This window comes from Streptomyces panaciradicis (assembly GCF_023516615.1).
Classification (GTDB): Bacteria; Actinomycetota; Actinomycetes; order Streptomycetales; family Streptomycetaceae; genus Streptomyces; species Streptomyces panaciradicis.
Genome location: NZ_JAMGBF010000001.1, coordinates 111,102 through 166,944 on the forward strand (window position 1 = coordinate 111,102; position 55,843 = coordinate 166,944).

Below are 55,843 nucleotides of genomic sequence, written 5' to 3' on the forward strand. Positions count from 1 at the left end.
GCGCTACGCCTCGTACGCAGGGCCCTCGCGCGATCTGCGCGCGGGAGCCCACCACGGGGCCTTCTGCCTGGGCTGCTGCTGGTCGCTGATGGTGCTGCTCGCGGCGTTCGGCGTGATGAACCTGTGGGCCATGGTGGCTCTGACCGCCGTGATCACCACCGAGAAGCTGGCTCCGGCCGGCCGTCTGGTGGCCCGGGTCGTGGGGATCGCCTCGATCGCCCTGGCCGTCGCCGTCTTCTGGTTCCCGGAGCTGGCTCCTGGCCTCACCGGTGGCGGTATGGCCAGGATGTGAGGGCGGGCAAGTGCCCGCGCAAGATTCCGCGCCGGGCGGGCACATGAAGGTCCGGCTCACGGGGCCGCAGAAGATCCTGTTCCGCCACGGTGAACCCTCAACTCGGACGGGTGGTGCTGCTAGCTGGAGGCTGGCGAATTGACTGCCCGTCTTACTACCGGACTTCAGTCGAGACCGGGTCGAGGAAGAAGACGCACTGGTCGGCGTTGAAGTCGCCCACCTTGGCGACGAAACGGAACCTGTCGCCGGCGCCGAGGGTGGCGGGGATCTTCTTTCCGGTCAGATGTAGGTCAAGGGTGTTGACGTCTTCGTATTTGAAGGCAGGACCCACAGCCGTACTCGGTCCCTTGTCGCCTGGGCCGAGGAGGAAGTCGTAGCGGGTGTCGTGGTCACCGTGGTGCGCCGCGCTAACGATCGAACCATTGAACGCGACCGTCTCGCCCTTGTGCCTGGTCGCGAAGTTCACATCGGCGTCGTCGCACGAGTCCGCCTTCAGCAGTGCCGCGAATTCCGAGCTGTTCCGAGGAGTGATCACTTTAGGGGTGGCTGACTCGGCAGCAGCCGGAGCCGGCGTAGCGGAAGATCTCTCGCTCGCCCTGGCCGTCGACTTGTCTGACTCATCCTCCCTGGCGCCTCCGCCGCTGAATGCCGAGGCAATACCGATGACGGCGGCCAGGATCACGAGGATGGCGGCGGCCGCGCCGATCAGGAGCCACGGCTGTGGCTTCTTCGGCCGACGGAAGTCGAGAGTGGAGCGGAGCGTGCCCTGGGCCTCTTCCACGAGCTCCCAGCCGTCCTTCTGCATCTTCGAGATCACCAAGCCGTTGGTGCCGCGAACTGCCCGCACAGTCTTGTACTCGTACTTGATCTCGTCGGTCATGCGGCTTCGCGTCCCCCAGATGACTGCTCATACCAACGGCCTCGCGAGCATAAGGGACTCCGCACGGAACTCGGCACCATCTGCATTGCCTTCGGCCCGTGTTCGATCCGGACCACGGCTTGCCGTGCTCAGCGTGCCCTGTTCGTGGCCCGGCGGTGCCGTGCGGCGTCAGCTGCGTCGCTGCCACCAGCGCCGTTTCTGCTCGCCTGCCCGAGAGCCGGTTCCGGGGGCTGGCGTGCTGTTCGACGGGATGGCTTTCAGGGCGGCGCGGATGCGGTCGAAGGCGGCAACGGTGTGGTGTGCGTCGGTGGTGAGTGCCACTCCGACGCACACCAGCTTGAAACTGTCCCCGCCGAGGGATGCACCAATGAACACCGGCGCGCCCACGCACCCTTGTGGCACGTCTCCGATCCACCGGATGCCGCCGTCGCCAGAGCGCTTGATCCGGCCGATCACGACGGCCTGCTCCCGGGAACCGTCCCCGTCATTGACGTGACCCAGCAGATAGGCCGGGACCGGCGACCCACCGATGCCGGCGATGTCCTGTTCCGTAGCCGCGATGCCGTCGGTGATCTCGTCGGTGGTCCAGTGCCAGCCCTTGCGGGCGCCGTGCGCGTGCAGCCCGGTGGAGGACATGACCGCCACCCCCAGATCGCCGAGATGGGTCCACCCCTCCGCGAACTCGAGCATCATCAGCTTCTCAGCGCTCATCACGGGTGCGCACAGTGCAGGGCGCAGGGTGAACTCAGCCATCTCCACTCGCGCCGGCTCACTGGCGGTCACGAGGTACTGCCAGATGACCTCACCTTCGGAGGTCGTCTCCACCAGTTCGTTGAACCAGAAGGCCGTCGCGTGCTGTTCCTCCCGGTGTGCCCGCTGGAAGGGAAGCGTCGAGCGACCGACGTGATCGACTATCGCGTCGATGATTGCGCTGGTGTGGTCGGGCAGGTCAGACATGGATCGAGAGGCTAACGCACGGTCGGAGCCGGCTGCGGGGCAGCATGGCAGGGCCCATCGACGCGCCCTCCGACTCGCTCTTCGACGTCGTAGACGGGCAAGGGCCTGTCAACGCGGCTCGATGATCCACGTGAAGCCTTGCTTACAGACTGTTTGGGCTTCAATCGGGGAGCGGCCCAGAGCACTCCAGCTCAGGGTCAGCGCTGATCACGGATCTCCCAGCCGGGCGGCGTCTTGGGCAGGCTGATGAGGGCATCGATCCCTAGATGTTCCAGGAGGAGAGCTTTGAGCCCGCGGCCATCGATGAGTTCCATGCGGCCGGTGCGGTAGGCGAAGTCTTTGCTGGCTTTCCCGAACCACGCAGTGGTGACGATGATCCCCTTCGCTGCGGCTTTGTCGTGCATGACGCCGGCCAGAGCGCGCACCGTATCGGCCGGTACGGCGTTGCGGGTGCGCTTCGCCTGGATGATGCACAGCCCGCCCACGATGGGGTCCTCGTTGGTGGCGACGGCATCGATGCCGTCGTCGCGGGAGGCCTGAGTCACCCAGGCCTTGAGGCCGATGGCCTCGAACAGCCGTCGCACGAGGTGCTCGAATGCGATCGGGTCGAGTTCCATGAGGTCGGGGCGGTTGTCGAGTCCGGAGACGACGTCCATGTCCGGCCCCCACTTGTACTTCGTCAGATCGAAGGTGACGACGGGCCGTACGGGTTCGAGATCGTAGGGATGCTGAGAGACGACAGCATTGAGGTGCCGCAAGCATTCGACCGGGTCGAGCTCAGGCTCATCCAGAACCAGGTCGTTCACGGTCTCCCGGGTCGCCCGCACGCTGATGAGGCAAGGGCGGATTGCTTTGCCGGTGGCGCGATTCTTCGCGTTCACATGACCGTTGAAAGCGACAACGTCGACCAAGGCTGCCGGGGTCAGCGTGAGCACTTCATTGATGGCGCGTAGGGCCAGGCGAGCGATCAGCAGCCGATACATCTGTTTGATCTCGGCCTCTTTGCGCGGCTGGACAGCCACTGCCGGTGGAGCTGACGCCTTGTACCGGTAAGAAGCAGCGGTGGGCACGACCGACTGTCCCGGGAGATCCACCTCCAAGAGCAGTTCCCGTGTCTCTGGGACGAACGCGCATCGCCACGAACCGCGCAGGCCCGCAGGGTACGCAGCCTCGATCAACGCAACCTCTACCGCGTTGGTGAGTGCCTCGGGGTCACCCTCAAGCAACGCGGCTTCTACCTGTTTCCGCAGCGCGAGCGACGGTGCGGGCGGGAAAGACAGAACGGAGTTCAGCTCCCCGACCCTCAGCTGTAGGTCTGACGTTCGCTGCTCGGCCTCGGCTCGCATCTCCTGGGCGGCCTGCTGCTTGGCAAGGCGCTCCTGGTGAGCTGCTTGCCGCTGCGCCGCCTTCTTCTTCGCCTCAGCCTGCCGGGCTCGCTCTGCTTCTCGCTTGGCCAAACCACGCTCGACCTGCTCAGCGGCTCGCGCTTGCGCCAAGCGCTCACGCTCTGCGGCCTTCTGCGCCTGGGTCCACGCCTGCGCCTGCTCCCGCTCCTGACGCGCGCGTTCCCGCTCCCGTCGTTTCCGCTCCTGCTCGGCCGCGCGTGCCGCCCGCTGCGCCAGCTGCTGTTGGCGCTTGGCCTCGACTTCCTTGGCCTTTTGCGCATCCCGGTAGGCCTGGACCAACTGTGACGTCAGCGACTTTTTGCGTGCCATCGTTCCCCCCACCCCCATGGCTCAGCAGAGAAACATCCCCAAGTGCGTGTCTGTCCACGTCACAGCCGCGAAAGTTGGCTCGATCCGTGCTCGATCCGAACGGTCTGCACAGCGGCTGACCTGTCCCCGAGCGGGGGTGGATCGTCGTGTTCCCCTCTCTGCGACGTACAGGAGTCCGCCAACGCGGCTTGATGACCCACGTCAAGCCGGCTCATGAACATCTTTGAAGATGGGTCACATCCCCGTGGCCGACGGCAAGGCAACGCAATGCGCCATACCTGGGACCTCGTAGCCTGCGACTGGTGGCCAAAGAGGATCAGCAGACCGACGACCTCAACTCCCAGGTCCCGGCTGATTGTCAGTCGCCACTACCACGGTTGTGGTCGGCGCTGCGAGTCCAGAGGGACAGATCGCTGCTCGTCGCTACGGCAAGGGTCTGTCCGGAGGGCGAGAATCCAGCGGCACGGAGCTCGGAGTAGTGGGAGTCGAAGATGTGCCACCAGCGCTCTCCGTGAGGGCCGGAGTGCGGCAGACCGCCGTCGCGAGAGAGCAGAACACGCTCGTTCGGCCAAGCCGGAGCAACGACCTCCAGCTTCCAACCATCTCCGCTGACGGTGTGCAGTTCTCCGCCGAAAAGCCCGGCGACGCGCACCCTGCTTCCGGCAACCGGTCCCAACCCAGGACACCACTGAGCTGGATCCGCGTCACGGTTGCCGTCCTTGGCGTCCGGGTCACGATCCCGCGCGATCTTCTCCCCCGTGACGGCATCAAAGAGCCCGTGACCGTCGTGCGAGACGACCATCACCAAGTCCTGGCCGGCGCTGGGGTGCGAGACAAAGCCGATACCGAGCAGCCCACCGACCGGGGCGTACGCGATGCGGCGCCAGGGCTCGGGGGTCTCTACCACGGGGCTGCGAGGAGCCTCTCCCGCATCGCCCGCTGGTAGGCGGAAAGCTTCGACTCAGGGCTTGGCTGCTCGACGGTAGGTTCGTTCTTCGTCCACTTCTTCACGCAGCCATGATCCAGGCTTCGACGGGTGCACCCAACGACGTTGATGCAGGCCAGTGGCAGCGACGTGCCCCTAGGGTCTATGGACGCGGTTGATGACCCACGTCATCCTGTCCCGCTTCCACACGGCGGGAAACCGGCCGTCGCGTGCGGCGGGCAGACCGATGTCCGCGGAGTACGCCTGGTAGACGGTGATCGTGGATTCCGAGTGGGCCGCACGGATCCTGTACTGCGGTTCTTCCAGGGCGTACAGCGTGCGGTGGGCGGGTTCGGGCGGCCACTGATTTCGGCGGCAGCCAGCGCGGTGTCGCTGGAAGCTCAACCGGGTGCGACCGCATAGCGGGCCATGACGTCGACGAGCAGCTCGACGCGGATGCGGGTGCGGCTGTCCACCGTTCCCCGGACGCTCACCGACACCTCGCCGCCGCCCACGGATCGGGCGATGTGGAGATCCACGCGGGTGCGCCCGACGAGGGGGTAGGTGTACCAGGCCGAGCGAGGTTGCTCGTCGTCGGTGTGGGGGAGTGCCGTGTCGATGGCCAGCCAGTCGCTGTCGTCGAAGTCGTACCCCACCTCTGCCGCCAGTGACTCGCAGAAGGCGCGCAGGTTGGTCTCCCGGATCCAGCCTTCCGCGACGGTCCTGTCGCCGGGCGCCGCGGCCGGGGAGTCCGGCTTGTCGAGGTCCTCGTACAAGGCGTCCAGCACCCGATGCGTCGGCTCACCGGCGGGTGTTGTCTCCATGAGGACCCACCCGGGCATCTGCTGACGGAGTTCGGTGGGCAGGTCGTCGCTGTTCGGATCCGCGAGTCGGTACAGGACGCTGAACACGGTCTCGCGTGCGACGGCGCGGGCGATCCGCGTTGTCTCCGCCACGGGATCGGCGAGACGGGCTCCCTCCGCCTTCATCCCGTCGCGAAGGGAGTCGACCGCGGCGGCGTCCCAGGCCTCGATGTCCCGGGACAGCGCCCGAAGGAGCCGGTACCGGGCCAGTTGAGGAAGGTTCTCCCCGACCTCCGACTCGGCCCAGCCTTCGGGATCCTCGGCGCCGAGAGCGGCGAGAGCGGCGAGCAGACGTCTGAGCCTGTCGACGTCGGCCACCCCGGATCAGCCGTCCGCCGAGACCGGGTCGAGGCAGAAGACGCACTGGTCGGCGTTGAACTCGCCTGCCTCGGCGACGAATCGGAAGTTGTGGCCTGCGCCGACGATGCTCATGGACGTAGGTGAACCTCACGTCTTCCTCAGGAAATGTGAGGAAGACGGTAGCCCATCCCCAGCGCTGGCATGATCGCGTCAGTTGCCTGCATGTCCCGAGCAACCGCAAAGGGCAGCAATCCACGCCCACCCTTTACACGCCGCCTGTGGAAGGACTCATATGCCTCGCCGCACCCGTGCAGCAGGACTGAGCTTCCTGTGCGCTGCCATGGCCTTCCCCCTCGCCGCGTGCACATCAGACCACTCGGACACCAGGCAGGCTCCGCCGCCTCGGCGTTCCCCCTCGCCCAGCGTGGCAACGGCAACCGCCGCGCCGAACACTGCACGACCCTTCGTGCTGAAGCCGCCCGAGCTGGACGCCGACGAGACTCTCGCCGGCCGAAAGGAAATGACCAGCGGGAATGCCGGCATCGCCTACAGCAAGGGCAGGAAAGGCGACGCCCTCATCGTGGCAGTGAGCTGCCGGGGCGAAGGGAAGATCAAGGTTGTCGTGCGGTCCGCACACGTCTCCTTCGCACAGCCGTGCGTCGCCGACAAGAACAGCACCAACTACAACCAGGTTGACCTGACAGGGGCAGATCGAAACGGCGTCGCCTCGGTCGAAGCGCCCTCGGCCGTGCGTTGGTCCCTGACCATCGGCCATGGCGCACCTGTGCAGGAAGGGTCACCCGAGAAGAGCTGAGAGGTTGCCAATGCGGCTGAACAGCCGGGTTCAACACCGCAGTTGAGGCGAAGTGGCCCAAACCGACGCAGTCACCCGGTGCCCTGTCGTCGACAGCGCCGAGAAACCGTTTTGCCGTACAACCACAGGCTGCTCTCATGAATCCTCTATCCCGGTAGGACTGCCTGTGGGGCAGCCACGTGCCCGCGGGGGGACTCAGTGAGCAGTGTCGGAAGGTCGCGTCTGGCCGCCGCAACCGCGGTGGTGACCGTGATGACAGGCGGTCTCGCCGCGGTGGCCACCTCGTCGGCGTCGGCGTCGGCGTCGGCGTCCGTGTCCGCCTCCGCGTCGGCGGCGGCCTGCGCGACGAACACCTACACCCGGCAGGTCTTCGCGAACACCGCCTTCTCGGGTGCGGCGAAGCGCACGGACTGCGACACGGCGGTCAGCGAGAACTGGGCCGCCGACTCGCCCGGCGTCTCCGGCGTCGGCAAGGACGACTTCGGCGTCCGCTGGACCGTGACCCGTGACTTCGGCTCAGGGGGGCCCTTCACGTTCGCCGCGTCCGGGCAGGACGGCATCCGTGTGTACCTCGACGGCACGCGCGAGATCGACCTGTGGAAGAACGGCACCAGTACCGTCTCCCAGACCGTCAACCTGACCATCCCCCAGGGCACGCACACCATCCGTGTCGACTACGTCAACTGGACCGGCTCCGCCGCCGTCAAGTTCGCCTACACGCCCAGCGCTTCGGGCCCGGACAACGTCGCCCCGCTCGCACCGACCGGGGCCAGGGTGGCGTACGACGAGCACGCCGGCTCCGCGACCGTCACCTGGGCGCCCAACAAGGAGATGGACCTCGCCGCCTATCCGTATCAGGTCTACCGAGAGATCGCGGACGGCGGCTGGATCTCCATGGGGCCGACCAACAAGACCACCTGGACCGACCCGGACGTGGCAACCGACGGCACGCCGCGCCGCTACGCCGTCCAGGCCACCGACCGTGTGGGGAACGTGTCCGAGCGGACCCCCGTCCTGATGGTCACCCCGCCCGACACCATCGTTCCGACGGCCCCCGTCCTCGCCGTGGCCCACAAGCCGGGAACGGCCAGTTCCCTCAACGTCAGCTGGTACCAGCCCGGCGAAGGCACGCTGCACGAGCTGCGCACCGGCGGCACCCTCAAGCTCTACCGCTCCACCGGCGAAATCCTCGGCGACAGCCCCGAACTCCTCGCCACGGTGACGGCGGCCTCACCGTCGATCGACACCTTCACGGACGACCTGTCGGCCTTCGACGGCACCACCTACACCTACGCCGCCGTGGTCACCGACGCCGCCGGCAATTCGTCCCCGATGTCGGAGCCGGTCACCGTAACTCCCGACAGCGTTCCCCCGCCCGCGCTCACCGGCCTGACCGCGACCCCGCGTGCGGACGGCATCGTGCTGAGCTGGGACGCCCCCGCCGAGAGCGGCCTGCGCTACGTCGCCGCCCGCATCGTCCAGCGGTCCGACGGCAGCATCCACTACGACACCACCGGGTGCAGCGATGCCGCCTCGGTGTTCCCGGAGCGGGACGTACCGAACGCGCTGCTGTGCGCGGGACCTCTGGACGGCGAGACGGTCACCTTCCTCGTCGCGGCGCTCGACCGCTGGGACAACCACATCGCCTGGGCCGACGCCTCCACGGTCACCGTCACCGAACCCGACAACAGGCCCGACGAGGCCCGCGGCGCGGACACCGGCCCGCTCACCATCGCCAACCCCGAAACCGTGGGCACCGTCGGATACGTCCAGTGGACCTGCGACGAAGTGACCCTCTGCGGCACCGTCACCGAGTACCACCTGGACAAGTGGGACCCGTCCACCCACACCTACGAACGAGTCAGCACGGTCGCGAGCTCCAAGGGCCCCCTCTACAAGGCCTACGTGCCGCGGATCCACGGCGATACGACGTACTTCCGGATCACCGCAGTCCTTGCCGACGGCACAACCGCCGCTGTGACGTACGGCGCCGGAGCCTACGGCCTCTCACTGTGAGGTGCGGGGTGCCGCGAGCCCTGTCGGGCACGACGCCCCCACTTCGTCCCGGACGGGTCCCCTAGCTTGACCCCGGTCCCACCGATCCCGCAGTACCCCGCCGGGTTCTTGTCCAGGTACTGCTGGTGCCTGTGCTTAGTTGCTCATCGCTCGATGTGGCTGGGGTCTGGCCAGGCTGAGATTGGCTCGTCAGCAACCGAGTAGATCTCCAGGAGTGACAGGTAACCGTCCTCTGTGCAGACCATCACACCAGCCGTGTGCGGGTCGGTGTACCCCGCTTCCACGGCCGGATTGCCATGTGACTGCGCGGGAGCCACGGCCGTACGGTCCACCTCTAGATCGACCGTTGCACAGCCGCAGCCGCACCTGCCCACCACCCGGGTATGGAGAACCTGGGCCAGCAGGGCCACGCTAACCGGATCTGAGCCGGACAGCAGCGCCCGCAGGGTTGCCGTGACGTCGGGCGGCAGTGGCTCAGTCATCCGTCATCGCCAAGCCGATCGGGCAAGAGACTCCTGTCCCGCCCAACCCGCAGTACCCGTCCGGGTTTTTGCTGCCCGAGAGGTACTGCTGGTGGTACCCCTCCGCCGGATAGAACGGGCGGGCCTGCGCCGGCAGGATCTCCGTCGTGATCGTGCCGTGGCCCGCGCCGGTCAGGACGCGTTGGTAGGCCTCGCGGGAGGCCTCGGCGGCCCTGGCCTGTTCGGGGGTGTGGGTGTGGATCGCCGAGCGGTACTGGGTGCCCACGTCGTTGCCCTGGCGGAAGCCCTGGGTCGGGTCGTGGGACTCCCAGAAGGTCTTCAGGAGGCGTTCGTACGATATGACCTCGGGGTCGAAGACCACGCGGACCACCTCGGTGTGGCCGGTCAGGCCGGAGCAGACCTCCTCGTAGGTGGGGTGCTCCGTGTAGCCGCCCTGGTAGCCGACCAGGGTGGTCCACACCCCGGCCGGAAGCTGCCAGAACTTGCGCTCCGCGCCCCAGAAGCAGCCCAGGGCGAAGTCGGCGACCTCCAGGCCCTCGGGGTAGGGACCCAGGAGCGGGGTGCCGAGGACGGTGTGCCGGTCGGGGACCGTGAAGATCGGCTCCGGACGGCCCTGGAGAGCCTGCTCGGGGGTGGGGAGCTGCGGTGAACGGCTGTACAGGAACATGCGGTCTCCAAGCGAGGGGCCGAGGGTTCGCTGCCGTCAACATGCCGCGGCGGGGCGGCATTCCGCCGTGGCCGGTCAGTGCGGCAGCGTCGCCGGGCTGCCGCCGTTCGCCTCGTAGCCCGCGACCGCCAGCGCGCGGTACACCGCGAACTCGGCGGCCGGGTCGGCGGACAGGGTCCAGGGCAGGGCCCCGACGTGTCCGTCGATGTGTATGAGCTGGTTCATCGCCTCGCCCCAGCGCTCGGCCCGCACCAGGAAGAACACCAGCAGGTGCCGCACGTGCGCCAGCATCGGGTCGTCGGGGCGGGCCGAGTGGACCGCATGCAGGGCGCCGTGGATCGCCTTGGTCACGACCTCGCTCTGGTAGAAGCCGCGGACCAGGTTCACCTCGGGCAGGTGCTCGAAGACCGCGAACAGCGGCATGGCGGCGAGGAGGGAACCGCGCGGGGCGCGGGCGGCCGCGGCCTCCGCGAAGGCGTACGCCTGCTCGCGCGAGCCGTGCCACTTCTCGCACCAGTAGTGCAGGGCCGCCAGGTGCGCGCCCATGTGGGACGGGGCGCGGTCCAGGATCTTCAGCCACAGCTGATCGAACTCCGGCTCCGAGTAGCCGAGTCCGCGGGCCACCGACAGCTCGACGATGTACGGGACCGGGTCGCCGGGGGCGAGCAGCGCCGCGTCCCCGCAGGCCGCCGACGCCTCCTCCATGATGATCCGGAACTCGTCCGTGCCCGGCGTCGACGTCCGCCACGCCTGCTGCACCAGGAACTCGGCGTGCACGGCCGCACCGCCGGCGTCCTTGGGCTGCTCGGCCCGCCACACCCGCAGCCACTGCCCGCCCGGCACCTCGCCGACCCCGCCCGGCCGCTCCTTCAGCTCCAGCGACGCGGCGCCCGCGAAGGCCTGCACGCGCTGCCAGCGCAGCTCGCCCTCCGCCTCGGTGCCCGCGAGCAGCTGGGAGGCCGCCCGGTAGTCCTGCGTGCGCTGCACCAGGTCCAGCACGTCCAGCAGGTCGTGGTCGGGGCCGGGCATGCGGACGTCCAGCTCCTCCTCGCGCACGAAGCCGTAGTCCGCGGGGTCCGCGGCGTCCGGGTGGCCGGCCGGGACCTGCTCGATCATGCCCCGCCGGCGTCGCATGACCGGGAGCAGCACGAAGCCCAGCATGGCGACCGCGACCAGGACCCAGAGAATCTCCATGCCTCAAGCGTTCCAGACGCCTCGGACAAATGGCGAACCGGTCCGCCGACCTGTGGACAACCCGACGCCACGGGGTTCGGGACCGCCGCGGCGTCCGTCCGGCCGAAGCGCCTGCGCCACCGAGGGAAAACCCGCCGGTCCCGCCTCCCGAGCCCCGTCGTCCGGCGCCCGTCCCGCGAGCGCACTACGCTCGGTCCCCATGAGCGACAGGCATATCAGTCAGCACTTCGAGACCCTCGCGATCCACGCGGGCAACACCGCCGATCCCCTCACCGGCGCCGTCGTCCCGCCGATCTACCAGGTCTCGACCTACAAGCAGGACGGCGTCGGCGGTCTGCGCGGCGGCTACGAGTACAGCCGCAGCGCCAACCCCACCAGGACCGCTCTGGAGGAGAACCTGGCGGCCCTCGAGGGCGGCCGCCGCGGTCTCGCGTTCGCGTCCGGACTGGCGGCCGAGGACTGCCTGTTGCGTACGCTGCTCAGCCCCGGCGACCACGTGGTCATCCCCAACGACGCCTACGGCGGCACGTTCCGTCTCTTCGCCAAGGTCGTCTCCCGGTGGGGCGTGGAGTGGTCGGTGGCCGACACCAGCGACCCGTCCGCCGTGCGGGCCGCCATCACCCCGAAGACCAAGGCCGTGTGGGTGGAGACCCCCTCCAACCCGCTGCTCGGCATCACCGACATCGCCGCCGTCGCCCAGGTCGCCCGGGACGCGGGTGCGAGGCTCGTCGTGGACAACACCTTCGCCACGCCGTACCTGCAGCAGCCGCTGTCGCTCGGCGCGGACGTCGTCGTGCACTCCCTGACCAAGTACATGGGCGGCCACTCGGACGTGGTCGGCGGCGCCCTGGTCGTCTCCGACGAGACGCTCGGCGAGGAGCTCGCCTACCACCAGAACGCGATGGGCGCGGTCGCCGGGCCCTTCGACTCCTGGCTGGTGCTGCGCGGCACCAAGACGCTGTCGGTGCGCATGGACCGGCACAGCGAGAACGCCACCAAGGTCGCCGAGATGCTCACCCGGCACGCGCGCGTGACGCGTGTGCTCTACCCGGGCCTGGAGGACCACCCCGGTCACGAGGTCGCCGCCAAGCAGATGCGGGCCTTCGGCGGCATGGTGTCGTTCCAGGTCGAGGGCGGGGAGGAGGCGGCCGTCGAGGTCTGCAACCGCGCCAAGATCTTCACGCTCGGCGAGTCCCTGGGCGGCGTCGAGTCGCTGATCGAGCACCCGGGGCGGATGACGCACGCGTCCACGGCCGGCTCGCTCCTGGAGGTGCCCGGCGATCTCGTGCGGCTCTCGGTCGGCATCGAGAACGTCGACGACCTCCTGGAGGACCTGCAGCAGGCGCTCGGCTGACCGCCCGCTCACCAGCCCGTGTACGGGGGAGTCGTCTGCGAGGGCGGCTCCACCCACGGGCGGGCCGTCAGCGCCCACACCACGAACGCGACCGTGGCGGCGCACAGCAGCAGCCACATCAGACGCCGGACGATCCTCCTGCGGCGCAGCATCCGGGCGCCGCGCCGCATGACGTCGGCGTACAGCTCGGGCGGCACGGGCGGCGGTTCCCGCTCCATGAGCCGGCGCACGGTGGCCTCACGCTCGGGCCGATTCACGCCGCGCCTCCCCGAATGCGCGCCCGCAGGCTCCTGAAACGGGCCGTCACGCCCGAGCGCCCGCGCCTCATGACGGCGCCACCTTCGCGCTGATGACCGGTGCGGGCCTGCCGGGTGCCGGGTGCAGCAGGGATGTCGTCGCGCGGTCGCAGATGGAGCGCACGCGGTCGACGGGGAGACCGAGCAGCGCCGCCGTCTGCTCCTCGGCGACCCCCTCGTACAGCCTGAGAACCAGGATCAGGCGTTCCTGCGGCGCCAGCCCGGCCAGGGCGCTGTCGGGGTGTGGGCGACTCCGGCCGAAACCGCCGTACTGGTGCCACGCGGCACGCGCGAAGCGGGTGGCGAGATACTGCCGGGCGCGGTCGTACGGGTCCTCCCCGCGCAGCCGGTCCCAGCACGCGTACGTGTGCGCGAGGGCGTGTGTCAGCAGCCGCCGCGCCCGCGGGTTGTCCTCCGGCAGCTCCGCCGTGAGCAGCGTCGCGGCGTGCAGCAGCCGCCCTGCCGCGCCCGCGACGAACGCCTCGAACTCCCGGGCCCGGCGGGCACCTTGGGACACCTGCCGTTGTCGCACCGCGCCTCCCACCCTGACGCGCCCCTGTGGGACCGGGACCCGGCCGCGTACGGCATGCGGAACCGTGTGCGACGGGGGCCCGATCTCATATGAGGCCAGGGGCGGCCTTTCGGTCAAGAGCCGCGCGCCACCCATGCGTGCGAGAGGGGCCGTGCGAGTGTGCGGGAGGCACGGCCCGCCGCCGCGTCGCCCGCGGCGCCTACGACGGCTGCGAAGCCTCCGGAGCCGGTACCCCCTGCACGGTCATCCGGGCGGAGAGGGCGGTGTTGAAGCGCGTGAGGAGCGTGCAGAACGCCTCGCGCTCCTCCGGCGCCCAGTCGTGTGTCAGCTCGGCCATCAACTGACGCCTCGAGGAGCGCACTTCCTCCAGCCGTGACTGCCCGCGTGGGGACAGCTGGAGCACCACCGCGCGCCCGTCCTCGGGGTGGGAGGTGCGCTTGACCAGACCGGTGTCGACGAGCGGAGCCACCTGCCGGGTGACCGTCGAGGAGTCGATGCCCATGCTGGCCGCGAGCGCCTTGACGCCCATGGGGCCCTCGTTGTCGAGGCGGTTGAGCAGCAGGTATGCGGCGCGGTCCATGGAGTTGCGCACCTGCCCGACCCCGCCGAGCCGGGTCTGTTCGGCACGGCGGGCGAAGACCGCCACCTCGTGCTGCAGCGTGTCGAGGAGACCGGTGTCACCGACGGTCGTCATGTCCATCGACATTCCAGGTGTTGTGGGCATGGCCGGAGGCTCGCTTCATGAAGGTGGTCTGTGAATGGGGGACAGAGTACGCGGCCGGGAGGCGGGCCGTACCGGCGCTGCGCAAACCAGTCTCGGACGTTGGTCACACCGGTCGCGCGCGCCTGTGAACTGCGATGCTTGAGTCATGAGCTACAGCACGGCTGACTCCTTGCGGTCCGTCACCCTGGACGACGTACGCGGCGCCCAGAAGATGCTCACGGGCGTGGCGCGGATGACGGCGATGGAGGGCAGCAGGCACCTGTCCCAGCTGGTCGGCGCCCCGGTGCACCTGAAGTGCGAGAACCTCCAGCGGACGGGCTCGTTCAAGCTGCGCGGCGCGTACGTCCGTATCGCCGGGCTGCTGCCGGAGGAGCGGGCCGCCGGGGTCGTCGCGGCGAGCGCCGGCAACCACGCGCAGGGCGTGGCCCTGGCGTCGTCGCTGCTCGGCGTGCGGGCGACGGTGTTCATGCCGAAGGGCGCCCCGCTGCCCAAGATCAGCGCGACGCGCGAGTACGGCGCCGAGGTGCGCCTGCACGGGCAGGTGGTGGACGAGACGCTGGCGGCCGCCCAGGCGTACGCGGCCGAGACGGGCGCGGTGTTCATCCACCCCTTCGACCATCCCGACATCATCGCGGGGCAGGGCACGCTCGGCCTGGAGATCCTGGAGCAGTGCCCGGAGGTGCGGACGATCGTCGTCGGCATCGGCGGCGGCGGGCTGGCGGCGGGTGTCGCGGTCGCCGTGAAGAGCCTGCGGCCGGACGTGCGGATCGTCGGTGTGCAGGCGGAGGGCGCGGCGGCGTACCCGCCCTCGCTCGCGGCCGGGCACCCGGTGTCGATCGGGCATCCGGCGACGATGGCCGACGGCATCAGGGTCGGGCGGCCCGGTGACGTGCCGTTCGGGATCATCGAGGAACTGGTCGACGAGGTCCGCACGGTCACCGAGGACGAGCTGGCCGCCGCGCTGCTGCTGTGCCTGGAGCGGGCCAAGATGGTCGTCGAGCCGGCCGGTGCGAGCCCGGTCGCGGCGCTGCTGAGCGATCCGCGCGCCTTCGAGGGACCGGTCGTGGCGGTGCTGTCCGGCGGCAACGTCGACCCGGTGCTGCTGCAGCGCGTGCTGCGGCACGGCATGGCCGCGCAGGGCCGCTACCTGGCCGTACGGCTGCGGCTGACGGACCGGCCGGGGGCGCTCGCGACGATTCTCGGGGTGTTGTCAGTGGTCGACGCTAACGTCCTCGATGTGAGCCACATTCGGACCGACCCACGGCTCGGGCTCACGGAGGCGGAGGTGGAGCTGCACCTGGAGACGAAGGGGCCGGAGCACTGCGCCGAGGTCGGCCGCGCCCTGCGCGAGGCGGGCTACACGGTCATCGACTGACGCGCCGGGATTTCGCACCGCAGCACCGGAAAACCCCAGTTCAGAAGCCCTTCGTCACCCGTTCGGGAAAATCCGTTGAGACACGCGATACATCGCGTTATGGTGTGTCTCGTGGCCGCTCTTTCGCCGTCCGGCACCCGTCGGGCGGAGCAAAGCACACAAATCCAGGCTTTTTTCGAAGAATCCCCGACGACGTGGAGACTCATATGCCAGGCGCCATCTATGCCGAAGGCCTGGTGAAGACCTTCGGTGACGTAAGGGCTCTGGACGGCGTCGACCTCGATGTCCCCGAGGGCACCGTCCTGGGCCTGCTCGGGCCGAACGGCGCGGGCAAGACCACCACTGTCCGCTGTCTGACCACCCTGCTGCAACCGGATAGCGGCAGGGCCGTCGTCGCGGGCCTCGACGTGCTCAAGCACCCGAACGAGGTGCGCCGCTCGATCGGCCTGTCCGGCCAGTTCGCCGCCGTCGACGAGTACCTGACCGGCCGGGAGAACCTGCAGATGGTCGGGCAGCTCTACCAGATGAAGGCCAAGGCCGCGAAGGCCCGGGCCGACGAGCTGCTGGCCCAGTTCGACCTCACGGACGCCGCCGACCGCACCGCCAAGACGTACTCGGGCGGCATGCGCCGCCGGCTCGACCTCGCCGCCGCCCTGGTCGTCTCCCCGCCCGTGATGTTCATGGACGAACCGACGACCGGCCTCGACCCCCGCAACCGCCAGATGCTGTGGGAGGTCATCAAACAGCTCGTCTCCGGCGGTACGACCCTGCTGCTGACCACGCAGTACCTGGAAGAGGCCGACCACCTCGCCCACGACATCGCGGTCGTCGACCACGGCCGCGTCATCGCCCGCGGCACCTCCGACCAGCTCAAGGCCCGCACCGGCGGCGAGCGCGTCGAGGTCGTGGTGCACGAGCGCGAGCACATCCCCACCGCCCGCGAGGTCCTCGGCGGCTTCGGCAAGGGCGACGTCACCGTCGAGGAGCACACCCGCAAGCTCACCGTCTCCGTCACCGGCGGCGCCAAGCTGCTGGCCGAGATCATCCGGGAACTGGACGTCCGCGGGATCGAGATGGACGACATCGGCCTGCGCCGCCCGACCCTCGACGACGTCTTCCTCTCCCTGACCGGCCATGTGGCCGAGGAGAAACCGGAGGAGAACGGCGCGACGGCGGACGCCCCCGCCAAGGACCGCAAGCAGAAGAAGGAGGCCACCAAGTGAGCGCCGTGACCGACGCCCTCAGGGTCGCGCCGACCGGGAACCCCGTCAGCCAGTCCGTCCGGGACTCCATGGTCGTCGCCAAGCGGAACCTGATCCGCATGTCCCGCATCCCCGAGATGATCATCTACGGGCTCATCCAGCCCATCATGTTCGTGGTGCTGTTCACCTACGTCTTCGGCGGCTCGATGCAGATCGGCGGCAGCACCAGCGCCACCGACTACAAGAACTTCCTGATGGCCGGCATCTTCGCGCAGACCGTCACGTTCGCCACCGCCAGCTCCGGCGCCGGCATCGCCGACGACATGCACAAGGGGCTCATCGACCGCTTCCGCTCCCTGCCCATGGCGCGCGGCGCGGTGCTGACCGGGCGCACGCTCGCCGACCTCGTCCAGACGGCGCTGACCCTCGTCGTCCTCGCGGTGGTCGCGCTCCTGGTCGGCTGGCGGGTCGGGTCGAACGGCCCCACGAACGCCGCCAAGGTCCTCGCTGCCTTCGGCCTGCTGCTCCTGCTCGGCTACGCGTTCACCTGGATCGGCGCCCTGATCGGCATGTCGGTACGCACCCCCGAGGCCGCCACCTCCAGCGGACTGATCTGGCTGTTCCCGGTGACGTTCATCTCCAACGCCTTCGTGGACACCAGCCACATGACCCCGTGGCTGCGCCACATCGCCGAGTGGAACCCCTTCAGCGCCACCGTGCAGGCCTGCCGGGTGCTGTTCGCCAACCCCGGCCAGTCGCAGTCCGGAGCCTGGCCGATGCAGCACCCGGTGTGGGCCTCGCTGATCTACTCCGCCCTGATCATCGTCGTCTTCCGGACCCTCGCGGTACGCAAGTACCGCTCGGCGACGGCCTGAGCGGCCCGCGCGGCCTGAGCGGCCCGCCCGCCCCGCGCGGCGACCGACCGCCGCGCGGAGCGGACACGACCACGCCCCCGGCGCCATGAGGACGCCGGGGGCGGGTCGAGGGCAGGGTGGCCGCGGGAGCGGCCCGATGACCGTCGGGTTAGCCGTTGTAGGGCTCGGCCTTGAGGATCTTCACGGAGGCCTTCTTGCCGTTCGGCAGTTCGTACTCCGCGTCCTCTCCGACCTTGTGGCCGATGACGCCGGAGCCGAGCGGGGACTGCGGCGAGTAGGTCTCGACGTCGGCGCTCGCGTACTCGCGCGAGGCGAGCAGGAACGTCATCGTGTCGTCCTCGTCGCCGTCGAAGGCGATGGTCACGACCATGCCGGGTGCCACGGCGCCGTCCGCCGACTCCGGGGCCTCGCCGACCTTGGCGTTCTCCAGGAGCTGGGTCAGCTGGCGCACACGGAGCTCCTGCTTGCCCTGCTCTTCCTTGGCCGCGTGGTACCCGCCGTTCTCACGCAGGTCGCCCTCCTCGCGCGCGGCCGCGATCTTGGCGGCGATCTCCGTGCGCGCGGGACCAGACAGGTACTCCAGCTCGGCCTTGAGCTGGTTGTACGCCTCCTGGGTCAGCCAGGTGACGTTCTCGCTGGTCTGGGTCACAGGTGCTCCTCGTAGGTACTGGGAATACAAAGCATCGCCCTACCCAGAAGAATGTTCCTTCACGGAAGGGCGAAACCACGAGCCTAACAATTCAGTGGCCGAAGAGGGAGGACATAAGCCATCAGAATTACGTCGACGCAGGTCAGCCGCAATGCATCCGGGTGATGTCAGTCGGCGTGACAGCCCAGCAGCTCGGCCGTGGTGCCCGGAGCCGTCGTACGGAGCGTGACGACCTTGTCGATCCGGGTGGCGCTGCCGTCGAACCGGAAGTCGGCCCGGCCCACCTCGGAGCCGTCCGCGGCCTGGGAGCGGACCGTGCAGTAGCCGGAGGCGCCGGCGTCCTTGCGGACCTCCAGGTGCACCGAGACGGAGCTCTTGTGCGGCTCGAACGTGATCACTTCGCCGCTGATCTTGTTCTGGCCGACGTAGTGGTAGGCGAAGTAGCCGACCAGGACGAGCAGCAGGGTCCCGAGGACGGCACCGGCGATCTTGAGCTTGTGGTCGGCACGCGCGTCCGAGGAGCGGCCGTAGCGGCCCTCGGGCAGCTGAGTGCGCGCCGTGCTCATGATCGTCCTCTCGGTGCGGGGCTCCCTGAGCCGGACCCCGGAATTATTCGCCCCCCGATTCGGTCACTATAGAAGCCTCCCGCCCGCCGCCCGACCACCGCCCCTCAACGACGTCCCTACGGGACGGCACCTGTTGAATTGCCCCCGAAGACACCGGGGCGCCGACTTTACGAGGATTGAGTCTTGACTGACCAGCTGCGACTGATGGCCGTGCACGCCCACCCCGACGACGAGTCGAGCAAGGGCGCGGCCACCATGGCGAAGTACGTGTCCGAGGGAGTGGACGTGCTGGTCGTGACCTGCACCGGTGGGGAGCGCGGTTCCATCCTCAATCCGAAGCTGCAGGGCGACAAGTACATCGAGGAGCACATCCACGAGGTACGCAAGAAGGAGATGGACGAGGCCCGCGAGATCCTCGGCGTCAAGCAGGAGTGGCTCGGCTTCGTCGACTCCGGCCTGCCGGAGGGCGACCCGCTGCCGCCGCTGCCCGAGGGCTGCTTCGCCCTGGAGGACGTCGACAAGGCGGCGGGCGAGCTGGTCAAGCAGATCCGCTCCTTCCGGCCGCAGGTGATCACCACCTACGACGAGAACGGCGGCTACCCGCACCCCGACCACATCATGACCCACAAGATCTCGATGGTGGCGTTCGAGGGCGCGGCGGACACCGAGAAGTACCCGGAGGCCGAGTTCGGCCCGGCGTACCAGCCGCAGAAGCTGTACTACAACCAGGGCTTCAACCGCCCGCGCACCGAGGCGCTGCACAACGCGCTGCTGGAGCGCGGCCTGGAGTCGCCGTACGGGGACTGGCTCAAGCGCTGGAAGGAGTTCGAGCGGGTCGAGCGCACGCTGACCACGCACGTCCCGTGCGCCGACTTCTTCGAGATCCGCGACAAGGCCCTGATCGCGCACGCCACGCAGATCGACCCCGACGGCGGCTGGTTCAAGGTCCCGATGGAGATCCAGAAGGAGGTCTGGCCGACGGAGGAGTACGAGCTGGCGAAGTCGCTCGTGGACACCTCCCTCCCCGAGGACGACCTCTTCGCGGGCATCCGCGACAATGCCTGACATGAGCGCAAGCGTGAGCCTGGCAGTGACGCACCTCGTCCCCCTCGCCAAGGAGGTGGACGAGAACAAGGTCACCCCCGGCGTCCTCGGTTTCATCGTCTTCGCGGTGATGGCCCTGGCGGTGTGGGGGCTGATGAAGTCCATGAGCAAGCACATGGGCAAGGTGAAGTTCGAGGAGCCCGCGGACTCCGAGGAGAAGGCCTCCACCAAGGCGTCCGGCAAGGGCTCCGCGGCCTGACCCGCCGACGGTGGCGGGGCTGACGGACGTCAGTCCTGCCGCACGGCCACCGGCACGCCCATCACCTCCCGCGCGTGCCGGCCGGGCACCATGCCCAGGCGCCAGGCCTGCCAGCCCGTGTCCAGATCGACGCCCCGCTCCAGCAGGAGCCGGTAGGCCTCGATGCAGTCGCCCAGCTTCTCGTCCCGCAGAGGGTGGCTCGCGCGGGAGAGCTGGGCGAGCTCCTCCTGGGCGACCGCGGTGCCGATCTCGACGCCGCCGGCAGCGCCGTAGGGCAGCAGGGTGCAGCGCAGGAAGCGGGCCCAGTCCTCGCCGCGCAGGTCGCCGTAGGACGCGAACAGGTCGATGGCCTCGTCGCACAGGGCCAGTGCCTGGGGCGTACGGGCGTTGCCCGCGTCGACGACCGCCAGTTCCAGGCAGGTCCAGGCCTCGCCGTGGGCGACGCCGATGCGCTGGAAGTCGGCACGGGCGTCGACCAGGAGCTGTCTGGCGAAGCCGGAGTTGCGCAGCGAGCCGGTCTGCGCGGCCCGCTGGTCGCGGGTGACGCGCGCCGAGTGGTGGCGGGCGCAGGCCAGGCCGTAGACGTCCCGCATCCGGGAGAACATCGTGCGGGAGCGTTCCAGCTCGCGCACGGCCAGGTCGAGGTTGCCCGTCTCCTCCAGCGCCTGGCCCAGGTAGTAGACCGTCCAGGCCTCGCCGCGCGCGTCCTCGTTCTCGCGGTGGCGGGCAGCCGCCTGGCGCAGGCCGTCCACGGCCGGCGAAGGGTCGCCGGCGACCAGGCGGGCGCGGGCGAGCTGGGTCAGGGCCCAGGCCTCGCCGCGGGCGTCGCGGGTGCGGCCGTAGCGGTCGAGGGCCGCGCGCAGCTCCGACTCCGCGCGCGGGACGTCGCCCATGCGCAGGCTCAGCTGGCCCAGCTGGAAGTGCGCCCAGGCCTCGCCGTGCACCGACTCGCCCTCGCGGTGCCCGACCAGGGAGCGGGTGAGCAGGTCCAGGGCCTCGGCGACGCGGCCGCGGTCGCGCTCCACCGCCGCCAGGGCGTGCATCGTCCAGGCGCGGTCCGTGGCCAGTTCGGGCGCGGACTGCAGGTCCAGGGCCTCGCGGAGCTTGGCCGCCGCCTCGGTCAGGTGGCCCTGGTGGTGGAGGGTGATGCCGAGGGAGCACAGGGCGCGGGCGGCGCCCGCGTCGTGATGCGCCTCCAGGTAGAGGTCGACGACGGACGACAGGGTGGTGCGCGCCTTGTCCAGTTCGCCGAGCTGACGGGCCGCGATGCCCGTGCGCCACTGCACCGAGCGGACCAGCAGGCCCTGGTCGACGGCCTGCGCCAGCTCGCTGATCTCGCCCAGGCGGTACAGGTCGCCGCGCAGCAGGCAGTAGTCGCACAGGGCGCCGAGCAGATTGAGGACCGCCGCCTGGTTCACGCCCTCCGCGTGCCGCAGGGTGGAGGTGATGAAGCTCGACTCGTCGTCCAGCCAGCGCAGCGCCTCCTCCAGCGAGGTGAAGCCGTGCGGGCCGAAGCGGTCCGAGCGGGTCGACATGTTGCCGTCGACCAGGCGCAGCACGGAGTCCGCGAGCTCGGCGTAGTTGACGATCAGCCGTTCCTGCGCCGCCGTGCGCTCGGCCGGCTCCTCCTCGTCGAGCAGCCGGGCCTGGGCGAAGGCCCGCACCAGGTCGTGCAGGCGGTAGCGGCTGCCGCGGACGTGGTCGATCAGGCCCGCGCGGGACAGCGCGGCCAGTTGGCGGCCGGCCTCGGTCTCGTCGGTGGCGAGGAGGGCGGCTGCGGCCGCGGCGCCGAGGGAGGCCCGGCCGGCCAGGGCGAGGCGGCGCAGCAGCCGGCGGCCCGTGTCGGACTGGTCGGTGTAGCGCAGCCACAGGGCGCGCTCGGTGGGCTCGACCGGGCCGTACGCGCCGAGGTCCGTGGCCAGCCGGCGCGGGGAGCGCGGGCCCAGTGACGAGCCGGCGATGCGCAGGGCCAGCGGCAGGCCGCCGCACAACTCCCGGATGCGCTCGGCGGACTGGGCGTCGTAGGGCTCGGTCCGCTCCTGGGCCGCGGCGTCCAGGAGTTCCTCGGCGCCCGCCGCGTCGAGGGCCTCGACCGGCAGCTCGTGCACCCACGCCTGGAGGCCGGAGGGCAGGGTGAGGGGCTCGCGGGTGGTGACCAGGACCAGGCTGTCGGAGCGTTCGGGGACCAGCGCGCGGACCTGCTCGGGGTCGGAGGCGTCGTCCAGGACGATCGTGACGGGAAGCCCCTTGAGGTGCTGGTGGTACAGCTCGCTCAGTCGCTTGACCTGCTGGTCGGCGGAGGACCGCTCGCGGAACAGCAGTTGTTCGCGGGGTGCGCCGAGGCGGTTGAGGAGGTGGAGCAGGGCGTCCCGGGTGGACAGCGGGGTCTCCTCCGGGCTGCCGCCGCGCAGGTCGACGACGCAGGCGCCGCGGAAGTGGTCCTTGAGGTCGTGGGCGGCGCGCACGGCGAGGGCCGTGCGGCCGCTGCCGGGGGCGCCGTGCAGCACGACGACCGTCGGGCGGGTCTCCGTGCTGGCCCGGGAGGCCTGCACCCACTGCCGGATCCGGGCCATCTCCTGCCGCCGGCCGGCGAACGTGCCCTCGGGGGAGGGGAGCTGGCCGAACGACTGCTGCAGCACGGTCCGCCCGCGGGCCGCGGCGCTCTTGTCCGCGCCCTTCAGCCGCGGGCCGCTCTGCTTCGGCCCCGTGGAAGCGGCCAGCACCCGCTGCTGGTCGAGGAAGGGGCGGATGCCGCGCACCTCCAGTGCCGTCAGCCACTGCAGGCGCAGCTGCTCGGCGCCGCCCGGCTGGTGGGCGGCACCGGCGTGGTGGTGTGCGTCGGGCAGATGGGAGCCGGCGACCTTGACGACCGTCGTCGCGGCGGCCACGACCCCGACGGTCGCGCCCGCCCCGACCGCCGTGCCGGCGCCGGTGCCGAAGGCGAGGTCGGCGACGGCGGCCGCGATCGCGGCGACGGCCGCCACCAGCAGGGGAGTTCCGGCCCCTTCGCGCGCGTACCGCTGGGCGAAGGTGAGCCGTCCGGCGTCCGCCTCGTCCAGCGCGCGGGTGTACGCCGCGTACTCCTCGGCGGCCGTCTCCGCCATCGCGTCGAGGGCTCCGCGCGCCCGCGACAGCAGGACGCCCCCGTCGGTGCGGCCGCCGGAGCGCCGTACCTCCTCCTCCACGGCCCGAGCCAACAGCCGCTCGGCCTCCGCCCGATGGCCGTCCCGCATGTCGCTTCCCCCTCCGGCGCCAACTCCTGTGCCTATGAGTGTCCTTCGCCGGGGGCGCGAGCGACAGAGGGCCGCGATCACCGCGGATGACGGCCCCTCAGGTGCGGGAGCGGCGGTCCGTCACCGCCAGGTACACGCAGACGCATGCCGGCGCCGCCTCGCCCACCGCGCAGGCCAGGGCCTGGGCGAGGCCGGAGCCCGCCTGCGCGGTGGTGATGTCGAACCAGGCGTCCAGGACGGCGACGCCCGCCGCGGCCGAGGCCGTGAGCCGGGCGGCGGGGTGCCGGCGCAGGCCCAGCAGGGACGTCGCCGCGCAGCCCGCGGCCATCAGCCCGTCCAGGCCGATCCAGGCCGGCGACCGGTGCCGGACCTCGGTGTCGGCCGGCAGGGTCAGGCCCGGCACCACCGCCCACGGCACCAGCAGGACGGCGGCCGCGCTCAGGAAGACCAGCGTCCACCGCTTCACCGCCACGGCCACCACGCCGACCGCCACGCCCAGCAGGAGCAGGGTCCCCCCCCGCGAGCTGCTTCTCGTACGACTGCTTCTCCACGCAGCGCCACGGCACCTGGCTCACCAAGGACGAACTCCTCGCGTTCCTGCGCGAGTACCGCGCCCTGCTGGACCGCTACGGCCACCCGCGCGAGACCGCTCCCGAGGGGGCGCGCCCGGTCGACATGCGTTTCCACGCCGTGGCCGAGCCCGTGGGAGAGTGGAGGAGTGAACCGACTGGCCCATGAGACGTCCCCGTACCTGCTCCAGCACGCCGACAACCCCGTCGACTGGTGGCCCTGGTCGGCCGAGGCCTTCGAGGAGGCCCGCAAGGCGAACAAGCCCGTTCTGCTGAGCGTCGGTTACTCCAGCTGCCACTGGTGCCACGTGATGGCCCACGAGTCCTTCGAGGACCGGGCCACCGCCGACTTCCTCAACGAGCACTTCGTCAGCGTCAAGGTCGACCGCGAGGAGCGCCCCGACGTCGACGCCGTCTACATGGAGGCCGTCCAGGCGGCCACCGGCCAGGGCGGCTGGCCCATGACCGTCTTCCTCACCCCGGACGCCGAACCGTTCTACTTCGGCACCTACTTCCCGCCCGCCCCCCGCCACGGCATGCCCTCCTTCCGGCAGGTCCTGGAGGGCGTGCGCGGCGCCTGGGCCGACCGGCGCGAGGAGGTCGCGGAGGTCGCCGGGAAGATCGTGCGGGACCTCGCCGGCCGCGAGATCTCCTACGGCGGCCCCGACGCCCCCGGCGAGGAGGAGCTCGCGCAGGCCCTGCTCGGGCTCACCCGCGAGTACGACGCGCAGCGCGGCGGCTTCGGCGGCGCCCCCAAGTTCCCGCCGTCCATGGTGGTCGAGTTCCTGCTGCGCCACCATGCCCGCACCGGCGCCGAGGGCGCCCTGCAGATGGCCGCCGACACCTGCGAGCGCATGGCCCGCGGCGGGATCTACGACCAGCTCGGCGGCGGTTTCGCCCGCTACTCCGTCGACCGCGACTGGATCGTGCCGCACTTCGAGAAGATGCTCTACGACAACGCGCTGCTGTGCCGCGTCTACGCGCACCTGTGGCGGGCCACGGGCTCCGAGCTCGCCCGGCGCGTGGCGCTGGAGACGGCCGACTTCATGGTGCGCGAACTGCGCACCGAGCAGGGCGGGTTCGCCTCCGCGCTGGACGCCGACAGCGACGACGGCACCGGGAAGCACGTCGAGGGCGCGTACTACGTGTGGACGCCCCGGCAGCTGCGCGACGTCCTCGGGGACGACGACGCCGAACTCGCCGCCCAGTACTTCGGCGTGACCGAGGAGGGCACCTTCGAGCACGGTCAGTCGGTGCTGCAACTGCCGCAGAGCGACGGCCTGGTCGACGCCGAGAGGATCGCCTCCGTGCGCGAGCGCCTGCTCGCCGCGCGCGCCGAGCGGCCCGCTCCCGGCCGGGACGACAAGGTCGTCGCCGCCTGGAACGGCCTGGCGATCGCCGCCCTCGCCGAGACCGGCGCCTACTTCGACCGCCCCGACCTCGTCGACGCGGCCGTCACGGCGGCCGACCTCCTCGTCCGGCTGCACCTCGACGAGCACGCCCGCCTCTCCCGCACCAGCAAGGACGGCCGGGCCGGCGCCAACGCGGGCGTGCTGGAGGACTACGCCGACGTCGCCGAGGGCTTCCTGGCGCTGGCGTCCGTCACCGGCGAGGGCGTCTGGCTGGAGTTCGCCGGGTTCCTGCTCGACCACGTCCTGGCCCGCTTCGCCGACGCCGAGTCGGGCGCGCTCTACGACACCGCCGCCGACGCCGAGCGGTTGATCCGCCGGCCGCAGGACCCGACCGACAACGCCGTGCCGTCCGGCTGGACGGCCGCCGCGGGCGCCCTGCTCGGCTATGCCGCCCACACCGGTTCCGAGCCCCATCGCACCGCCGCGGAACGGGCGTTGGGGGTCGTCAAGGCGCTGGGTCCGCGGGTGCCGCGGTTCATCGGCTGGGGGCTCGCGGTCGCCGAGGCGCTGCTCGACGGGCCGCGGGAGGTCGCGATCGCCGGTCCGGGCCTCGACGACGACGGCACGAGGACCCTGCACCGTACGGCGCTTCTGGGCACCGCCCCCGGCGCGGTCGTGGCCGTGGGGACCCCGGACAGCGACGAGTTCCCCCTGCTCGCCGACCGGCCTCTGAGCGACGGCAGGCCGACGGCGTACGTCTGCCGCAACTTCACCTGCGACGCCCCGACCACCGACCCGGAGCGACTGCGCACGGCCCTGAACGGCTGAGCGCGGCTAGCTCGCGAACTCCGCCAGGGCGCGTTCCACGATGGCCACCAGCTGTTCGTGGTGCGCGCCCTTCCAGTACGCGCGGCCGCAGTCCCGGCACTGGGCGAAGACGTCGTACGAGCGCTGTGTGCCGCCGCGCAACTGGTCCGCGACCTCCTCCTTGGTGGCCTCCTTCAGCAGTCCGTTGCACGCGGTGCAGCGGGTCCAGGGCCGCAGCGCGGGCCGGAACCGTTCCAGGACGTCGCGGAGTTGGGCTTCGGGGCTGGTGCTGTAGACGTAGGCGCCGGACCACAGTTCGCGGCGGCGCAGCAGGCCCCGGTCGCGGCTGAGCATGACCCGCTTCTCGGCGGCCGAGAGGGCGGCGAGCGCCGGGTCGCCGATGTCCGTCGACTCGTAGGCCGTGTCCACGCCGAGCAGGCGCAGCCGGCGGGCGAGGGTGCCGAGGTGGACGTCGAGGAGGAAGCGCAGGGGAGCCCCGGGCACCCGCTGGGGGCGTTCGACGGTCCCCACCTGCACGCGGTCGCCGGCGGCGGGCACGTAGGACGCCGGGACCTCCCGGCCGTCGACCCGCAGCGTGCCGACCTCGGTGAGCGGGACGCCGGCCGACTCGACGGCGTGTCCCAGGGAGGACACGCCGTCGGTGACGAGGGTCCGGTGCGGCCGGCGCTGGACGAACAGGGCCAGTTCGGGAGCGAACTCGACGTGGATCTCGGGACCGTTCACCCGGTCAGGATGTCACGGGCGGGAAGGGCGGGCTCAGCGGTTTTCCGTGGGGAGGCCGTGTTCCAGGACGTCCAGCGCGCGGTCCACGAGGTCGCGCAGGTCGTCCCGGAAGCCGTTCTCCGCCCAGCACATGTTGGCCTCCATCAGCCCGCCGACCAGGGACATCGCGGAGACGCGGACCTCCAGGGAGTCGGCGGGCAGACCGGAGCGCTCCGCGATGGCCCGGCGCAGCAGACGTCCGGTCTCCGACATGGACTCGATCATCCGGGCCCGGACTGCGGGGACCTGCGCCGACAGGTGCGCCCGGGTGCGCACCACCTCGGGGTCCTCCCGCGTCATCATGTCCATGGCCCGGTGCATCACGTACCGCACGGAGTCCATCCACGCCTCGTCCGCGGGCCGCGCGCGCAGCTCCTCCAGCATCAGCGGGTCGTACTCGTCCGTGAGGACGATGTCCTCCTTGGTGGGGAAGTACCGGAAGACGGTCGACGGCGACACCTCGGCGCGCTCGGCGATCTGCTCGATCGTCGTGGCGTCGTACCCCTGCTCCCCGATCAGCGCGTAGGTCGCGGCGCGGATCGCCTCACGGGTCTTGATCTTCTTGCGTTCGCGCAGGCCGAGCGGGGGGCGGTCGGCGGGGGAGAGGGGGGAGCGTGCGGCCGTCATGGACGTCATTGTCCGGCATCCGCCACGGCGCCGGCCATCGGCGGGGCGTCCTGCGGTGCCTTGGCGGCGACGGGTGCGTTCGGCAGGAACGCGGCGGCCAGCAGCGCCGACACGAGGGCGGCGGCGCCGCACACCAGCAGCACCAGGCCCATTCCGTGCACGTAGGCGCCGTCCGCGGACGCGGCGAGCCGGGGCGAGTGCGCCCTGACGGCGACGATGTGGGCCGCGACGACGGAGTCGCGGGCGGTGTCCGCGGCCCCGGCGGGCAGCCCGGCGACGTCCAGCCGGTCGCGGAAGGCGCCGGCGAGCAGGCTGCCGAGCAGGGCGATGCCGATGGCGCCGCCGACCTGACGCAGGGTCATCAGCAGGCCCGAGCCGCTGCCGGCCCGGTCCCTGGGCAGCGTGGCGAGCGCCCCGGACATGGCCGGGACCAGCGCGAAGCCGAAGCCGAGGCCGGTGACCGACAGCCACAGCGCGGTGAAGCCGTAGCCGGAGTGGACGGTCGTACGGCTGCCGAGGAACGCGGCGAACGCCAGCACCACCAGGCCCGCGCTGACCGTGGCCCGCGCGCCGAACCGCTGGGCGGCGGCCGGCGCCCCCTTCGCGGCGACCGTCAGACCGCCGATCATCGGCAGCAGCCGGATGCCGGTGCCCAGGGCGTCGTTGCCGCGCACGGCCTGGAGGTACTGCGGCAGGACGAACAGCAGGCCGGACAGGACGAACATCACCAGGGTCGCGGCGACGGTGTTGAGCAGGAAGCCGCGGTGGCCGAGCAGCGTCATGTCGAGCATGGGACGCGCGGACCGGCGCTCGCGCAGCACCAGCGCGGTGAGCAGGGCGGCGGACGCGGCGAACAGGGCGATGACCAGGGGGTCGCCCCAGCCGCGGTCGGGCGCCTCGATGATCGCGTAGACGAGGGCGCCGAGGCCGAGCGCGGTGCACGCCGTGGAGACGGTGTCGACCTTCGGGGAGGCCGGGTCGCTGGTCTCGGGCAGCAGGAAGACGCAGGCGGCGATGCCGATCGCGGCCATCGGGACGTTGATCAGGAAGACCGAGCCCCACCAGTAGTGGTTCAGCAGCCAGCCGCCGATGATCGGGCCGAGCGGCAGGCCGAGCGCGGAGGCGGTCGAGATGATGCCGACGGCCTTGGTGCGCTCGTCCGCGCCGAACAGCGAGGGCAGGACGGACAGCGCGAGCGGGGTGACGAGTGCCGCGCCGACGCCCATCACCGCCCGGGCGGCGACGACCCAGTTCACGTCCCCGGCCAGGGCGCCCACGAGCGAACCGGCGAGGAAGATCCCGAGGCCGGCGATCAGCATGCGCCGGCGGCCGAAGCGGTCGCCGAGCAGGCCCGCGGGGAGCATCAGGGCGGCGAAGACCACGATGTAGGAGTCGGCCATCCACTGCTGCTGGCCGGTGGTGGCGCCGAGGTCGGCGGCCATGGTCGGCAGCGCGACGTTGAGGATCGTCATGTCGAAGCCGAGCGTGAGCATGCTCGCGACCAGGGCCGCGAGGGCCCACCAGCGCCGTGGATCCGGAGTGACAGTAACCATGAAATGAGAGTAGCTCTCAAAATAGGGTTACTGTCAATCGGAATCGGCATGCAAAAAGGGCCACGGCGGGAAGCCGTGGCCCTGTGGGGTCGTGAGGGGCTATGTGTGCGTGTAGGCCACCAGCGAGATGCCGACGTAGTGGACGACGAACGCCGCGAGCGTCAGGGAGTGGAACACCTCGTGGAAGCCGAACCAGCGCGGCGAGGGGTTCGGCCGCTTGATGCCGTAGATGACGCCGCCGGCGCTGTAGAGCAGGCCGCCCACGATCACGAGGACCAGGACCGCGATGCCGCCGGTGCGCATGAAGTCGGGCAGGAAGAAGACGGCGGCCCAGCCCATCGCGATGTAGCAGGGGGTGTAGAGCCAGCGCGGGGCGCCCACCCAGAACACCCGGAAGGCGATGCCCGCGAGCGCCGCGCCCCAGATGCCCCACAGCAGCCACTGCCCCTTCGCCCCGTCGAGGAGCAGCATCGTCAGGGGGGTGTAGGTGCCCGCGATGATCAGGAAGATGTTGGCGTGATCGAGTCTGCGCAGGATGCCGTCCATGCGCGGGCTCCAGTTGCCGCGGTGGTACAGGGCGCTCACGCCGAACAGCAGGCAGGCCGTCAGGGCGTAGATGCCGCAGGCGATGCGGCCGCGGGGTGAGTCGGCGAGGGCGGTGAGCACCAGGCCGGCGATCAGGGCGGCCGGGAACATGCCGAGGTGCAGCCAGCCGCGCAGCTTCGGCTTGAGGGGTTCGGTGATCTGCTGGGCGTGCTGCTTGATCTGGTGCGGAATCGAGCTCGCCTCTGGCCGGCGGCCGGCGGCCGGCGTGTTCTTGGCGGCGTCGGGGACGGGCGCAGTCATGCCCTGCATCGTACCTACGGAACCGTAAGTTAGGGATCAGAGCGGGCCGACAAGCGACGAAGAGTGGCCATCCTCTCATGCCCGGTGGGCGCGCGGCCCATGGCCGGTGGGCGTGCGGGCGTCCGGCAAAAGAACCTTCAGGTGAACTCAACGTGCACGCAAAATCACGCGTGGAAACACGGTTGTGCGTGACGATCCCCACTCCGCTCACTTGTGAGGGCCTCTGGACATATGGGCACTCGCCTCGGATCATCAAATGAGTGCGGTCGGCACCGGATGAGCGCTGAAGATCCAGTCATGCAGCATCCGGGTCGCAGCCCCCACGGGGCCTCCACAATCACAAATCCCTCATTTAGGAGCAATCGTGGCGCGCGACATCGCGGCTCCCACCGTGATCCCCACCAACCACCAGGAACTGATCTCGTGGGTCAACGAGATCGCGGAACTGACCCAGCCGGACAACGTGGTCTGGTGCGACGGATCCGAGGCCGAGTACGAGCGCCTGTGCGAGGAGCTCGTCGCGAAGGGCACCTTCAAGAAGCTCGACCCGATCAAGCGCCCGAACTCCTACTACGCCGCCTCCGACCCGAGCGACGTCGCCCGGGTCGAGGACCGGACCTTCATCTGCTCCGAGCAGGAGAAGGACGCGGGCCCGACCAACCACTGGAAGGCGCCCGCGGAGATGCGGGAGATCTTCCAGGGCGAGAAGGGCATCTTCCGCGGCTCGATGAGGGGCCGGACGATGTACGTCGTCCCGTTCTGCATGGGCCCGCTCGGCTCGGACCTCTCCGCGATCGGCGTCGAGATCACCGACTCCGCCTACGTCGCGGTCTCCATGCGCACCATGACCCGCATGGGACAGCCGGTCCTCGACGAGCTCGGCTCCGACGGCTTCTTCGTCAAGGCCGTGCACACCCTGGGCGCCCCGCTGGCCGAGGGCGAGGCCGACGTGCCGTGGCCGTGCAACTCCACCAAGTACATCTCGCACTTCCCCGAGAGCCGCGAGATCTGGTCCTACGGCTCCGGATACGGCGGCAACGCCCTGCTCGGCAAGAAGTGCTACGCCCTGCGCATCGCCTCCGTGATGGCGCGGGACGAGGGCTGGCTGGCCGAGCACATGCTGATCCTCAAGCTCACCCCGCCGACCGGCGAGTCCAAGTACGTGGCGGCGGCCTTCCCGTCGGCCTGCGGCAAGACCAACCTCGCCATGCTGGAGCCCACGATCTCCGGCTGGACGGTCGAGACGATCGGCGACGACATCGCCTGGATGCGGTTCGGCGAGGACGGCCGGCTCTACGCCATCAACCCCGAGGCCGGCTTCTTCGGCGTCGCGCCCGGCACCGGTGAGCACACCAACGCCAACGCGATGAAGACGCTGTGGGGCAACTCGGTCTTCACCAACGTCGCCCTCACCGACGACAACGACATCTGGTGGGAGGGCATGACGGAGGAGACTCCGGCCCACCTCACGGACTGGAAGGGCAACGACTGGACGCCGGAGTCCGACACCCCGGCCGCCCACCCCAACGCCCGCTTCACCGTGCCCGCCTCGCAGTGCCCGATCATCGCGCCGGAGTGGGAGGACCCCAAGGGCGTGCCGATCTCGGCGATCCTCTTCGGCGGCCGTCGCGCCTCCGCGGTGCCGCTGGTCACGGAGTCCTTCGACTGGAACCACGGCGTCTTCCTCGGCGCCAACGTCGCCTCCGAGAAGACCGCGGCCGCCGAGGGCAAGGTCGGTGAGCTGCGCCGCGACCCGTTCGCCATGCTGCCCTTCTGCGGCTACAACATGGGCGACTACATGGGTCACTGGATCGACGTGGCCAAGGGCAAGGACCAGTCCAAGCTGCCGAAGATCTACTACGTCAACTGGTTCCGCAAGAACGACGCAGGCAAGTTCGTCTGGCCGGGCTTCGGCGAGAACAGCCGCGTCCTGAAGTGGATCGTGGAGCGGCTGGACGGCAAGGCCGAGGGTGTGGAGACGCCGATCGGCGTCCTGCCGGCCAAGGGCGCCCTCGACACCAAGGGCCTCGAACTGTCCGAGTCCGACCTGGACTTCCTGCTCACCGTCGACAAGGACGTGTGGCGGGAGGAGGCCTCGCTGGTTCCCGAGCACCTCAACACGTTCGGCGACCACACGCCGAAGGAGCTGTGGGACGAGTACCGGGCGCTGGTGCAGCGCCTCGGGTGACTGTCCGCTCCGCTCCCGGAAAGACTCCGCGGCCGGCTGGGATGTGCCCTGACCAGTGATCGTCACGGCCGGCCGCGGTGAGAGTCGGCGAGGCCGCGCACAATGGCGTGCGGGGCTCGGGCCTGTCCCTGTTCTCCCGTCCGCCCCGACGGGAAGAGCGGGACAGGCCTTCGTCGTTTTCGGGTGCGGCCCGGTGGGGGCTTGTCGCGCAGTTCCCCGCGCCCCTTAGACACTATGGTGAACGTTCTTCCAAGTAGCGGGTGTGGGTTTCCTGGCGGCGGGCCTCTGTCTCTCGCAGCGCCGCGGCCAGGGTCTCCGCCTCCTCCTGCAGGAGGGTGAGCTGTCGCTCCAGGTGGCGTTCCGGGGGGTCGGTGCCCGGGGTGAGGCGGGTCCACCAGCGGGTGCGTACGTAGCTGTCGACCGCCTCGGGGATGTCCTGCCGTACCGTCCGGGACAGGGTGTGGACGCCCTCCGGGTCGTGGGCGAGGAGTTCGGACGGCCGGCCCGGGTCCAGCAGGGCCGTGAGCAGGTCCGTCAGTTCCGTGAGGCGGCCCGCGGCGGCCGGGGGCAGGTCGACCTCCGCCAGGTAGGCGCACAGCTTCCCGAAGTCGGCCCGCAGCTCCTCCAGTTGGGCCGATGGCGACGGGAAGTCCGGCAGCGGCGGGCGTTCCGGTGGGGCGATCAGGGCGCCGGCGCCGTAGAGGCCGGCGACCACCACCGGCCAGTAGGGGCCCGCCAGACCCGTGAAGGTGAGCGCGAGGCCGGCGAGACCGCACACGCTGCCCGCGATGTTCTTGCGGGACTCCAGGTACTCACTGATAGCCACGGATCTCCTCGAAGGCGCCGTCCAGCGAGCCCTGCCGGGCGTCGAAGAGGCGGCCGCCGGTCAGGTCGGCGATGTGGGACAGCTCCTTGCGGTCGGAGTCGCCGAAGAGGATCGGGAAGACCGGGATCTCCCGCCGGCCGGCGGGCAGCGAGCGGTAGAAGGCGTCGAACTCCGCGGCCTTCGCGCCCGTCGTGTTCTCGCCGTCCGTCATCAGCACGATCGACGTGAACGTGTCGCGGTCGGTGCCGAGATGCCCGTACGCCTTCTCCAGCGAGGTGTAGATCGCGGTGTCGCCGTCGGCGGACAGGGCCCCGGTGTCCGCGCGAATCGCGTCGAGTCCGGCCTTGGGGTCGGCCGGGTCGACCACGTGCGTGCGCACGCTCTTGACTCCGGAACCGAACGGCATCAGCGTCACCGCCTCACGCTCGCGGAAGTCGCCCGTGAGGTCGGTCAGGGCCCGCTTCAGCCGGGCCAGCCGGTCGCCGTCCATCGAGCCGGAGGTGTCGAGGACGTAGACGGTGCGGGAGGGGCGGCGCAGCTCGTTCTCATAGGAGTGCAGCAGGCCGTCGGCGACGGAACGGGAGCCCGGGAAGGGCAGTTCGCGGCGGCGGGCGGTGTCGAGGCCGGGCGCGGGCGGCACGGACGGGATCACCGGGCGGCGGTGGGTCGTGGTGGTGATCCGCCGCTGGATCGCCGGCGTGCGCAGCGCCTCGGTCAGACGGCGGACCTCCTCGCGGGTCGCCGCGCCGGTGCCGGCGAGCGAGGAGAGCGGGTAGTCGGCCGTCACCACGCCGTCCTTGGGGCGGATCACGGTCAGGCCGGGGATGCCCGCGAGGACGGACTCGTAGTTGAGGAGCGCGTCGACGTTCGCCCGCCGCTTGTACGCCGTCGCCAGCCAGCCCGACGAACCCGACGTCAGCTTCTGCCCCTGGAAGAACTCCTTCAGACGGGGAGTCGCCTTCGCCACGTCCGCGTCGGTGAGTGCCGACTGGGCGCCGGAGAGCGCGGAGGCGACCGAGATCAGGGTGGAGAAACCGGAGTTGGAGCGGGCCGGGTCCGTCATGCCGTAGGTCAGTCTTCCGTCCTGTACGGCCTTTTCCACCTGGGACCAGGTGACGTTCCGCGGCTGCCAGCCGAGCGCCCGCACGGTGGCCGTCCGGACGCCGACGGCCACCGGGCTCGACATGACCGGTGTCTCCGAGACGACCTTCCTCGCCGCCTCGGGGCGCAGCCGCAGATAGTCGTCCGACGACAGCCACACGGCGTCGTAGCGGCCGTCCGCCCGGCCGGACGCCAGCAGGTTCACGGCGTCGAGGGTGCCCATGTAGGTGGGGCGGACCCGGAGCCCGGTGTCCTTGCGGACCTGCTCCAGGACGGGCGCCATGTCGGCGAGCTCGCTGGAGGCGAGGACGCGCAGGGCGCCGGGCTCGGGGGCGGCGGGGTCGTCCTTGTGGGCCGTGCTGCACGCGCTCAGCAGGGCGGCCGCCGACAGGACGGCGGTGAGCGTGCGTCTCACGCGAGACCCCCTTCCAGGGCGCCCCGCGACCGGCTGCGCTCCAAGTAGGCGCTCGCGGACTGGAGTTCGGCCGTCAGGTTCTCCACGGTCGTCGCCATCGCCTCGGTCGCCTGGACCTTGTAGGTGTCGATCGCGTCCAGCGTCCGGTAGATCTGCTGGAACGCGGCGCGCAGGGTCTCGGCCCCCACGGCCGGGTCCGCGGCGATCCGCTGGATCTCCCCGCTCTGCGTGGCCAGCATCTCCGCGTTCCCCCGGATCAGGTCCTCCGTGGTCCCGCGCAGGGCGTTGACCTGCTCGACGACCTTCTTCTGGTTGTCCAGCGCGGACGCCAGCATCACCGAGATGCGCAGGGCGGACACGGTGGTCGTGGCGGCCCGGTCGACGCCCTTGATCAGTTCGTCGTTGTTGCGGCGTACGACGTCCATGGCGAGGTAGCCCTGGGCGCACACCGCGAGCTGGGTGAGCAGGTCCTGGTGCTTCTGCCGGACCGGGAAGAGCACGTCGGCCCGCAGACCGTCGGCCGTGTCGGGGTCCGCGACGCCGGCGATGTGCTGCTCCACGGCCGCGTCCAGGGCCTCGGTGTGCACGACGTACTCCTGCAGCTTGCCCATGGTCTCCCACAGGCGGACCCGCTCGGTCTGCAACGCGGCGTTGTCCCGGCGCAGTTCGTCCTGGCCGCCGCGCAGCGAGCCCACGATTCTGTTCAAGGTGCCCTGCGCGGAGGCGTACTTGGCGACGTGGTCGCGCAGCCTGTTCCCGCCGGGCAGCCGGGAGAGGAGCTTGCGTCCCTTGCCCGCGGGCAGGTCCCGGGGGTCCAGGTCCTCGACGACCCGCCGGAGTTCGACCAGCGAGCCGGCGACCTTCGACGGGGCGTCCCCGCCCTTGCCCGGCAGGCTGCGGACGGTCCGCTCCAGCATCCGGTTGGACTGCGCGGCCGCGGACCGCATCTCGCCGGCGCCCAGGCTGGTGATCTCGCCGACCTTGCCGGCGAACTCCGGCGAGCGGGCGTCGAGGGCGGCGAGCCCGGCGACGTAGGCGGAGGCCTTGGCGGCCATGTCGGCGCGGACGCCGTCGTCCACCGGCACGAGTCCGCCGGCCTTGTCCCGCGGCACGGGCGCGACCGCGTCGGGCGGGGTCAGTGTGAAGACGTCGTCCCCGCTGAGGGTGGGCTGATGGCTGTGCTGAGCTGTGTCGTCGAAGCCGTTCACAGAAGTGCCCCCGTTCATCCGCGCGCCCGGCGCGCCATCTCGTGCAGCACCGCGGAGGTGGGCACGGGCGCCTGCCGGACGCCGGTCAGTCGTTGCCTGAGGTAGGTGGTGTCCGTGGCGAACTCGGACGCGTCGCCCTGCGGCCGGAACCCGTGCCGCACCGCGAGCCGCCGCAACTCCTTGTCCGTGCTGAGGAGTTCGGCGAGTGCCTTGCCGTCGTCCGTCAGCGGTACGACGGTGTGGTCGCTGTCGACCGTGGTGTCCGGGTAGAGCACCACCAGGTCGTCGGGCTTCTGTCCGCCCGCGAGCAGCGAGGCGACCTGCGACTCGTAGACCCAGACCAGCGGGTTGCCGGCCCCGCTGACGAAGTCCCGGAAGACCGCGTCCGAGCCGGTCTGCTGGGCGCCCTGCACGGTGACGAGCTTCTTCAGCAGCGGTCCCGTGCGGTCGAGGCCGCTCCTGTCGGCGACGACCCGGCCGCCGTTGGCCACGTAGGAGGCGGCGGCGAGGTAGAGGGCGCCGGAGTTGGAGGACTCCGGGTCGGTGCTGGAGATGAACAGGGTTCCGCTCAACTCGCCGTACTTGCTCGCCCCCTTGAGCTGCTGCCAGGTCCGGTCGTGGCGGGCGGCGTCCAGCAGGGCGGTCATCCGCACCGTGCCGCGGTGTCCGGTGTCGAGGGTCGCCAGGCCGTTCGCCGCGAGGACCTGGGCGGCGCTGCGGTGGGCCACGACGACGAGCGGCGAGTAGAAGGGCCGCGGGAGGGTGCCGCGCACCCGGTGGCGGGCGGCCAGTTCGACGGCGGGCGCCTGGCTGGACGGGAAGGCCAGGTCGTAGCCCTTGAGATCGAGTCCCTCCATGGCCCAGGACCCCGAGGTCTCGGCCTTCACGGTGTAGCCCTTGGCGGCGAGGGCCTTCACCACTGCGGGGTCGGCGAAGTACTCGGCCTTCTCCGACCCGATCACCATGCGCACGGTCTTCGTTGCCGTGCCCTTGTCGTCCGCTTCCCGGCCCGCGAGGACGGCAGCCACCACGCCACCCATCAACACGACCGCGAGGACGATCCCTACGATGCGTCTCACGCCGTGGAGAGTGCTCGCGGAACCCAACATTCCCCGCCGTCAAGCATGAACGGGGGGTGACATACCTGCCCCGGCCCTGCAACGCGCCCCTGAGGGGCGCGGGGAACTGCGCGACAAGCCACGACGAACCCGCACCCGCCGACGAGCAGGCGCCCTACGGCGACAAGGCGCCCCCGCTCAAGCCGACGCAGTGCATGGCACCCGGTCCGCGCGTCGCTGCGGGTGCACGCGGACCGGGGCCGTCAGAGAGAGCCCCGCGGGGAAGCGGGGCTCAGGTGGACGCCAGCTCGCACGGCTCCAGCGCGGCCGCGTGGACGTCCATCTGCTCGGCGGCGAGGATCGCCGCCGCCGTGTCGGCGCGGGAGGCCGCCACGACCAGGGCGCGGCCCGCGAGGGCGTGAGCCCGCTCGTGCAGGGCCGTGACGTCGGCGTCGGACGGCGCGGACGTCAGCCGGGCCGGCGTCGCGCCGCCGCGCAGCCGGGCCACCTGCCGGGCGAGCCGCTCCGCCGCCTCGTCGAGGCCGGGGGAGGGGGCCACCGCCCGCAGCTCGTCCGTCACGGTCAGCAGGGCCGCGAGATGACCGGCGAGCTGGATGTCCAGCTCCTCCTCGCGGGAGCGGTGGGGGAAGTCGGAGGTCGTGCCGGCCATCGTGCTGTGGACCGACTTGGTGCGGATCGGTTCGTACATGGATGGCCTCCTGTGCTGTCAGGAAGCCATCCTAGCTTAGATTCCGTCTAAAGTTGAGTGAACTGCAAAGATCAGGGGCGGTGGAGGTTTACGGCTGACCGTAGCCGTCCAGGAAGCGTCCGATCCGGCCCATGGCGTCCCTCAGGTCCGTGACCGTCGGCAGGGTCACGACCCGGAAGTGATCGTGCTCGGGCCAGTTGAAGCCGGTCCCCTGCACGACCATGATCTTCTCGTTGCGCAGCAGGTCCAGCACCATCCGCCGGTCGTCCTTGATCTTGAACACCTTGGGGTCGAGCCGCGGGAACAGGTACAGGGCGCCCTTGGGCCGTACGCAGCTCACGCCGGGGATCTGCGTGAGCAGCTCGTACGCGGTGTCCATCTGCTCCTTCAGCCGGCCGCCCGGCAGCACCAGGTCGTTGATGGACTGACGGCCGCTGAGCGCGGCGACCACGCCGTGCTGACCCGGCATGTTCGCGCACAGCCGCATGTTCGCGAGGATCGTCAGGCCCTCGATGTAGGAGTCGGCGTGGGCCCGCGGCCCGGAGATCGACATCCAGCCGACCCGGTACCCGGCCACCCGGTAGGCCTTCGACATGCCGTTGAAGGTCAGGGTCAGCAGGTCCGGGGCGACCGCGGCCGTCGGGGTGTGGGTGGCGCCGTCGTAGAGGATCTTGTCGTAGATCTCGTCGGAGCAGACCAGCAGGTTGTTGCGGCGGGCGATGTCGGTGAGCCCCTTGATGACCGCCTCGTCGTAGACGGCCCCCGTCGGGTTGTTGGGGTTGATGATGACGATCGCCTTGGTGCGGTCGGTGACCTTGCGCTCGACGTCGGCGAGGTCGGGCATCCAGTCGGACTGCTCGTCGCAGCGGTAGTGCACGGCGGTGCCGCCCGACAGCGACACCGCGGCCGTCCACAGCGGGTAGTCGGGGGCCGGTACGAGGACCTCGTCGCCGTCGTCCAGGAGCCCCTGCATCGCCATCACGATCAGCTCGGAGACGCCGTTGCCGATGAAGACGTGCTCGACGTCGGTCTCGATGCCGAGGGTCTGGTTGTGCATGACGACCGCCCGGCGCGCGGCCAGCAGGCCCTTCGCGTCGCCGTAGCCGTGCGCGGAGGAGACGTTCCTGAGGACGTCCTCCAGGATCTCCGGCGGGCACTCGAAGCCGAACGCCGCCGGATTGCCGGTGTTCAGCTTGAGGATGCGGTGCCCGGCCGCCTCCAGCCGCATCGCCTCCTCGAGCACCGGACCGCGGATCTCGTAACAGACGTTGGCGAGCTTCGTCGACTGGATCACCTGCATGTCAGGGAGCTTACGGCCCGGTAACGCCTTTCGGGCCGTGTTTTCCGCCACGTGAGACGCGTGGTTTGTGCTGTTATCGCCGGTAGCTGTCTCGGCGGCCCCACCCGTCTCTACAATGCGCGGCCATGTCGAGGCCAGCCGAGTACGAGAACGGGGCGCAGGGGACGGGCGTCACCCACCCTCCGGTGGACGGTGGTGTGCAGGACCCGCCGAGTGTGTACCACCCGCAACAGCAGCCGGCGCCCTCCTACGAGGAGTACGCCGACCCCGCCGCCGCGCACGGCTGGCAGAACGCCTACGACGAGACGGCCCGGCTGCCCGCCGTGGTGCCGGACGCCGACCGTCCCCGGCCGCGCACCGCCCCCGGCCACCGTGCCCGGCGCCGGCCCAGCCGCTGGCGTTCGCCGCGGGCCGCGGTCGCGGGCGCGGTGGGCGCCGTGTCGGTCGCCGCCGTGATCGCCGGGTTCTCCTTCTCGGGCGCCTCCGCGGGCGGGACCGGCGGGAAGGAGACGCACCCGGGGCCGTCGGCCACCGACCTGCCCGCGCCCACCGGCCAGGAGGAGTCCGCCGCGAGCGGCGACGCACCCGCGTCCACCGGCGGCGCGCCGACCTCCGCGACGCCCGCGAAGGACGCCGCGACGCCCGGGGACACGACCCCGTCCGCGAGCCCGACGGTCACCGCCACGGCCTCTCCGCAGCCCTCCGCCCCCGCCACCACGTCCGGGTCCGACCCCGTCGAGACGACCTACGCGCCCGGCAACTCCGGCAACAACCCCGGTCACGGCAAGCGGCCCCGGTAATCGGTCGGTGGCGCAAAGCCCCTCCCTGCCGCGGTCCTGAAACGACTCCTTGCCCCGCCACCCCTCTCCCCTCACAATGCCCATGACAAATACGCGGGCGACCGGAAGACCTCCGGTCGCCCAAGTCGTAAGAGGGGACCCCCACATGAAGAAGCCTCTCGGCGCCGTCGTCACCGCCCTGGTACTGGCCGGGGCCGGCGCGGCACCCGCGGTCGCGGCGCCCGTCAAGGACAGCGCCGCACCCACCCTGCAGGCCGTCAACTTCGCCGGCACCGTCTCGCTCAGCAACTGCTCCGGCTCGGTCATCCGCTTCCCCAACTCCGCGGACACCGACCCGGCGCTGGTCATGACCAACGGCCACTGCCTGGAGACCGGCTTCCCGTCGCCCGGCGAGGTCATCACCGGCCAGTCCTCCAGCCGCTCCTTCGGACTGCTGAACTCCTCCGGCAGCCGTATCGCCACGCTGCGGGCCAACCAGGTCGTCTACTCGACGATGACCGACACGGACGTCACCATCTACCGGCTGACGACCACGTACTCCGCGATCAGGAGCTCGTACGGCATCAGCCCGCTGACCGTGCAGGACACGCACCCCACGGCCGGCACCGCGATCACGGTCGTCTCCGGCTACTGGAAGCGGACCTACGCCTGCAACATCGACGGCTTCGTCTACCGCCTGAAGGAGGGCGACTGGACCTGGAAGGACTCGGTCCGCTACACCTCCGCCTGCCAGACCATCGGCGGCACCTCCGGCTCGCCGGTGATCGACAACGCCACCGGCAAGGTCGTCGCCGTCAACAACACCGGCAACGAGGACGGCGAGCGCTGCACGGAGAACAACCCGTGCGAGGTCGACGCGAGCGGCAACGTCACCGTCCGCCAGGGCATCAACTACGCCGAGGAGACCTACCAGATCCCGGCCTGCTTCACCACGGGCAACAAGCTGAACCTGAGCGCGAGCGGCTGCACCCTGCCCAAGCCGTAGCTCAGCCGCGGGTGGCGTTCCGTCGTACGGGACTGCGACGGACCGCCCGCCCCGCCAGCACGTCCGTCCGCCGCCCGTCCTCGATCACGAAGCGGCCGTCGACGAAGACGTACGGAATGCCCCTCGGCAGCGTCCGCGGATGCTCGTACGTCGCTCCCGCCGCCACCGTCTCCGGGTCGAACAGGACCAGGTCGGCGCGGTACCCCTCGCGGACCAGGCCCCGGTCCTCCAGCCGCAGCCGCGCCGCCGGACGCGAGGTGAGGTGGGCCACGCACTCCTCCAGCGACAGCACGCCCAGCTCCCGCACGTAGTGGCCGAGATAGCGGGGGAAGGTGCCGAAGGCGCGCGGATGGGGCTTGCTGCCCTGCAGGATGCCGTCCGAGCCGCCGGTGTGGACCGGGTGCCGCATGATCGTGCGCACGTTCTCCTCGTGGCCGACGTGCTGCAGGATCGTCGAGCCCAGCCGGTCGCGCAGCAGCAGGTACCGGGCGGTCGCCCACGGGCTCTCGCCCCGCAGCTCGGCCGACTCCCGCACGCTGCGGCCCACGAAGCCGGCCAGCTCCGGCTCGCTCACCCCGGAGATCTCGATGGTGTCCCAGTCGATGGGCACGCCGTGGCAGCCGTCCGAACCCACGGCCTCCAGGTGGTGCCGGATGCGCTCGGCCGTGTCGTCGTCCGCCAGGCGCTTCAGGACCGCCTCCGGACCACCCTCGTTCGCCCAGCTGGGCAGCATCGCCGCCAGGGTCGTGCAGCCGGGGGTGTAGGGGTAGGTGTCCAGCGTGATGTCCGCGCCGGACGCCAGCGCGTCGTCCAGCAGCGCCAGCAGTTCGGGCGCCCGGCCCTCGTTCACGCCGAAGTTCATCGTGGCGTGGGCGAGATGGAGGGAGCAGCCGGCCTCCCGGGTCAGGTCCACCATCTCCGCGTACGCCTCCAGGGCGCCCGCCCCGTAGGAGCGGTGGTGGGGGCAGTAGTAGCCGTCGTAGGAGGCCACCACCCGGCACAGCTCGGTCAGTTCGGCGTCCTTGGCGTACATGCCGGGCGTGTAGGTCAGCCCCGAGGACATGCCGACCGCGCCCTGCTCCATGCCCTCGGCGACCAGCTGCCGCATCCGGTCCAGCTCCCGGGGCGTGGCCTCGCGGTCCTCCCAGCCGACGGCGAGCATCCGCACGGTCCCCTGGGGGATCAGATAGGCCGCGTTCACGGCGATGCCCCGGTCGAGGCGGTCCAGGTACTCGCCCACCGAACGCCAGTCGAAGTCGATGTCGTCGCCCGGGCCGTTCCAGCCGGTGATCGTCCGGCGGACCTCGGCGAGGGTGCGGTCGTCGACCGGCGCGTACGACAGCCCGTCCTGGCCCAGGACCTCCAGGGTGACCCCCTGCGCGGCCTTCGCGCTGTGGTCGGGGTCGCGCAGCAGGGCGAGGTCGCTGTGGGCGTGCATGTCGATGAAACCGGGGGACAGCACGAGCCCTTCGGCGTCCAGCTCCCGGCGCGCCTCGGGCCGCTGGCAGCCGGCCGCCGCGGCTTCCTTCACGATCGAGACGATCCGGCCGCCGTCGATCACCACGTCCGCGCGGTACGACGGCTCACCGCTGCCGTCCACGACGTCGGCGTCCCGGATGACGAGCTCTTCCACGGCGGGCCCCCTCTAGAAGAACGTGCGGATGTAGTCGACGACCGTGCCGTCCGCCTCGGCCAGCGGGATGAGCTGCCACTTGTCGAAGGACGTGCACGGATGGGACAGCCCCATCCCCACCCAGTCTCCGACCTCCAGGTCCGCCTCGTCGGTGGTCCGCAGCCACGCGTGCTGGTCGGACAGGGCGGTCACCGAGACGCCGGTGGCCGGGCGCTCGGTCCCGTCCCGCCGCACGACCTGGGCGAACGGCAGGTCGAGGTCGTGGGCCGCGTCCCGCTTGCCCGCGTTGACGAAGGCCTGCTCGGCACTGGGACGGGAGACGACCTGCGCCCACAGGCGGAACGCCGGCTCCAGGGCGCCCTCCTCCGGGACCCGGTTGAACGGCGTGAGCTTGCGGTAGTGGCCGTCGTCGTGCGAAACGTAGGCGCCGGAGCGCAGCAACTTCAGTACGGGCGCCGACATTTCGGGGATCTGCGCGAAGACGTCGGCCACCGCGTCGAACCAGGCGCTGCCGCCCGCGCTGACGACGATCTCGTCCAGCCCCGCGAACCGCCCCGCCTCGTCGAAGGCGACGGCGAGCGCGACCAGCCGCCGCAGCCAGGCGTGCACCCGTTCCGGGTCGGCCCGCGGCACCTCGCCCTCGTACCCGGCGACGCCGACGAGCCGGAGCGTGCGGGTGGCGGCGACCGCGTCCGCGACGGCCGCGCACTCGCCCTCCGTGCGGACGCCGGTCCGGGCGCCCTCCCCGGCGGCGAGCTCGACGACGACGTCGAGGGGGCGTCGCGCGCCGGCGAGGGCCGCGTCCATCAGTTCGACGCCGCGCACGGAGTCGACGTAGCAGACGAGCCGGAAGCCGGGGTCGGCGTCGAGTTCGGCGGAGATCCACCGCAGCGCGGCCGGGTCGACGAGCTCGTTGGCGAGGAAGACCCGCTGGACGCCGAACTCCCGTGCCACGCGCACCTGGTGGGGCACGGCGAGCGTGATGCCCCACGCCCCCCGGTCGATCTGCTGCCGAAACAGCCGGGGCGCCATCGAGGTCTTGCCGTGCGGGGCGAACGCCAGGCCGTGCCGGACGGCGTACGTCTCCATGAGCGCCAGGTTGTGCTCCAGGCGCTCGGCGGACAGCGCGAGGACGGGCGTGGTGAAGCCGCCGGTGAACAGGTTGCGGCGCTGGGCGGCGAGCTCGCCGACCGTCAGGCCGTCGGCGTCCGGGGGGAGGCCCTTGAAGCGGTGGTCGACGCGTTCCTCCGCGAGGCGGGCGAGCGCTTCGGAACCGGTGTCGCGGGCCATACAGCCTCCCTGATCAGGTGCGTTGCATTCAATGCAATGCTCATTGCGTATGTCGCTCACTGCTGTCTAGCATCTCGGCCAACGCCGGGTCAACGAAAAGCCGTCACCCGCAACTCACCTGGGAGCCACGACGATCGTGACCGCCGACGGACCCCGCAACGCCCCCGACGTCGTGGACGTCGTCGCGCTCGGCGAGTCCATGGTCACCTTCCTGCCCACCCGCCCGGGCCGCCTCGCCGACGTCCCGTCGTTCGAGCGGGGGATCGGCGGGGCCGAGTCGAACGTGGCGTGCGCACTGGCCGCCGCCGGCCACGCGGTGCGCTGGGTCAGCCGGGTCGGCGCGGACGGGTTCGGGGACCACCTCGTGGAGACGATCGGCGGGTTCGGGGTCGACGTCTCCTCGGTGGCACGGGACCCCTCGCGCCCCACGGGGGTGTACTTCCGTACGGCGGGGGACCGGTCGACGGACGCGCACGAGGTCGCCTACTACCGCGCCGGGTCCGCCGCCTCGGCCATGACCGCGGACGCGGTGGACCAGGCGGCGGTACGGGCGGCCCGCGTGCTGCACCTGTCGGGGATCACGGCCGCGCTGTCGCCCGGCTGCCTGGAGCTGGTGCGCGCGCTGACGGCCCCCGCGCCGGGCCGGCCCCTCGTCTCCTTCGACGTCAACCACCGGGCGGGGCTGTGGCCGGACGCCGACGGCCCCCGGGTGCTGCTGGAACTGGCGCGAGGAGCCGACATCGTCTTCGTCGGGGAGGACGAGGCGGAGGAGGCGTGGGGGATCACGGGTGGCCCGGCGGAGATCCGGTCGGCGCTGCCCGAGCCGGGCGTGCTGGTGGTGAAGCAAGCGGCGAAGGGGGCCACCGCGTTCGTGTCGGCCGCGGGCCCCGAAGCCGCGGGCATTCGTGCCGCTGGGGCGGCACGGGTGGGCGCGGCGGCACCCCGCCGGCGCGGGCAAGCGATCACGCCCCCCGCCCAGCCGCAGCCGGCCGACACCTTCGTCCCCGCCCTTGCCGTGGACGTCCTGGCCACCACCGGCGCCGGGGACGCCTTCGCCGCGGGGTTCCTGTCCGCCACCCTGCGCGGCCTGCCCGTGAAGACCCGTCTGCGCCACGGTCACCTCTGGGCCGCCGCCGCCCTCACCGTGCCCGGCGACCTCGCGCCGCCCCCCGCCCGCGCACACGCCGACCACCTCGCCGCCCTCGACGACGGCACCTGGGAGAGACTTCGACTCGGCCCCGGCTGGACGCAAGCCGGCAAGGCCCCGGAGGAGGTACGCACCCCATGAGCCAGACCGTCGACCGCGCGCTCAGCATCCTGCCGCTGCTCGCCGAGGGCCCCGCCGACCTCGGCCAGGTCGCCGACCGCCTCGGCGTGCACAAGTCCACGGCCCTGAGGCTCCTGCGCACGCTCCACGAGCACGGCATGGTCTACCGCCAGTCCGACCAGCGCTACCGCCTCGGCGCCCGTCTCATCGCCCTCGCCCAGGAGGCGATGGAGAACCTCGACATCCGCGAGATCGCCCACCCCCACCTCGTACGCCTCAACGAACAGTGCGGGCACACCGTTCACCTCGCCGTGTACGAGGAGGACGAGGTGCTCTACATCGACAAGGTGGAGAGCCGCTACCCGGTGCGGATGTACTCGCGGATCGGCAAGCCCGTCGCCATCACCGTCGCGGCCGTCGCCAAGCTCCTGCTCGCCGACCTTCCCGAGGCCGAGCGGCGGGCCCTCGCCGACCGGCTCGACTACCCCATGTACACGTCCCGTTCCACCCCCAACCCCGCAGCCTTCCTGCGGGAGTTGGAGAAGGTGCGCGAACAGGGCTGGGCCACCGACCTCGGCGGCCACGAGGAGTCCATCAACTGCGTCGCGGCCCCCGTCCGCGGCGCCGACGGCCGGGTCGTCGCCGCGATGTCGGTGTCCGCGCCGAACGTCGTCGTCACCGCCGAAGAACTCCTCACCCTGCTCCCGCTGGTGCGCCGCACGGCCGACGCGATCAGCGGCGAGTACTCGGGCAGAAATACAGTAAAGGACCCCGCATGACGGACAAGACCGCCCTCACGCCCAGCACCCACACCACCCCGCCCGCCAAGTTCTCCCACGGCGTGCGCAAGGGCAACATCCTCCAGGTGGCGGGCCAGGTCGGCTTCCTGCCGGCCGAGGAGGGCAAGCCGCCCACGCCCGCCGGCCCCACCCTGCGCGAGCAGACCCTCCAGACCCTCGCCAACGTCAAGGCGATCCTTGAGGAGGGCGGCGCGAGCTGGGACGACGTGATGATGATCCGCGTCTACCTCACCGACGTCGACCACTTCGCCGAGATGAACGACCTCTACAACGCCTACTTCGAGGAGCAGCGGCTCACCCAGCCGCCCGCCGCGCGCACGACGGTCTACGTCGGTCTGCCCGCCGGCCTCCTCATCGAGATCGACGCGCTCGCCGTCCTCGGCTGACGCCCCCTCACCTCCCGCACGGCCCACACGGCACGGCACCTCACCCGGTGCCGTGCCGCGATCTCCCCTGCCCGAAAGCTGTATGTACTCACCCCAGAGGACCCCCGAATGCCCCCTTCGCTCGCCGCGGCCGCCCCCGAGACCCCGCCCCACACCGGCGGTCTGCTCCTCCTCGTCGACGGCACGGCCGGTCTGCTCACGGTCGCCGCCCTCGGTATCGCCCTGCTCCTCTTCCTCATCATCAAGGTCAGACTGCAGCCGTTCGTGGCGCTGCTGGCCGTCTCCATAGCCGTCGGTCTGCTCGCCGGCCTGTCCGTCACCGAACTCTTCGGCACCGTCCAGCGCTCGGACGCCGTCTCCACGATCGAGTCCGGCATGGGCGGCATCCTCGGGCACGTCGCCATCATCATCGGCCTCGGCACGATGCTCGGCGCGATCCTGGAGGTCAGCGGCGGCGCGGAGGTGCTCGCCTCCCGGCTGCTGAACCTGTTCGGCGAGAAGCGGGCCCCGCTCGCCATGGGCCTCACCGGCCTGATCTTCGGCATACCCGTCTTCTTCGACGTCGGCATCTTCGTCCTCGCGCCCATCGTGTACGCGGCGGCCAAGCGCGGCGGCAAATCGATCCTGCTCTACTGCCTGCCCCTGCTCGCCGGCCTGTCGATGACCCACGCCTTCCTGCCTCCGCACCCCGGCCCGGTGGCCGCGGCCGGTCTGCTCCACGTCGACCTCGGGTGGGTCATCCTCATGGGCGTCGTCTGCGGCATCCCCGCCGTGCTCGCCGCGTGGGCGTACTCCGCGTGGATCGGCAACCGCGTCTTCGTCGCCGTACCGCAGGACATGGTGGAGGCGGCCGCGGAGGCCCGGCAGGCCGTCGTCGAGGAACAGCGGGCGTCGGGCGTGGAGCCGGCGGAGAAGCCGGTCCCGCTGGGCACGGTGCTCGGCATCATCGGCACCCCGCTCATCCTCATCCTGGCCGCGACCTTCTCCTCGATCGCCCTCGACCCCTCCACCGGCCGCTCGGTGATCGAGTTCTTCGGCCACCCCTTCGTCGCCCTGACGATCGCCCTGCTCCTCGCCTACTACCTCCTCGGCATCCGCCGCGGCTGGTCCCGCCGGTCCCTGGAGACCGTCTCCACCGCCTCGCTCAAGCCGGTCGGCAACATCCTCCTGGTCGTCGGCGCGGGCGGTGTCTTCGGCGCCGTCCTCAAGGCCAGCGGGGTCGCCCAGGCCCTCTCCGACACCTTCAACGACGTCGGTCTGCCCGTGATCGTCCTGTCCTACCTGATCTCGGTGGTGCTGCGGGTGGCACAGGGCTCGGCGACGGTCGCCATCGTCACGACGGCCGGCATCGTCGCCCCGCTCCTCGCCGGGGGCCACCACTCCCAGAGCTTCGTCGCCCTGGTCATCATGGCCATCTCGGCGGGCTCCATCTTCGCCTCGCACGTCAACGACGGCGGCTTCTGGATGGTGGCGAAGTACTTCGGCATCAGCGAGCGGGACACGCTGAAGTCCTGGACGGTGCTGGAATCGGTGCTGTCGGTGGCGGGGTTCGCGGTGGCCGCCGCGGTCAGTGTGTTCGTGTGAGCCGCATGTAGGCGTCTGATAACGAAGTTGGGGCTGGCTGTGTCCGGCACAGGATCGTCGACCATACTGCCCGCTGTGGAGCAGCGCATAGGTTCGAGCAGCCAGCCCCTGAAGGGCGAGCCCGTCACGGGTGCCGGATTCGACCCGGCCTTCATCCCCGGGCTCACCTCGCCCGCGACCGGAGAGCCGGAGGACACCGGGCCCGAAGTCGCCGAGGCCGAGACCGCGGAGGCGGAGACCGAGACCGCCGCCGGGGCCGAGGCGAAGGACGCCGTCGAGGAGCCCGCGACGGACGGCGACGAGGAAGAGGCCCCCGAGGGACCCGTCTTCGAGGCCTCCGACCGCCGCGCCAGAATCGTCGCCGACCACAGGGGCGTACGCCTGTCCCTCGACGACCAGGAGTGCGAGTTCCGCTGGGACGAGATCGGCGCCGTCGAGACGGAGTCCCCTCGCTTCGGCAAGCGGTTCACCATCACGGTGCACACTCCCGAGCGCCGCTGGTACCCCATCGAGATCGAGGCGCCGGCCCGGTCCCGCTTCAGTGAGTGGGAGGCCGAGTTGGACGCCGTCCTCGACGCCTACTTCGAGGACGAGGACGACAAGGGAGCCGACGCCGAGGCCCCCGAGGACGCCGACTGACGGTCGCGGAGCACCGCGCTCGCCGTGCACTCCTCCGTCAAGGGCCGCGCAGTGTACGCGCGGCCCTTCCTCCCGCCCTGCCCTCGCGCGAAGTTGTACCCGGCCGGGTGAGCGGCGCGTGCATATATGCCGGACCCGGAGAACAGTGAGGTTCCGTTTCCACGGCATACGTACGGGGCGGACGGCTGTGGTCGGCGACGGCCGTGCCGCTCGGTCCGGCCGCCCGGGGGGCTCGTCCGGCCCCCGGGCGGCCGTCACCTGACCGGCCCGGCGGTCGGCCCGCCGGGGCTACGGCCACCACTTCGGGCTCAGGGCGATCGTCCGCAGCCGCGCGATCGTCAGCGCGGGGGTGGTGCGCGTCGCCGCGTCGTGCGGGGCGCCGGAGTTGAGCTCGCTGATCACCACCCGCCTGCCGTCGCTCCGCAGGGTGTCGACGGTCCACATCACGGCACCCGAGCCGCCCTTCTCACTGGGCCCCTGGTGCACGGCGACCCGCGTCCCGTCCGGCAGTGTCTCGGAACCGGAGCCGAACAGCTCACCGGCGACGTCCGACATGCCCTCCTGGACGTTGACCTGGACCAGGCACCGGCCCTTGCCGTCGTCGACGACGAGATAGCCGAAGCCGGTGTCGTCGCCGCTGGACTCCGAGACCGTGAACCGACCCTTCGGCAGCAGGCTTTCGAGGGTCGGGGCGACCGCCACGGCGGGCCGGGTGGCGGTGGGCGTCGGCTCCCCGGTGGGCCGGCCGGGGTCCTCGGGCATCGCGTCGACGGCGTCCCGCCAGACGTGCGCCGCCGCGAGCCGCCTCAACCGGGCGGGCGACAGGGGCGGTTCGGGCCGGGTGACCGGCGCGTCCTTCTCGGCCGCCGCGTTCCACTCCATGACGCCGACGTGCTGGCCCTCGGGCGTCACCAGCTCGGCGCTCCACAGCTTGGTGTCCACCCGGCGGTCCGGATACTCGTACCCCTGCATGACCATCACCACCGAGCCGTCCGGCAGCCGGGTCGTGCCGCAGGCGTCGTAGTGCACGAACACCTTGCCCGGGCACCGGGTGGTCTGCCGCGCCTCGTCGCTGCCCGGCTGGACGCGCCCCAGGCTCACGGAGATCGCCGCCGCGCCCTTGCCGTCGTCGTACACGCCGCTCACGTACGGCCCCGGCTTCTCGTCCGTGCCGCGCGCCTCCGTCTTGCTCAACTTCCCCGCGGGCAGCAGCTTCTCCAGGGCGCGGATCAGCGCGTCGCCGGAGACGGCCGGTGGGGCCGCGGTGGCGGAGCGGCCGGAGGTGCCCACGGAGGTGTCCTCCCGCGGCGCCTTGCCGCCGCCGCCCGGCAGCAGCAGGGCCCCGCCCAGGCCGACCAGCGTCAGGGAGGCCGCCCCGCTCACGACGGCGGCCCGCCGCCTGAGCAGCCGGCGCCGTCCGCGCACCGCCCCCGCGGCGACGAGCGCGGCCCGGTCGGCGTCGAACCCGGCGCCGGCGCGGCGCAGGCCGGCGGAGAGCTGTTCCTCGAACGGGTCGCTGTGCTGTTCGACGTCGGGCATGACGGAACCACCGTTTCGCGAAGTGAGGTGAGAGGGGACGGTCAGGGGCGCGCGTACTCGCCGAGCTCCTCGCCCAGCAGCCCGCGCAGCCGTCCGAGCGCGCGGACACACCGCGTGCGCACGGCGGCCGAGCTGACGTGCAGGGCGTCGGCGGTCTCCTCGATGGAGCGGTCCTCCCAGTAGCGCAGGACGACCACCGCCCGGTCCTTCGCGGGCAGTCGGGAGAGCGCCTCCAGCAGCGTCAGCCGCAGCGGTGTGTCCCCGGTGCCGTCGTGCGCCCGGTCGGGCAGCACGTCGGTGGCACGCTCGGAACTGCTGCGCCGGCGCTGGTGGGCGAGGAACGTACGCGCGAGAACGGTCTGCGCGTACCCGGCGGGGTTGCCGACCCGCGACACGCGTCCCCAGCGGACGTACAGCCGGCCGAGGGTCTCCTGCACGAGGTCCTCGGCGAGATGCGTGTCACCGGCGGTGAGCAGACAGGCGGAACGGTAGAGATGCCCGGCACGCGCCGCCGCGAACTCCGCGTACTCGTCCGCGCGTGCCTGTCTCATGCCCGTTCCCCCTGTCCGCCGGCGCCGTTCTCACTTCATTGATGCGGTGGGCCCCGGGAAATGTTTCATCTTTCCCCGGTTACGGCAGCGCGTGCACATGCGCTCCCACCGAAGCGGACCACGAACTGCCCGCCGAGGCGTCCCAGTTCGTCGACCAGGTCATCGCGCCCCGCAGGTCGGGGTACGTCTTCGAGGGCTTGAAGGAACCGCAGTCGGTGCCCTTGGCCAGACAGTCCAGGGCGTTGTTCACCACGGTCGGCGACACGTATCCGCTGCCCGCCGCGCTCGTGGAGGCCGGCAGGCCGAGGCCCACCTGGGACGGGGCGAGGCCCCCCTCCAGCTGGATGCAGGCCAGGGCGGTCAGGAAGTCCACCGAGCCCTGCGCGTACACCTTGCCGTCGCAGCCCAGCATCGAACCGCTGTTGTAGTACTGCATGTTGACGACCGTCAGGATGTCCTTGATGTTCAGCGCGGTCTGGAAGTAGGAGCCGGACGTCGACTGCATGTCGATGGTCTGCGGGGCCATGGTGATGATCAGGGACGAGCCGGCCTTCGCCGACAGGGCCCGCAGCGCCTGGGACATGTAGGTGGCGTTGAGCCCGTTCTCCAGGTCGATGTCGACGCCGTCGAAGCCGTAGGTCTGCATCAGCGACCAGACCGAGTTGGCGAAGTTCGTGGCGGACGCCGAGTCGCTCACCGACACCGTGCCGTTCTGGCCGCCGACCGAGACGATCACCTTCTTCCCGGCGGCCTGCTTGGCCTTGATGTCCGCCTTGAACTGGTCGACGGTGTAGCCGCCGAGCCCCGCCGAGTCGAGGGTGAAGGTCACCGCGCCCGGGGTCGTCGTCGCGTCCGCGAACGCCACGGCGATGATGTCGTACTGGGCGGAGACGTCGGAGATCTTCTGGACCGTCGCCCCGTTGTTGAAGTTCTGCCAGTACCCGGTGACGGCGTGCTTGGGCAGCGTGCCGCCGCCCCCGCCGCCCCCGCCGGAGGTGGCCGTGGTCCCGGTGACCGCCCCGGACTTCGCCGACTCGCCGGCCGAGTTCGTCGCCGTGACCTGGAAGGAGTACGAGGTGGCGGCGGCCAGGCCGGTCACGGTCGCCGACGTCCCCGTCACGGCCGTGACCTTGGTGCCGTCGCGGTAGACGTTGTAGCCGGTGGCGCCGGAGACGGTGTTCCAGGCCAGCGACACGGACGAGGACGTCGTGCCGGAGACCGCGAGGCCGGCCGGCGCGGACGGGACCGTCGGGCCCCCGCCGCCGCTGTTTCCGCCGCCGTCGGGGCCGTAGACCGAGACGTCGTCGGCGTAGTAGGCGGCCTGGCCGTACCAGCCGTGGGTGTAGACCGTCACGGACGTCGTCGACGCCCCCGTGGTGAAGCTCGTCGACAGCTGCTTCCAGGAGGACGAGTCGGGGGTCCAGGTGGAGACGTCGGTGGTGCCGGTGCCGGTCACGCCGAGGAAGGCGTAGCCGCCCTGCACCCAGGCGCTCAGGGTGTACGTGGAGCCCGGCTTGACGGCCACCGTCTGGCTGCACTGGGCGTCGTCCTGCCCGGCCGGTGTCGCCTTCAGGGCGGCCGAGCCGCTGTGGACGGGGGAGGAGACCGTCGTCCCGCTGCTCGCGGAACAGGTCCAGTTGCCCAGACCCGACTCGAAGCCGGCGTTCTGGGCGTTGTTGACGTCCGCGGCGGACGCCTGGCCCGTGCCCAGGAACGTGAGGGCGAGGGCGGCGGTGACGGCTCCTGACCAGAACCGTGCTGATCGTCTCTGTGGGGACATGACAATAAGTTGGTCCAGACCAATACGCCTGTCAAGAGGTCCAGACCAAATGCGGTGACCGGGGGCCGGGGTCGGTTCGGGATCGGCAAGATGCACAAGGTGCCCCGTTTTGGCGCCACTTGTGAGGCGGCAGTTCCACATCAGCTGCACAAACGCTGTTCTCCGGTCACAAGCCCGTGGTTACAGTGCTGACGTAGTCACGCAGTGAAGTCATTTCGGTGCGCCGGAGTAATCCCGGTGTGCCGACGGCGCAACACGGGGAGCTGCGCGTGCCAACAGCCGTTGCCGTGACCAGTGCCGACATGGCGCTGCCGCCGCAGGACGAACGGACCCTGCCCGCAGTCGTCCTGCCGGACCTGGACCGTCAGCCTCTCGACCAGGCGCTGGCGGCCGTCCAGGCCTTGATCGACCAGTACGGCCATCTCGTCGTCGTGTGCTCCAAGGCGGCCCCCGCCGGAGTCGAGCAACGGCTGCGCACGATCCGCTCCCTGCTGGAGAGCGACCGGATCGCCCTGTTCCGGCCCGATCTGCCCCCGCTCGGACTCGCGGTCCTGGCCCGCCAGTTGCGCCAGCTCGCCTCCTGCGACCTCAGCCCGGGCGTCCTCGCCTCCGCGGGCCGCCTGCTGACCCACTACATCCACGCGGGCGCGCTGCTCGGCTCCGTGGCCCGGCTGGACCGCGTCCCCGTCGGGCTGAAGTCGCACGCGAAGTCCTGGGTGCCGGGCAGCCAGTTCGCCGTACTGGCCCACCCCGAGCCGCGGCTGGTCAAGCTCGGCCCCGGGGCCACCCTGCCCGGACCGGAGTTCGGCACCCGGATGCTCGTCGCCAAGGGCCAGCTGCAGTCGGACTGGGTCACCGCCACCCTGGCCAAGCAGTGGAACGCCCAGGGACTGCGGGAGATTTCGGCGCCCGCCGAGTCCGCGGCCTGGTGGGGCACGAACAAGCTGGTCGAGTTCGCCGCCTACCTGCCCGACCTCTCCGTGCTCTACCAGCTGGTCACGTCCGTCCGGCAGGGCGTCTGCCACTGGTGCGGCATCGACGTGATCGGCGACCGCTGCGTGTTCTGCTCCGCCACCCCGCCACCACCCCTGGACGGCCCCCGGCAGCTCCCCGCCGGGAGAGGCTCCTGAGGCCGCCGCCCACCGCCCCGCGCACCGCTCGCACACCCCCCATCCGCTCGACCGATATCCCCCAATGAGGTTGTACGGTTCATGAACTCCCGTCAGCGCCGCGGCGTGCTCCTGCTGGTCCTGTCGATCGTCTGCGCCCTCGCGGCGTTCGCCGGCGTCCTGTCCGTCATCGGTGACGTGAAGTCCAAGGTCGGGCCCGAGGTCACGGCGTACCAGGTCAAGGCCAAGATCAATCCGTACACCCAGCTGAGCCCGGACCAGTTCGAGAAGATCTCGATGCCCAAGCGCTGGCTGTCGGACAACGCGGTCACCCGTATCGGCGACATCCGGGGCAAGATCGCCGTCACCACGCTGAAGCCGGGCTCCCTGCTCCAGACCGACATGATCGTGGACCAGCCGGCCCTGCAGCCCGGTCAGCAGGAGGTCGCCATCATGATCGACGCGGCGACCGGCGTGGCGGGCAAGATCACGCCCGGTTCGACGGTCAACGTCTACGCCACCTTCGCGGGCCAGCGGCAGGGCGACCCCGCCGAGTCCAAGATCATCGTAACGAACGCGAAGGTGCTGGACGTCGGCGAGATCAAGGCGCTCGACCCCGCGGAGGCCGGCAAGAACCAGCCGACCGACACCGTCCCCATCACCTTCGCCCTCTCCACCCTCGACGCGCAGCGCATCACCTACGCCGAGTCGTTCGCCCAGCGGGTCCGGCTCGCGCTGGTCGCACCGGGCGGCGGCACGACGGTCCCGGACAAGGACCGCACGTACGAACTCGCGAAGGACAAGTGAGCCCGCATGCCCACCAGGATCCTCCCGGCCGTCGGTGACGCGGACGCGGTCCGTTCCCTCACGACCCTGCTCAGCCAGCTCCCGGACGCCGAACCGGTCGCCCCGGTCGTCGACTCCACCCAGCTCGTCGACACCCTCGCCCGGCTGGCCGCCGAATCGGTCGACGAACTGCCCGAGGTCGTGGTGGTCCACGAGCGCATCGGCCCGGTCCCGGCCCTGGAGCTCATCCGCGAGGTGGCCCTGCGCTTCCCGGCGGTCGGGGTCATCCTCGTCACCACGGACGCGAGCCCCGGCCTCTTCCAGGCCGCCATGGACTACGGCGCCCGCGGCCTGGTCGCCCTGCCCCTCAGCTACGAGGAGCTGGCGAGCCGCGTGCAGGCCGTCGCCCAGTGGTCGGTGGGCGTACGGCGCCATCTGGGCGCCGGAGGCGACGTGTTCACCGGCGTCGGCGGGACCGTCGTGACGGTGAGCGGGGCCAAGGGCGGCGTCGGGGCGACCCTCACCGCCATCCAGCTCGCCCTGGCCGCACAGGCGTCGGGGCGGGCCACCGCCCTGGTGGACATGGACCTGCAGACCGGCGACATCGCCTCCTACCTGGACGTGCAGTTCCGGCGGTCGGTGGTCGACCTGGCCGCGATCAACGACATCTCGCCGCGCGTCCTCGCGGACGCCGTCTTCCGGCACGACACCGGGGTGGCGCTGCTCCTCGCGCCGGGGGAGGGCGAGCGCGGCGAGGAGATGACGGACCGCGCGGCCCGGCAGATCGTCAGCGCCCTCAGGTCCCGCTACGAGGTCGTGGTCGTCGACTGCGGGGCCCAGCTGAGCGGGGCCGGCGCCGCGGCCGTGGAGATGGCCGACCTGGCGCTGCTCGTCACCACGCCCGACGTGGTCGCGGTGCGCGGCGCCAAGCGGACGGTGCGCATGTGGGACCGGCTGCAGATCCGCAAGGCGGAGGAGACGACGGTCGTCGTCAACCGGCACGCGCGGGCCTCCGAGATCCAGCCGCCGCTCATCCAGAAGATCACCGGCACGGCGGTCGCGGCGACCGTGGTCCCGGCCAACTTCAAGGAACTGCAGGCGGCGGTGGACGCCGGCCGCATCCACGAACTGGACAACAAGGGGGCCGTCAAGCAGGCCCTGTGGGGTCTCGCGGGGGAACTGGGCCTGATGAGGGCGACGGAAGGGGCGCACCGGGGCGGGGGCCGGTTCCGGGGCGACCGGGGGTCGGTGAGTTTCCGGCGGCGCAGGGAGCTGGGGCCATGAGGCGGCGGCGCGGCGACCGGGGGCAGGTGACCATCGAGTTCCTCGGCATGACACCGCTGATCATTCTGACGCTGGTGCTGGTGTGGCAGTTCGTGCTGGTGGGGTACGCCTACTCGCTCGCGGGGAATGCTGCCGACGAGGGCGTGCGGGCGGCGACGGCCGCTCCTCGGGGGGCGCGGTCCGCCGCCTGCCAACAGGCGGCGCTGAAGCACCTTTCGGGTGCATGGAGGGGAGCGGCCACGGTGGACTGCGGCGGCGCCGGATTCGTGACCGCGGACGTGGCGATCAGGGTCCCCGTCCTCTTCCCGGGGTCGATCTCCTTCCCCCTCACCGTGCACGGACACGCCGGCGCGGTGGAGGAGGTGAAGGAGTGAGATGTCGTACCACCGCAGACGCCGTGACGCCGGCCAAGTGGCCATCGAGTACCTGGGGTTCCTGCCCGTCCTGCTGCTCGTCGCGCTCGCCGGGGTGCAGCTCGGGCTGATCGCGTACGCCGCTCAGCAGGCGGGGACCGCGGCCCGGGCGGGGGCGCGGGCGGCCTCCCTCCAGCAGGCGGCGGGCGCGGCCTGCGCCCAGGCCGTCAGCCTGGACGCCACGTGCGACACCGCGGACCTGGGGACCGAGGTCCAGGTCACCTCGCACGTCACCATCCCCGTCCTGTTCCCCGGACTGGGCCGCTACGAAGCCAGCAAGACCGCCGTCATGCCGCTCGACCACTGATCCACCCGGGCACAGCGAGGAGCACCGACCCATGAGCCTGCGGGCACGCATCAACTCCCCCGAGGAGAACGGCCACCGGGGCGAGGACGCGCACCTGGTCGCCTCCTACCGGGCCAAGCTCCTGGAGGAGATCG

54 protein-coding genes and 2 pseudogenes (2 of these 56 only partly in view) are annotated in these 55,843 nt (G+C 71.1%); 24 read left to right on the forward strand and 32 right to left on the reverse strand.

The window, feature by feature from the left end; genetic code table 11:
- A protein-coding gene (locus M8J74_RS00550) for a DUF2182 domain-containing protein (protein ID WP_249834488.1) crosses the window boundary here: on the forward strand, positions 1 to 292 show its end. Its footprint begins 467 nt before the window's first position; only the last 292 of its 759 coding nucleotides appear in the window; its start codon lies beyond the left edge, outside the window; it ends in the stop codon at positions 290 to 292.
- Between the two features lie 154 nt (positions 293 to 446).
- On the opposite strand, the gene M8J74_RS00555 is transcribed toward M8J74_RS00550, so the two are convergent.
- The 7 genes and pseudogenes from M8J74_RS00555 to M8J74_RS00585 all read right to left on the reverse strand — a co-directional run bounded on the left by M8J74_RS00555 (position 447) and on the right by M8J74_RS00585 (position 6,064).
- On the reverse strand, positions 447 to 1,172 hold the full coding sequence (locus M8J74_RS00555) for a DUF4839 domain-containing protein (RefSeq protein WP_249834489.1): 726 nt from the start codon (positions 1,170 to 1,172) through the stop codon (positions 447 to 449).
- Positions 1,173 to 1,340: 168 nt separating this feature from the next.
- Positions 1,341 to 2,129, reverse strand: coding sequence for a hypothetical protein (locus M8J74_RS00560; protein WP_249834490.1), 789 nt, complete (start codon positions 2,127 to 2,129; stop codon positions 1,341 to 1,343).
- Between the two features lie 197 nt (positions 2,130 to 2,326).
- Positions 2,327 to 3,844 (reverse strand): restriction endonuclease, encoded by a 1,518-nt coding sequence (locus M8J74_RS00565; protein WP_249834491.1) that lies wholly within the window; start codon positions 3,842 to 3,844, stop codon positions 2,327 to 2,329.
- Between the two features lie 358 nt (positions 3,845 to 4,202).
- Positions 4,203 to 4,777 (reverse strand): annotated as a pseudogene (locus tag M8J74_RS00570) (hypothetical protein).
- A 148-nt stretch (positions 4,778 to 4,925) separates the two neighbouring features.
- Positions 4,926 to 5,174, reverse strand: a complete 249-nt coding sequence (locus M8J74_RS00575; protein ID WP_249834492.1) for a DUF4291 family protein — start codon at positions 5,172 to 5,174, stop codon at positions 4,926 to 4,928.
- Positions 5,171 to 5,950, reverse strand: coding sequence for a hypothetical protein (locus M8J74_RS44770; protein ID WP_308405989.1), 780 nt, complete (start codon positions 5,948 to 5,950; stop codon positions 5,171 to 5,173). Before M8J74_RS44770 ends, M8J74_RS00575 begins: the two co-directional genes overlap by 4 nt.
- Positions 5,951 to 5,956: 6 nt before the next feature.
- Positions 5,957 to 6,064 carry a DUF4839 domain-containing protein gene (locus M8J74_RS00585; RefSeq protein WP_249834493.1) on the reverse strand — a complete coding sequence of 36 codons (108 nt, stop codon included), beginning with the start codon at positions 6,062 to 6,064 and terminating at the stop codon, positions 5,957 to 5,959.
- A 292-nt stretch (positions 6,065 to 6,356) separates the two neighbouring features.
- Here M8J74_RS00585 and M8J74_RS00590 point away from each other — a divergent pair, with 292 nt between their 5' ends.
- The gene (locus M8J74_RS00590; protein WP_249834494.1) at positions 6,357 to 6,746 is read left to right on the forward strand and encodes a hypothetical protein; all 390 of its coding nucleotides are present in this window, start codon (positions 6,357 to 6,359) and stop codon (positions 6,744 to 6,746) included.
- A gap of 252 nt (positions 6,747 to 6,998) precedes the next feature.
- Entirely contained in the window at positions 6,999 to 8,762 is a 1,764-nt protein-coding gene (locus M8J74_RS00595; protein ID WP_249834495.1) for a PA14 domain-containing protein, read from the forward strand.
- Here M8J74_RS00595 and M8J74_RS00600 read toward each other — a convergent pair.
- The 3 genes and pseudogenes from M8J74_RS00600 to M8J74_RS00610 form a co-directional block, all read right to left on the reverse strand.
- Positions 8,754 to 8,890, reverse strand: a pseudogene (locus M8J74_RS00600) (peptide-methionine (S)-S-oxide reductase MsrA); the annotation flags it as partial. The gene M8J74_RS00595 and the pseudogene M8J74_RS00600 overlap by 9 nt on opposite strands.
- 346 nt (positions 8,891 to 9,236) lie before the next feature.
- Complete coding sequence (gene msrA, locus M8J74_RS00605; protein WP_249834496.1) at positions 9,237 to 9,911, reverse strand: peptide-methionine (S)-S-oxide reductase MsrA; 675 nt, start codon at positions 9,909 to 9,911, stop codon at positions 9,237 to 9,239.
- Between the two features lie 75 nt (positions 9,912 to 9,986).
- Positions 9,987 to 11,105 (reverse strand): hypothetical protein, encoded by a 1,119-nt coding sequence (locus M8J74_RS00610; RefSeq protein WP_249834497.1) that lies wholly within the window; start codon positions 11,103 to 11,105, stop codon positions 9,987 to 9,989.
- A gap of 199 nt (positions 11,106 to 11,304) precedes the next feature.
- Here M8J74_RS00610 and M8J74_RS00615 point away from each other — a divergent pair, with 199 nt between their 5' ends.
- Positions 11,305 to 12,459 (forward strand): cystathionine gamma-synthase, encoded by a 1,155-nt coding sequence (locus M8J74_RS00615; RefSeq protein WP_249834498.1) that lies wholly within the window; start codon positions 11,305 to 11,307, stop codon positions 12,457 to 12,459.
- Positions 12,460 to 12,467: 8 nt separating this feature from the next.
- On the opposite strand, the gene M8J74_RS00620 is transcribed toward M8J74_RS00615, so the two are convergent.
- The 3 genes from M8J74_RS00620 to M8J74_RS00630 form a co-directional block, all read right to left on the reverse strand.
- The gene (locus M8J74_RS00620; RefSeq protein ID WP_058923541.1) at positions 12,468 to 12,716 is read right to left on the reverse strand and encodes a hypothetical protein; all 249 of its coding nucleotides are present in this window, start codon (positions 12,714 to 12,716) and stop codon (positions 12,468 to 12,470) included.
- Between the two features lie 67 nt (positions 12,717 to 12,783).
- Positions 12,784 to 13,287, reverse strand: a complete 504-nt coding sequence (locus M8J74_RS00625; RefSeq protein WP_249834499.1) for a sigma factor-like helix-turn-helix DNA-binding protein — start codon at positions 13,285 to 13,287, stop codon at positions 12,784 to 12,786.
- Between the two features lie 199 nt (positions 13,288 to 13,486).
- On the reverse strand, positions 13,487 to 13,993 hold the full coding sequence (locus M8J74_RS00630; protein WP_249834616.1) for a MarR family winged helix-turn-helix transcriptional regulator: 507 nt from the start codon (positions 13,991 to 13,993) through the stop codon (positions 13,487 to 13,489).
- Positions 13,994 to 14,156: 163 nt separating this feature from the next.
- On the opposite strand from M8J74_RS00630, the gene ilvA reads away from it, so the two are divergent.
- The 3 genes from ilvA (at position 14,157) to M8J74_RS00645 (ending at position 17,463) form a co-directional block, all read left to right on the forward strand.
- Positions 14,157 to 15,386, forward strand: a complete 1,230-nt coding sequence (gene ilvA / locus M8J74_RS00635; RefSeq protein WP_249834500.1) for a threonine ammonia-lyase — start codon at positions 14,157 to 14,159, stop codon at positions 15,384 to 15,386.
- Positions 15,387 to 15,592: 206 nt separating this feature from the next.
- The gene (locus M8J74_RS00640; RefSeq protein WP_249834501.1) at positions 15,593 to 16,609 is read left to right on the forward strand and encodes an ATP-binding cassette domain-containing protein; all 1,017 of its coding nucleotides are present in this window, start codon (positions 15,593 to 15,595) and stop codon (positions 16,607 to 16,609) included.
- Positions 16,606 to 17,463 carry an ABC transporter permease gene (locus tag M8J74_RS00645; RefSeq protein ID WP_058923537.1) on the forward strand — a complete coding sequence of 286 codons (858 nt, stop codon included), beginning with the start codon at positions 16,606 to 16,608 and terminating at the stop codon, positions 17,461 to 17,463. The genes M8J74_RS00640 and M8J74_RS00645 overlap by 4 nt, the downstream gene beginning before the upstream one ends.
- A 148-nt stretch (positions 17,464 to 17,611) precedes the next feature.
- On the opposite strand, the gene greA is transcribed toward M8J74_RS00645, so the two are convergent.
- Together greA and M8J74_RS00655 are read right to left on the reverse strand one after the other, a co-directional pair.
- Positions 17,612 to 18,112, reverse strand: a complete 501-nt coding sequence (gene greA / locus M8J74_RS00650; protein WP_058923536.1) for a transcription elongation factor GreA — start codon at positions 18,110 to 18,112, stop codon at positions 17,612 to 17,614.
- A gap of 167 nt (positions 18,113 to 18,279) precedes the next feature.
- Entirely contained in the window at positions 18,280 to 18,678 is a 399-nt protein-coding gene (locus tag M8J74_RS00655) for a DUF4307 domain-containing protein (protein ID WP_249834502.1), read from the reverse strand.
- A gap of 183 nt (positions 18,679 to 18,861) precedes the next feature.
- Here M8J74_RS00655 and mca point away from each other — a divergent pair, with 183 nt between their 5' ends.
- Positions 18,862 to 19,743 carry a mycothiol conjugate amidase Mca gene (gene mca, locus M8J74_RS00660; RefSeq protein WP_249834503.1) on the forward strand — a complete coding sequence of 294 codons (882 nt, stop codon included), beginning with the start codon at positions 18,862 to 18,864 and terminating at the stop codon, positions 19,741 to 19,743.
- Positions 19,736 to 19,981 (forward strand): hypothetical protein, encoded by a 246-nt coding sequence (locus M8J74_RS00665; RefSeq protein ID WP_058923533.1) that lies wholly within the window; start codon positions 19,736 to 19,738, stop codon positions 19,979 to 19,981. The genes mca and M8J74_RS00665 overlap by 8 nt, the downstream gene beginning before the upstream one ends.
- Before the next feature lie 29 nt (positions 19,982 to 20,010).
- Here the strand turns inward: M8J74_RS00665 and M8J74_RS00670 are convergent, their stop codons facing one another.
- Positions 20,011 to 23,214 (reverse strand): tetratricopeptide repeat protein, encoded by a 3,204-nt coding sequence (locus tag M8J74_RS00670; RefSeq protein ID WP_249834504.1) that lies wholly within the window; start codon positions 23,212 to 23,214, stop codon positions 20,011 to 20,013.
- 97 nt (positions 23,215 to 23,311) lie between these two features.
- Complete coding sequence (locus M8J74_RS00675; RefSeq protein ID WP_249834505.1) at positions 23,312 to 23,707, reverse strand: hypothetical protein; 396 nt, start codon at positions 23,705 to 23,707, stop codon at positions 23,312 to 23,314.
- Positions 23,708 to 23,932: 225 nt separating this feature from the next.
- Here M8J74_RS00675 and M8J74_RS00680 point away from each other — a divergent pair, with 225 nt between their 5' ends.
- On the forward strand, positions 23,933 to 25,963 hold the full coding sequence (locus M8J74_RS00680; RefSeq protein WP_249834506.1) for a thioredoxin domain-containing protein: 2,031 nt from the start codon (positions 23,933 to 23,935) through the stop codon (positions 25,961 to 25,963).
- A gap of 6 nt (positions 25,964 to 25,969) precedes the next feature.
- On the opposite strand, the gene M8J74_RS00685 is transcribed toward M8J74_RS00680, so the two are convergent.
- From M8J74_RS00685 to trhA, 4 genes are all read right to left on the reverse strand, one after another.
- Entirely contained in the window at positions 25,970 to 26,686 is a 717-nt protein-coding gene (locus tag M8J74_RS00685; protein WP_249834507.1) for a Mut7-C RNAse domain-containing protein, read from the reverse strand.
- A 33-nt stretch (positions 26,687 to 26,719) separates the two neighbouring features.
- Positions 26,720 to 27,352: a TetR/AcrR family transcriptional regulator gene (locus tag M8J74_RS00690; protein ID WP_443744574.1), complete on the reverse strand. Its 633-nt coding sequence runs from the start codon at positions 27,350 to 27,352 to the stop codon at positions 26,720 to 26,722.
- A 5-nt stretch (positions 27,353 to 27,357) separates the two neighbouring features.
- Positions 27,358 to 28,905 (reverse strand): MFS transporter, encoded by a 1,548-nt coding sequence (locus tag M8J74_RS00695; protein WP_249834509.1) that lies wholly within the window; start codon positions 28,903 to 28,905, stop codon positions 27,358 to 27,360.
- A 99-nt stretch (positions 28,906 to 29,004) separates the two neighbouring features.
- Positions 29,005 to 29,751 carry a PAQR family membrane homeostasis protein TrhA gene (trhA, locus tag M8J74_RS00700; RefSeq protein ID WP_058923526.1) on the reverse strand — a complete coding sequence of 249 codons (747 nt, stop codon included), beginning with the start codon at positions 29,749 to 29,751 and terminating at the stop codon, positions 29,005 to 29,007.
- Between the two features lie 364 nt (positions 29,752 to 30,115).
- On the opposite strand from trhA, the gene M8J74_RS00705 reads away from it, so the two are divergent.
- Positions 30,116 to 31,939 carry a phosphoenolpyruvate carboxykinase (GTP) gene (locus M8J74_RS00705; protein WP_249834510.1) on the forward strand — a complete coding sequence of 608 codons (1,824 nt, stop codon included), beginning with the start codon at positions 30,116 to 30,118 and terminating at the stop codon, positions 31,937 to 31,939.
- Between the two features lie 232 nt (positions 31,940 to 32,171).
- On the opposite strand, the gene M8J74_RS00710 is transcribed toward M8J74_RS00705, so the two are convergent.
- The 6 genes from M8J74_RS00710 to M8J74_RS00735 all read right to left on the reverse strand — a co-directional run bounded on the left by M8J74_RS00710 (position 32,172) and on the right by M8J74_RS00735 (position 38,556).
- Entirely contained in the window at positions 32,172 to 32,765 is a 594-nt protein-coding gene (locus M8J74_RS00710) for a hypothetical protein (RefSeq protein WP_249834511.1), read from the reverse strand.
- Positions 32,752 to 34,281: a substrate-binding domain-containing protein gene (locus M8J74_RS00715; protein WP_249834512.1), complete on the reverse strand. Its 1,530-nt coding sequence runs from the start codon at positions 34,279 to 34,281 to the stop codon at positions 32,752 to 32,754. Before M8J74_RS00715 ends, M8J74_RS00710 begins: the two co-directional genes overlap by 14 nt.
- Entirely contained in the window at positions 34,278 to 35,507 is a 1,230-nt protein-coding gene (locus tag M8J74_RS00720; RefSeq protein WP_372500084.1) for a toxic anion resistance protein, read from the reverse strand. The genes M8J74_RS00715 and M8J74_RS00720 overlap by 4 nt, the downstream gene beginning before the upstream one ends.
- Positions 35,504 to 36,568, reverse strand: coding sequence for a substrate-binding domain-containing protein (locus tag M8J74_RS00725; protein WP_249834514.1), 1,065 nt, complete (start codon positions 36,566 to 36,568; stop codon positions 35,504 to 35,506). The genes M8J74_RS00720 and M8J74_RS00725 overlap by 4 nt, the downstream gene beginning before the upstream one ends.
- 271 nt (positions 36,569 to 36,839) lie before the next feature.
- Positions 36,840 to 37,256 (reverse strand): SCO4983 family protein, encoded by a 417-nt coding sequence (locus tag M8J74_RS00730; protein WP_249834515.1) that lies wholly within the window; start codon positions 37,254 to 37,256, stop codon positions 36,840 to 36,842.
- Between the two features lie 88 nt (positions 37,257 to 37,344).
- Complete coding sequence (locus M8J74_RS00735) at positions 37,345 to 38,556, reverse strand: pyridoxal phosphate-dependent aminotransferase (protein WP_058923519.1); 1,212 nt, start codon at positions 38,554 to 38,556, stop codon at positions 37,345 to 37,347.
- 125 nt (positions 38,557 to 38,681) lie between these two features.
- On the opposite strand from M8J74_RS00735, the gene M8J74_RS00740 reads away from it, so the two are divergent.
- Complete coding sequence (locus M8J74_RS00740) at positions 38,682 to 39,356, forward strand: hypothetical protein (RefSeq protein ID WP_249834516.1); 675 nt, start codon at positions 38,682 to 38,684, stop codon at positions 39,354 to 39,356.
- Between the two features lie 145 nt (positions 39,357 to 39,501).
- Positions 39,502 to 40,341: a trypsin-like serine peptidase gene (locus tag M8J74_RS00745; RefSeq protein WP_249834517.1), complete on the forward strand. Its 840-nt coding sequence runs from the start codon at positions 39,502 to 39,504 to the stop codon at positions 40,339 to 40,341.
- 1 nt (position 40,342) lies between these two features.
- Here M8J74_RS00745 and M8J74_RS00750 read toward each other — a convergent pair whose 3' ends face one another.
- Both M8J74_RS00750 and M8J74_RS00755 read right to left on the reverse strand, forming a co-directional pair.
- A complete protein-coding gene (locus M8J74_RS00750) occupies positions 40,343 to 41,974 on the reverse strand; it encodes an N-acyl-D-amino-acid deacylase family protein (protein ID WP_249834518.1) in 1,632 nt (543 codons plus the stop codon).
- 12 nt (positions 41,975 to 41,986) lie between these two features.
- Entirely contained in the window at positions 41,987 to 43,264 is a 1,278-nt protein-coding gene (locus M8J74_RS00755) for an amino acid deaminase (protein WP_249834519.1), read from the reverse strand.
- 136 nt (positions 43,265 to 43,400) lie between these two features.
- Here M8J74_RS00755 and M8J74_RS00760 point away from each other — a divergent pair, with 136 nt between their 5' ends.
- The 5 genes from M8J74_RS00760 to M8J74_RS00780 all read left to right on the forward strand — a co-directional run bounded on the left by M8J74_RS00760 (position 43,401) and on the right by M8J74_RS00780 (position 47,940).
- Positions 43,401 to 44,552, forward strand: a complete 1,152-nt coding sequence (locus tag M8J74_RS00760; protein WP_308405990.1) for a sugar kinase — start codon at positions 43,401 to 43,403, stop codon at positions 44,550 to 44,552.
- Positions 44,549 to 45,310, forward strand: coding sequence for an IclR family transcriptional regulator (locus M8J74_RS00765; protein WP_249834520.1), 762 nt, complete (start codon positions 44,549 to 44,551; stop codon positions 45,308 to 45,310). The genes M8J74_RS00760 and M8J74_RS00765 overlap by 4 nt, the downstream gene beginning before the upstream one ends.
- Entirely contained in the window at positions 45,307 to 45,717 is a 411-nt protein-coding gene (locus tag M8J74_RS00770) for a RidA family protein (RefSeq protein ID WP_249834521.1), read from the forward strand. The genes M8J74_RS00765 and M8J74_RS00770 overlap by 4 nt, the downstream gene beginning before the upstream one ends.
- A 108-nt stretch (positions 45,718 to 45,825) precedes the next feature.
- The gene (locus M8J74_RS00775; protein ID WP_249834522.1) at positions 45,826 to 47,301 is read left to right on the forward strand and encodes a GntP family permease; all 1,476 of its coding nucleotides are present in this window, start codon (positions 45,826 to 45,828) and stop codon (positions 47,299 to 47,301) included.
- Positions 47,302 to 47,376: 75 nt separating this feature from the next.
- Positions 47,377 to 47,940 (forward strand): hypothetical protein, encoded by a 564-nt coding sequence (locus M8J74_RS00780; protein WP_249834523.1) that lies wholly within the window; start codon positions 47,377 to 47,379, stop codon positions 47,938 to 47,940.
- A 288-nt stretch (positions 47,941 to 48,228) separates the two neighbouring features.
- Here M8J74_RS00780 and M8J74_RS00785 read toward each other — a convergent pair whose 3' ends face one another.
- The 3 genes from M8J74_RS00785 to M8J74_RS00795 form a co-directional block, all read right to left on the reverse strand.
- Positions 48,229 to 49,479, reverse strand: a complete 1,251-nt coding sequence (locus M8J74_RS00785; RefSeq protein ID WP_249834524.1) for a hypothetical protein — start codon at positions 49,477 to 49,479, stop codon at positions 48,229 to 48,231.
- Between the two features lie 41 nt (positions 49,480 to 49,520).
- A complete protein-coding gene (locus M8J74_RS00790; protein ID WP_249834525.1) occupies positions 49,521 to 50,030 on the reverse strand; it encodes a SigE family RNA polymerase sigma factor in 510 nt (169 codons plus the stop codon).
- A gap of 79 nt (positions 50,031 to 50,109) precedes the next feature.
- Positions 50,110 to 51,810: a chitinase gene (locus M8J74_RS00795; RefSeq protein WP_249834526.1), complete on the reverse strand. Its 1,701-nt coding sequence runs from the start codon at positions 51,808 to 51,810 to the stop codon at positions 50,110 to 50,112.
- A gap of 302 nt (positions 51,811 to 52,112) precedes the next feature.
- On the opposite strand from M8J74_RS00795, the gene M8J74_RS00800 reads away from it, so the two are divergent.
- The 6 genes from M8J74_RS00800 to M8J74_RS00825 all read left to right on the forward strand — a co-directional run.
- Positions 52,113 to 52,940, forward strand: a complete 828-nt coding sequence (locus tag M8J74_RS00800; protein ID WP_249834618.1) for a hypothetical protein — start codon at positions 52,113 to 52,115, stop codon at positions 52,938 to 52,940.
- Positions 52,941 to 53,021: 81 nt separating this feature from the next.
- Positions 53,022 to 53,726, forward strand: a complete 705-nt coding sequence (gene cpaB / locus M8J74_RS00805) for a Flp pilus assembly protein CpaB (protein WP_249834527.1) — start codon at positions 53,022 to 53,024, stop codon at positions 53,724 to 53,726.
- 6 nt (positions 53,727 to 53,732) lie between these two features.
- Entirely contained in the window at positions 53,733 to 54,989 is a 1,257-nt protein-coding gene (locus M8J74_RS00810; RefSeq protein WP_249834528.1) for a CpaE/TadZ family protein, read from the forward strand.
- Complete coding sequence (locus M8J74_RS00815; protein ID WP_249834529.1) at positions 54,986 to 55,363, forward strand: TadE/TadG family type IV pilus assembly protein; 378 nt, start codon at positions 54,986 to 54,988, stop codon at positions 55,361 to 55,363. Before M8J74_RS00810 ends, M8J74_RS00815 begins: the two co-directional genes overlap by 4 nt.
- 1 nt (position 55,364) lies before the next feature.
- Positions 55,365 to 55,709 (forward strand): TadE/TadG family type IV pilus assembly protein, encoded by a 345-nt coding sequence (locus M8J74_RS00820; RefSeq protein ID WP_249834530.1) that lies wholly within the window; start codon positions 55,365 to 55,367, stop codon positions 55,707 to 55,709.
- A gap of 31 nt (positions 55,710 to 55,740) precedes the next feature.
- Positions 55,741 to 55,843, forward strand: partial view of a TadA family conjugal transfer-associated ATPase gene (locus tag M8J74_RS00825; RefSeq protein WP_249834531.1) — the 5' portion only. 1,235 nt of this gene lie beyond the right edge of the window; the window shows 103 of its 1,338 coding nt (coding positions 1-103); its start codon is at positions 55,741 to 55,743; its stop codon lies beyond the right edge, outside the window.

Bases quoted from the DNA above. Each gene is read 5' to 3' on its own strand.
- M8J74_RS00800 (WP_249834618.1), top strand. From the start codon at position 52,113: ATGGCGCTGCCGCCGCAGGACGAACGGACCCTGCCCGCAGTCGTCCTG.
- M8J74_RS00655 (WP_249834502.1), bottom strand. From the start codon at position 18,678: ATGAGCACGGCGCGCACTCAGCTGCCCGAGGGCCGCTACGGCCGCTCC.
- ilvA (WP_249834500.1), top strand. From the start codon at position 14,157: ATGAGCTACAGCACGGCTGACTCCTTGCGGTCCGTCACCCTGGACGAC.
- M8J74_RS00565 (WP_249834491.1), bottom strand. From the start codon at position 3,844: ATGGCACGCAAAAAGTCGCTGACGTCACAGTTGGTCCAGGCCTACCGG.
- trhA (WP_058923526.1), bottom strand. From the start codon at position 29,751: ATGACTGCGCCCGTCCCCGACGCCGCCAAGAACACGCCGGCCGCCGGC.
- M8J74_RS00770 (WP_249834521.1), top strand. From the start codon at position 45,307: ATGACGGACAAGACCGCCCTCACGCCCAGCACCCACACCACCCCGCCC.
- M8J74_RS00730 (WP_249834515.1), bottom strand. From the start codon at position 37,256: ATGTACGAACCGATCCGCACCAAGTCGGTCCACAGCACGATGGCCGGC.
- M8J74_RS00795 (WP_249834526.1), bottom strand. From the start codon at position 51,810: ATGTCCCCACAGAGACGATCAGCACGGTTCTGGTCAGGAGCCGTCACC.
- M8J74_RS00690 (WP_443744574.1), bottom strand. From the start codon at position 27,352: ATGACGGCCGCACGCTCCCCCCTCTCCCCCGCCGACCGCCCCCCGCTC.
- M8J74_RS00740 (WP_249834516.1), top strand. From the start codon at position 38,682: ATGTCGAGGCCAGCCGAGTACGAGAACGGGGCGCAGGGGACGGGCGTC.
- msrA (WP_249834496.1), bottom strand. From the start codon at position 9,911: ATGTTCCTGTACAGCCGTTCACCGCAGCTCCCCACCCCCGAGCAGGCT.
- M8J74_RS00555 (WP_249834489.1), bottom strand. From the start codon at position 1,172: ATGACCGACGAGATCAAGTACGAGTACAAGACTGTGCGGGCAGTTCGC.
- M8J74_RS00785 (WP_249834524.1), bottom strand. From the start codon at position 49,479: ATGCCCGACGTCGAACAGCACAGCGACCCGTTCGAGGAACAGCTCTCC.
- M8J74_RS00820 (WP_249834530.1), top strand. From the start codon at position 55,365: ATGTCGTACCACCGCAGACGCCGTGACGCCGGCCAAGTGGCCATCGAG.
- M8J74_RS00720 (WP_372500084.1), bottom strand. From the start codon at position 35,507: ATGAACGGGGGCACTTCTGTGAACGGCTTCGACGACACAGCTCAGCAC.
- cpaB (WP_249834527.1), top strand. From the start codon at position 53,022: ATGAACTCCCGTCAGCGCCGCGGCGTGCTCCTGCTGGTCCTGTCGATC.
- M8J74_RS00695 (WP_249834509.1), bottom strand. From the start codon at position 28,905: ATGGTTACTGTCACTCCGGATCCACGGCGCTGGTGGGCCCTCGCGGCC.
- M8J74_RS00585 (WP_249834493.1), bottom strand. From the start codon at position 6,064: ATGAGCATCGTCGGCGCAGGCCACAACTTCCGATTCGTCGCCGAGGCA.
- M8J74_RS00615 (WP_249834498.1), top strand. From the start codon at position 11,305: ATGAGCGACAGGCATATCAGTCAGCACTTCGAGACCCTCGCGATCCAC.
- M8J74_RS00630 (WP_249834616.1), bottom strand. From the start codon at position 13,993: ATGTCGATGGACATGACGACCGTCGGTGACACCGGTCTCCTCGACACG.
- M8J74_RS00775 (WP_249834522.1), top strand. From the start codon at position 45,826: ATGCCCCCTTCGCTCGCCGCGGCCGCCCCCGAGACCCCGCCCCACACC.
- M8J74_RS00560 (WP_249834490.1), bottom strand. From the start codon at position 2,129: ATGTCTGACCTGCCCGACCACACCAGCGCAATCATCGACGCGATAGTC.
- M8J74_RS00815 (WP_249834529.1), top strand. From the start codon at position 54,986: ATGAGGCGGCGGCGCGGCGACCGGGGGCAGGTGACCATCGAGTTCCTC.
- M8J74_RS00595 (WP_249834495.1), top strand. From the start codon at position 6,999: ATGACAGGCGGTCTCGCCGCGGTGGCCACCTCGTCGGCGTCGGCGTCG.
- M8J74_RS00665 (WP_058923533.1), top strand. From the start codon at position 19,736: ATGCCTGACATGAGCGCAAGCGTGAGCCTGGCAGTGACGCACCTCGTC.
- M8J74_RS00790 (WP_249834525.1), bottom strand. From the start codon at position 50,030: ATGAGACAGGCACGCGCGGACGAGTACGCGGAGTTCGCGGCGGCGCGT.
- M8J74_RS00745 (WP_249834517.1), top strand. From the start codon at position 39,502: ATGAAGAAGCCTCTCGGCGCCGTCGTCACCGCCCTGGTACTGGCCGGG.
- M8J74_RS00610 (WP_249834497.1), bottom strand. From the start codon at position 11,105: ATGGAGATTCTCTGGGTCCTGGTCGCGGTCGCCATGCTGGGCTTCGTG.
- M8J74_RS00735 (WP_058923519.1), bottom strand. From the start codon at position 38,556: ATGCAGGTGATCCAGTCGACGAAGCTCGCCAACGTCTGTTACGAGATC.
- M8J74_RS00640 (WP_249834501.1), top strand. From the start codon at position 15,593: ATGCCAGGCGCCATCTATGCCGAAGGCCTGGTGAAGACCTTCGGTGAC.
- M8J74_RS00765 (WP_249834520.1), top strand. From the start codon at position 44,549: ATGAGCCAGACCGTCGACCGCGCGCTCAGCATCCTGCCGCTGCTCGCC.
- M8J74_RS00810 (WP_249834528.1), top strand. From the start codon at position 53,733: ATGCCCACCAGGATCCTCCCGGCCGTCGGTGACGCGGACGCGGTCCGT.
- M8J74_RS00755 (WP_249834519.1), bottom strand. From the start codon at position 43,264: ATGGCCCGCGACACCGGTTCCGAAGCGCTCGCCCGCCTCGCGGAGGAA.
- M8J74_RS00670 (WP_249834504.1), bottom strand. From the start codon at position 23,214: ATGCGGGACGGCCATCGGGCGGAGGCCGAGCGGCTGTTGGCTCGGGCC.